Annotated in this window: 40 protein-coding genes and 1 pseudogene; 22 read left to right on the top strand and 19 right to left on the bottom strand. The window is 64.7% G+C overall.

The genetic code is table 11. The annotated features are described in order from the left end of the window. Window positions 1-115 precede the first annotated feature (115 nt). The 10 genes from RWR81_RS05690 to RWR81_RS05645 form a co-directional block, all read right to left on the bottom strand. A complete protein-coding gene (locus RWR81_RS05690; RefSeq protein WP_314455709.1) occupies window positions 116-487 on the bottom strand; it encodes a transcriptional regulator in 372 nt (123 codons plus the stop codon). Next, window positions 477-1,025 carry an Asp23/Gls24 family envelope stress response protein gene (locus RWR81_RS05685; protein ID WP_314455706.1) on the bottom strand — a complete coding sequence of 183 codons (549 nt, stop codon included), beginning with the start codon at window positions 1,023-1,025 and terminating at the stop codon, window positions 477-479. Before RWR81_RS05685 ends, RWR81_RS05690 begins: the two co-directional genes overlap by 11 nt. After that, window positions 1,022-1,678 (bottom strand): sigma-70 family RNA polymerase sigma factor, encoded by a 657-nt coding sequence (locus tag RWR81_RS05680; protein WP_314455703.1) that lies wholly within the window; start codon window positions 1,676-1,678, stop codon window positions 1,022-1,024. The genes RWR81_RS05685 and RWR81_RS05680 overlap by 4 nt, the downstream gene beginning before the upstream one ends. Beyond that, window positions 1,668-2,315 (bottom strand): hypothetical protein, encoded by a 648-nt coding sequence (locus RWR81_RS05675; RefSeq protein WP_314455701.1) that lies wholly within the window; start codon window positions 2,313-2,315, stop codon window positions 1,668-1,670. The genes RWR81_RS05680 and RWR81_RS05675 overlap by 11 nt, the downstream gene beginning before the upstream one ends. Before the next feature lie 13 nt (window positions 2,316-2,328). Next, the gene (locus tag RWR81_RS05670) at window positions 2,329-2,877 is read right to left on the bottom strand and encodes a DUF6286 domain-containing protein (protein WP_314455698.1); all 549 of its coding nucleotides are present in this window, start codon (window positions 2,875-2,877) and stop codon (window positions 2,329-2,331) included. Next, window positions 2,874-3,290 (bottom strand): hypothetical protein, encoded by a 417-nt coding sequence (locus RWR81_RS05665; protein WP_314455696.1) that lies wholly within the window; start codon window positions 3,288-3,290, stop codon window positions 2,874-2,876. Before RWR81_RS05665 ends, RWR81_RS05670 begins: the two co-directional genes overlap by 4 nt. A gap of 2 nt (window positions 3,291-3,292) precedes the next feature. After that, on the bottom strand, window positions 3,293-3,469 hold the full coding sequence (locus RWR81_RS05660; RefSeq protein ID WP_314455693.1) for a hypothetical protein: 177 nt from the start codon (window positions 3,467-3,469) through the stop codon (window positions 3,293-3,295). Between the two features lie 32 nt (window positions 3,470-3,501). After that, window positions 3,502-3,978, bottom strand: coding sequence for an Asp23/Gls24 family envelope stress response protein (locus RWR81_RS05655; protein WP_314455690.1), 477 nt, complete (start codon window positions 3,976-3,978; stop codon window positions 3,502-3,504). A gap of 289 nt (window positions 3,979-4,267) precedes the next feature. Next, window positions 4,268-4,525 carry a GlsB/YeaQ/YmgE family stress response membrane protein gene (locus tag RWR81_RS05650; RefSeq protein ID WP_314455688.1) on the bottom strand — a complete coding sequence of 86 codons (258 nt, stop codon included), beginning with the start codon at window positions 4,523-4,525 and terminating at the stop codon, window positions 4,268-4,270. A gap of 163 nt (window positions 4,526-4,688) precedes the next feature. Further along, window positions 4,689-5,951 carry a DNA recombination protein RmuC gene (locus tag RWR81_RS05645; protein WP_314455686.1) on the bottom strand — a complete coding sequence of 421 codons (1,263 nt, stop codon included), beginning with the start codon at window positions 5,949-5,951 and terminating at the stop codon, window positions 4,689-4,691. Between the two features lie 248 nt (window positions 5,952-6,199). Between RWR81_RS05645 and RWR81_RS05640 the strand changes: the two genes are divergently transcribed. From RWR81_RS05640 to RWR81_RS05630, 3 genes are all read left to right on the top strand, one after another. Then, window positions 6,200-7,840 carry an alpha/beta hydrolase-fold protein gene (locus RWR81_RS05640; RefSeq protein ID WP_314455716.1) on the top strand — a complete coding sequence of 547 codons (1,641 nt, stop codon included), beginning with the start codon at window positions 6,200-6,202 and terminating at the stop codon, window positions 7,838-7,840. A 104-nt stretch (window positions 7,841-7,944) separates the two neighbouring features. Beyond that, window positions 7,945-9,030: a redox-regulated ATPase YchF gene (gene ychF, locus RWR81_RS05635; RefSeq protein WP_314455684.1), complete on the top strand. Its 1,086-nt coding sequence runs from the start codon at window positions 7,945-7,947 to the stop codon at window positions 9,028-9,030. Between the two features lie 14 nt (window positions 9,031-9,044). Further along, entirely contained in the window at window positions 9,045-9,743 is a 699-nt protein-coding gene (locus RWR81_RS05630; protein WP_314455719.1) for a zinc ribbon domain-containing protein, read from the top strand. 365 nt (window positions 9,744-10,108) lie between these two features. Here RWR81_RS05630 and RWR81_RS05625 read toward each other — a convergent pair whose 3' ends face one another. Together RWR81_RS05625 and RWR81_RS05620 are read right to left on the bottom strand one after the other, a co-directional pair. After that, a complete protein-coding gene (locus tag RWR81_RS05625; RefSeq protein ID WP_314455681.1) occupies window positions 10,109-10,825 on the bottom strand; it encodes an AIM24 family protein in 717 nt (238 codons plus the stop codon). A 594-nt stretch (window positions 10,826-11,419) separates the two neighbouring features. Continuing rightward, window positions 11,420-15,109, bottom strand: coding sequence for a DUF5979 domain-containing protein (locus RWR81_RS05620; protein WP_314455678.1), 3,690 nt, complete (start codon window positions 15,107-15,109; stop codon window positions 11,420-11,422). Window positions 15,110-15,996: 887 nt separating this feature from the next. On the opposite strand from RWR81_RS05620, the gene RWR81_RS05615 reads away from it, so the two are divergent. The 3 genes from RWR81_RS05615 to RWR81_RS05605 all read left to right on the top strand — a co-directional run bounded on the left by RWR81_RS05615 (window position 15,997) and on the right by RWR81_RS05605 (window position 18,331). Then, complete coding sequence (locus RWR81_RS05615; protein ID WP_314455675.1) at window positions 15,997-17,601, top strand: Na+/H+ antiporter; 1,605 nt, start codon at window positions 15,997-15,999, stop codon at window positions 17,599-17,601. Between the two features lie 224 nt (window positions 17,602-17,825). Beyond that, window positions 17,826-18,077, top strand: coding sequence for a type II toxin-antitoxin system Phd/YefM family antitoxin (locus RWR81_RS05610; RefSeq protein ID WP_314455672.1), 252 nt, complete (start codon window positions 17,826-17,828; stop codon window positions 18,075-18,077). Then, on the top strand, window positions 18,077-18,331 hold the full coding sequence (locus RWR81_RS05605; protein ID WP_314455669.1) for a Txe/YoeB family addiction module toxin: 255 nt from the start codon (window positions 18,077-18,079) through the stop codon (window positions 18,329-18,331). Before RWR81_RS05610 ends, RWR81_RS05605 begins: the two co-directional genes overlap by 1 nt. 274 nt (window positions 18,332-18,605) lie before the next feature. On the opposite strand, the gene RWR81_RS05600 is transcribed toward RWR81_RS05605, so the two are convergent. Next, a complete protein-coding gene (locus RWR81_RS05600) occupies window positions 18,606-21,236 on the bottom strand; it encodes an exo-alpha-sialidase (RefSeq protein WP_314455667.1) in 2,631 nt (876 codons plus the stop codon). 374 nt (window positions 21,237-21,610) lie between these two features. On the opposite strand from RWR81_RS05600, the pseudogene RWR81_RS05595 reads away from it, so the two are divergent. The 3 genes and pseudogenes from RWR81_RS05595 to RWR81_RS05585 all read left to right on the top strand — a co-directional run. Beyond that, a pseudogene (locus tag RWR81_RS05595) lies at window positions 21,611-22,042 on the top strand (MFS transporter); the annotation flags it as partial. Beyond that, on the top strand, window positions 22,032-22,343 hold the full coding sequence (locus RWR81_RS05590) for an FAD-dependent oxidoreductase (protein WP_314455664.1): 312 nt from the start codon (window positions 22,032-22,034) through the stop codon (window positions 22,341-22,343). The pseudogene RWR81_RS05595 and the gene RWR81_RS05590, both read left to right, overlap by 11 nt. 273 nt (window positions 22,344-22,616) lie before the next feature. Continuing rightward, window positions 22,617-25,505: an AAA domain-containing protein gene (locus RWR81_RS05585; protein ID WP_314455661.1), complete on the top strand. Its 2,889-nt coding sequence runs from the start codon at window positions 22,617-22,619 to the stop codon at window positions 25,503-25,505. 228 nt (window positions 25,506-25,733) lie between these two features. Here RWR81_RS05585 and RWR81_RS05580 read toward each other — a convergent pair whose 3' ends face one another. Next, complete coding sequence (locus tag RWR81_RS05580; RefSeq protein ID WP_314455658.1) at window positions 25,734-26,306, bottom strand: STM3941 family protein; 573 nt, start codon at window positions 26,304-26,306, stop codon at window positions 25,734-25,736. Between the two features lie 962 nt (window positions 26,307-27,268). On the opposite strand from RWR81_RS05580, the gene RWR81_RS05575 reads away from it, so the two are divergent. The 7 genes from RWR81_RS05575 (at window position 27,269) to RWR81_RS05545 (ending at window position 36,299) form a co-directional block, all read left to right on the top strand. Further along, window positions 27,269-28,093, top strand: coding sequence for a class I SAM-dependent methyltransferase (locus tag RWR81_RS05575; RefSeq protein WP_314455655.1), 825 nt, complete (start codon window positions 27,269-27,271; stop codon window positions 28,091-28,093). 54 nt (window positions 28,094-28,147) lie between these two features. Further along, the gene (locus RWR81_RS05570; RefSeq protein ID WP_314455652.1) at window positions 28,148-28,597 is read left to right on the top strand and encodes an RpiB/LacA/LacB family sugar-phosphate isomerase; all 450 of its coding nucleotides are present in this window, start codon (window positions 28,148-28,150) and stop codon (window positions 28,595-28,597) included. A 382-nt stretch (window positions 28,598-28,979) separates the two neighbouring features. Next, window positions 28,980-29,696, top strand: coding sequence for a helix-turn-helix domain-containing protein (locus tag RWR81_RS05565; RefSeq protein WP_314455649.1), 717 nt, complete (start codon window positions 28,980-28,982; stop codon window positions 29,694-29,696). Between the two features lie 79 nt (window positions 29,697-29,775). Beyond that, on the top strand, window positions 29,776-31,467 hold the full coding sequence (locus tag RWR81_RS05560; protein ID WP_314455647.1) for an MDR family MFS transporter: 1,692 nt from the start codon (window positions 29,776-29,778) through the stop codon (window positions 31,465-31,467). A 166-nt stretch (window positions 31,468-31,633) separates the two neighbouring features. Continuing rightward, window positions 31,634-33,151, top strand: coding sequence for a glutamine synthetase family protein (locus RWR81_RS05555; RefSeq protein ID WP_314455643.1), 1,518 nt, complete (start codon window positions 31,634-31,636; stop codon window positions 33,149-33,151). 40 nt (window positions 33,152-33,191) lie between these two features. Then, window positions 33,192-33,707 (top strand): isoprenylcysteine carboxylmethyltransferase family protein, encoded by a 516-nt coding sequence (locus tag RWR81_RS05550; protein WP_314455633.1) that lies wholly within the window; start codon window positions 33,192-33,194, stop codon window positions 33,705-33,707. Between the two features lie 1,233 nt (window positions 33,708-34,940). Next, the gene (locus RWR81_RS05545) at window positions 34,941-36,299 is read left to right on the top strand and encodes a PAS domain-containing protein (RefSeq protein WP_314455630.1); all 1,359 of its coding nucleotides are present in this window, start codon (window positions 34,941-34,943) and stop codon (window positions 36,297-36,299) included. A 44-nt stretch (window positions 36,300-36,343) separates the two neighbouring features. Here RWR81_RS05545 and RWR81_RS05540 read toward each other — a convergent pair whose 3' ends face one another. Continuing rightward, window positions 36,344-37,600, bottom strand: coding sequence for a M48 family metalloprotease (locus tag RWR81_RS05540; RefSeq protein WP_314455713.1), 1,257 nt, complete (start codon window positions 37,598-37,600; stop codon window positions 36,344-36,346). A gap of 356 nt (window positions 37,601-37,956) precedes the next feature. On the opposite strand from RWR81_RS05540, the gene RWR81_RS05535 reads away from it, so the two are divergent. Continuing rightward, window positions 37,957-38,676 carry a peptidyl-tRNA hydrolase gene (locus RWR81_RS05535; protein WP_314455711.1) on the top strand — a complete coding sequence of 240 codons (720 nt, stop codon included), beginning with the start codon at window positions 37,957-37,959 and terminating at the stop codon, window positions 38,674-38,676. A gap of 298 nt (window positions 38,677-38,974) precedes the next feature. On the opposite strand, the gene RWR81_RS05530 is transcribed toward RWR81_RS05535, so the two are convergent. Next, entirely contained in the window at window positions 38,975-39,541 is a 567-nt protein-coding gene (locus RWR81_RS05530; protein WP_314455627.1) for a GtrA family protein, read from the bottom strand. A gap of 94 nt (window positions 39,542-39,635) precedes the next feature. Further along, on the bottom strand, window positions 39,636-40,289 hold the full coding sequence (locus tag RWR81_RS05525; protein ID WP_314455625.1) for an HAD-IA family hydrolase: 654 nt from the start codon (window positions 40,287-40,289) through the stop codon (window positions 39,636-39,638). Window positions 40,290-40,371: 82 nt separating this feature from the next. Between RWR81_RS05525 and RWR81_RS05520 the strand changes: the two genes are divergently transcribed. Both RWR81_RS05520 and RWR81_RS05515 read left to right on the top strand, forming a co-directional pair. Continuing rightward, window positions 40,372-41,748, top strand: coding sequence for a M18 family aminopeptidase (locus tag RWR81_RS05520; RefSeq protein WP_314455622.1), 1,377 nt, complete (start codon window positions 40,372-40,374; stop codon window positions 41,746-41,748). 2 nt (window positions 41,749-41,750) lie between these two features. Then, complete coding sequence (locus RWR81_RS05515; protein ID WP_314455620.1) at window positions 41,751-42,209, top strand: YchJ family metal-binding protein; 459 nt, start codon at window positions 41,751-41,753, stop codon at window positions 42,207-42,209. A 54-nt stretch (window positions 42,210-42,263) separates the two neighbouring features. Here RWR81_RS05515 and RWR81_RS05510 read toward each other — a convergent pair whose 3' ends face one another. Then, complete coding sequence (locus tag RWR81_RS05510) at window positions 42,264-43,370, bottom strand: NADH:flavin oxidoreductase/NADH oxidase (protein ID WP_314455618.1); 1,107 nt, start codon at window positions 43,368-43,370, stop codon at window positions 42,264-42,266. An 88-nt stretch (window positions 43,371-43,458) separates the two neighbouring features. On the opposite strand from RWR81_RS05510, the gene RWR81_RS05505 reads away from it, so the two are divergent. Continuing rightward, complete coding sequence (locus RWR81_RS05505) at window positions 43,459-44,424, top strand: patatin family protein (RefSeq protein WP_314455615.1); 966 nt, start codon at window positions 43,459-43,461, stop codon at window positions 44,422-44,424. A 2-nt stretch (window positions 44,425-44,426) separates the two neighbouring features. Here RWR81_RS05505 and RWR81_RS05500 read toward each other — a convergent pair whose 3' ends face one another. Beyond that, window positions 44,427-45,005: an NUDIX domain-containing protein gene (locus RWR81_RS05500; RefSeq protein ID WP_314455613.1), complete on the bottom strand. Its 579-nt coding sequence runs from the start codon at window positions 45,003-45,005 to the stop codon at window positions 44,427-44,429. Window positions 45,006-45,381: 376 nt separating this feature from the next. On the opposite strand from RWR81_RS05500, the gene RWR81_RS05495 reads away from it, so the two are divergent. Together RWR81_RS05495 and RWR81_RS05490 are read left to right on the top strand one after the other, a co-directional pair. After that, window positions 45,382-46,401, top strand: a complete 1,020-nt coding sequence (locus RWR81_RS05495) for a lysophospholipase (RefSeq protein WP_314455611.1) — start codon at window positions 45,382-45,384, stop codon at window positions 46,399-46,401. A gap of 140 nt (window positions 46,402-46,541) precedes the next feature. Continuing rightward, window positions 46,542-47,150, top strand: coding sequence for a biotin transporter BioY (locus RWR81_RS05490; RefSeq protein ID WP_314455609.1), 609 nt, complete (start codon window positions 46,542-46,544; stop codon window positions 47,148-47,150). The last annotated feature ends 69 nt before the right edge of the window (window positions 47,151-47,219 follow it).

The following is a 47,219-nucleotide window of genomic DNA, read 5'->3' as shown; positions in this document are numbered from 1 at the left end:
CCCAGGTACCACCGCAAGTGACCATGGCCCGGGGGGCCCCCGGGCGGGCCCGGGGGCCCCCGACGTCGGCTCGTACCGCAACCTGCACAGGGCGGGAGCCCTCCGGGGTGGACAGCTATAGCAAAGACTGCACCCGCACCGTGACCTGAGGCGCGTTCCGGTCCCCAACGCCGGAGGAGTCGGAGCCCTCGCGCGTCTCGGAGGCGTCGTCGTGCTCGCCCTCCTCCGACAGAGCCCGGATGATGGTCTCCTGGACGTCGCGCACGATCTCCTTGACCGGCCGTGAGCCGTCGATACCGATCTCAATGACGGCCCTGCGCGAAGCCGATTCGACGACGACTCCGAAGCGGGCCTGACGAGGGTCCTGTTGCCGGATGTGGCTGCCGATCGCCCGTAACGTGCTGCCTATTCCCGGCTCGATTCCTCGTACTCCGGGGACAGCAGTGACCAGGCTGGCAAGCTCTGCCGCTGAGAGGCTAGTCGTCATCGTGGAGATCCTCGATGTGGACGTTGACGGTCGGGGACACCCCTAGGTTCTCATGGCAGGCTCCTCGAACGGTGTCGCGGACCCGCTGGGCGAGCTGCGGCAGGCTGTCCACGCTGACGTGGGCGGAGATCCGGCAGGAGATGGTCTCCGGAACCCCCAGCCCACGGTGGTCTCCATCCGAGGGCCCGTGTTCGAAGGAGGATCGCAGGGCGCGTGCGCCGGGCACGGAGTCCACGGTTCGCCGGATGAGTGCCCGCAGCGAGAACTCGGACATGCTGTAGGGCCCCAGGTCGGTTGCGGGCATCTGCACCTGGGCGCCGTGACGGGTCTCGGCGATGACGGCGTCCATCAAGTGGCGCTGCGGCATGACCGAGGTGCTCGCCTGAGACTCCAACCGGTCCCACTCCTCGTGGAGGGAGGCGATCAGACGCAGGTACTCCCGCGTGTCCGTTTCATCCTGCTCATGAGACCGGGCGGATGACCCGGCCGACGCCGTCGAGCGTTGGGTACTGCGTGAGAGCTGGTTGACGGTGCTCATGTCCACTCCTTCATCTGGCGCATGACGAGAGAGCGAGCGCGCGCCAGCCTCCCGCGGACGGTGGACTCGGTGACGTTCAGGGCGTGGGCGATCTCCTCGTAGGACATGTCGTCAACCTCTCGGAGCACCCAGACGATGCGCAACTCGGGTTTCACGGAGGACAACAGGTCGGCCAGCGCCTTGATCTGGGCGTTGACCTCGCTGGACTCAGCCGGGTCAGCGGTGCTGTTCGACGTCGTCTCCGCCATGGCGCTTGCGGTCTCAAGGCTCTCGGCGTCGTAGGGGTCGGTGGCCCGACGTTGGCGCTTGCGCGTCATACTGGTGGCCTTGTTGGTACATATCCGCATGAGCCAGCCCCGAAAGGCGGCAGGCTCCCTGACCAGGTGAAGACTGCGCCAGGCCTGGATGAGGGTCTCCTGGACGATGTCCTCACTGTCGTGACGGTTCCGCACGATCATGTAGGCGGTGCGGAACAGGCGCCCCTGGTAACGCTCGACGAGCTGTTCGAAGGCGTTGATGTCTCCGTCCTGGGCACGCAGGACCAGATAGCGGTCCCTGCCATGGGAGGGGGCGGGCGGAGCGCTCGGTTGCGCGGCGTGGTGTGGACTCGGGCGAGGTGCCGGCACTGCCCCGTCCTGCTTCTCATGCGTCATCGCCATCCCCGGTGCTCTTGGGTGCGTGCCGCCCTGTGACGGTCTGCGAGACGTTGCGCGAGCTCGAGGAGCGCTCCAAGTGCACCAGGGTGTCGATTCGCCTGGGGCGCGTGCCCAGGGACGTGGTCACGTCATCCTCGAGTCGGCGCCTGAGATCGGCGACGGCCCACTCGACCTCGCAGCCCTGGGACACGGTAGTGGTCGCTTGAACCCACAGGCTGGTCGAAGAGCCGGTGACCCACACAGTGCACCGCTCCACCCCGGGGACGTCCTGGGCCCGCTCGGACAGGGCCTGAGCCAGGACGTCGGGGGCGACGGTGGCCAGCAGGACGCCCTCGGAGTCGCTGAACCTCAGGGGCGAGGCGGCCGCCTTGCGGGGGACCTGCATGGCGAGTAGGGCCAGCCCAGCGATGATGGCGAGGACTGATGCCGTCGTGGCAGTCGGCAGGAGCCAGTGCGCCTGGGCCGCGATGAGGCTGTCCAACCGGTCCTGCGCAGTGGCTAGGATCGGGGCGACGTCGGGCCACAACCGACCGGTGCTGAGGCCGGAGGCCAGTGGCCAGGACGCCGCCGCCACGATGAGAAGTCCGCAGCCGGCCAGGGCCGTCCTGTTGAGGACGCCAGATACTGAGCGCATAGTGTTTTCCTTTTCAGCTCGTGTGCCGGATCCGCACGCGGCTACGTGTGATGCCCACGGGCTTGAGTGCGTGCAGGGCCTCATCGGCCTTCTTACGGGCGGCTTCACGCACCGGTGCGAGGTCGTCCAGGACGCTGAGGGCGACGATGTCGACTTGGGAGCGACGGGTGGTCACGGCGACGGAGTGGACGCCGTCGACCTGCTCGATCTGGATCCTCACCAGGCTGGCCAGGTCCCGGCGCGTCACCGCGGTCTGTCCGGGGACGGCGTCGGGGAGGATCTCGACGTGCTCGGGGACTCCCGGCCACAGGGCCATGAAGATCATGACCAGGCCGCATACGGCGACGATCCCGGCGGTTATGAGCACGGCGGCGGATCCGAGGGTGGCGGATCCGACGGCGTCGAGCGTGGTGGCGGCCCGGTCTGGCCAGGTGCCGCTCATGATCCGGTGCCCCAGCAGCCAGACTCCCAGACTTCCGGTGGTGATCAGCAGCAGAGCCAGGATGACGCTGGGAAGGATACGGGACGGGCGACGAATGAGTGTCTGTACGGGTGCTCTCATTTCAGGCTCTTCCTGACGTGGCTGCTCGGATTGAGCCAGGAGATCTCGATGTCGATTCTGCTGACTCTCAGCCCGGTGAGGTGCTCGACGCGGTTGCGCACGTGTGCGCGCAGATCCTCGATGGCGGAGGTCAGCGGTGTGGGGAAGACCAGACCGAGGTCGAGGTGGAGGACGGCGACCTGTCCGTAAAGGTCGCACTGGGCATCGGGCCGGGAGGCGAAGTTACGGCGGGTGCCGATTCCCATGATCCCTCCGGCGTTGGAGCCGACGTCGCCGGTCTCATAGGCGGCCTGGGCGGCGATCTGGGCGACGACCCTGGCCGGAATGGTGGTGACTCCGCGCTGTTTCCGGGAGGGGGTTTCATCCTGGGCGGGCCCCGGCTGCGTGATCGCGGGCTGGGTCGCGGTCGCCATCGTCACTTCCTTCGCCGATCCAGGATGCTTCGGACATCGACCCGGCCCTCCAGGTAGAGGCCCACCGCCAATCCGGCCAGGCCGCACAGGGCTACCAGGACGAAGTCGGCGAAGGAGCCGAAGGCGAGAATGGTTCCAAGGAACAGGCCCACCAGGAGGGCCAGGTACGTTGTCTTCATGAGAGCTCCTCAGATCAGGACATTGAGACGGATCACTTGAGGTCGGCGGCGTCGGCGGTGTCGGAGTCGTCGTCGGGAAGGTGGACGTCGGTGACGTTGATGTTGACCTCGACGACCTCCAGGCCGGTGGTGCCCTCGATCTGCTCGATGATGTTGCGGCGGATGGCGTCGGAGACCTCGACGATGGAGACGCCGTACTCGACCACCACGGTGACCTCGATGGCGGCCTGGGTCTCGCCCTTCTGGACACTGATGCCGCCGGCGACGTTGGTCTGGGCGTTGGGGATGCGGTCGGTCACCGCGCTGAAGGCGCGACGCACGGCGTTGCCCATGTCGTAGACGCCGGGCACCTCACGAGCGGCCATGCCGGCGATCTTGGCGACGACGTTCTCGTCAATGGTGGTCACGCCGTGCGAGGTCTGGAGGGGACCGCGAGGGGTCTTGCTCTCCTCGGCCTGCTCATTGCGCTCGCGCTGCTGGCCAGTCTGGGGAATGACGTTGTTGCTCATTGGAGCCTCTTTCGTTGATCCGTGAGATGGATGGTGACGGAATGTGGTGGTGCGCGGGCCAGCAACTGTTCTGTCAAGGTGCCAGGTGGCTTCCGTGGCCGGCTCGTGTGACTGGCCGTCTTGACTGACTGTCTTTGCTGTCCGTCATGACTGCCGCGCTGATAGGAGGACGCTGCCGGCCGGGGAATCCTCACGATTCCGGTCTATGGCGTGCGTCACAACAACGGCGAGGCGGGTTTCATGAAGGCGGTGAGTGCCTCCACGAAACCCGCTTCGGGGTGCTGGGGGTCTACTTCCGGCCGGTGATGCCCAGGTAGATGGAGATAGCGACGATGGCGGCGACGATGGACAGGGCCCAGCGGATCCAGTCGACCCCGGCGGTCTGAGCGACGCCGAAGAAGCCGGCCACCGTGCTTCCGATGAGCGCGCCCACGGCGCCCAGCACGATGGTCCACAGCACCGAGATGTTCTGCTCGCCTCGCATGATGAGTCGAGCCAGAGCTCCGATGATGGCGCCGGCGATGATCATTCCGATGATTGACAGCATGGTCTCTTCTTTCGACGGTGTCCGATGAGGCGGGAGTGCGCCTCACTCACATGGACGTTGGTATGGTTCTGGAGCGTGCCAGTCAGTTATGAGACGAGAGGCGACGCTTCCCGATAGACGCCATGGAATGGTCAATCGTCATGGGCCGGGAGTGTGGCATGCGTTATAGTGCTGTAACGTCGTCCTGCCCTTCGGCGGTGAGCTCGGGCGCGGTGAAGGTACGCACCTGGGCGGCGTCGGTGCCAATGAGCGCGGGGGAGTCCACCTGCTCCCCGAGGGTCTCCAGAGATCGGGCGGTCACCAGCAGCCGGTTCTCCATGGAACCGACCGCCTTGTTGTAGGCGGTGACGCTTCGCCGCAGTGCCCCGCCCAGCGCATCGAGATGGCCGGCGACGGTCCCCAACCGCTCGTAGAGGGTGCGGCCCAGCTCCAGCAGCTCGCGGGCGTCGTCGTTGACGGCGGTGCGGGCCCAGGCCGTGGCGCAGGTGCGCAGCAGGGTCAGCAGCGTCACCGGTGAGGCCAGGGCGACTCCGCGCCCCAGCGCGTGCTCCAGAAGCGCGGGGTCGGCCTCCAGGGCGGTCGAGAGCACGGCCTCAGCCGGGACGAAGAGCACCACGAGCTCGGGTGAGTCCCCCAGGCCCCGGTCGTAGCGGCGCGCGGCGAGCTGGTCGACGTGTCCGCGCAGCGCCCTGGCGTGGGCCTCCAGGAGCTCCCGGCGCCGTTGCTCCTCCTCTGGGGAGGCCCCTTGGACCGCGGCGGCCGCCAGGTAGGAGTCCATGGGCGTCTTGGCGTCCACGGCCAGGTAGCCGTCCCCGGGCAGGTGGACGACGACGTCGGGCCGGGAACGGCCGGCAGCCCCTTCACCGGCGGCCGAGCCCGTTGATCCCGCCGGGCTGCCGCGCCGCTGGACCAGCGCCCCGATGGTGCGCTGCTCGGAGAAGTCCACGTGCCGCATCATCCCGGAGGCCTCCAGGACCCGGGCCAGCTCGACCTCACCCCACATTCCGCGCGCCGAGCGTGAGCGCAGCGCCCCCTCCAGACAGGCCGTGGAGCGGGCCAGATCCTGCTCGCGCAGGGCGGTGGCCCGCAGCTGCTCAGCCAGGGCCGCGTGCTGTTCGGCCCGCTGCTTCTCCAAGGACTCCACCCTGGCCCCCACCTGCTCGAGCTGGCTGCGCACCGGTGCCAGGGCCCGCAGCACGGAGCCATCACGCTCGGCGCGCTCCTCGGCCACCTGGGTGCGCGAGGACAGCTCCTCGGCTCGTGCCTGCCACTGGGCGGCCTGCGCCCGCAGCTCCGCCACCTCCTCGTGGTCCGAGCGGTCCACGGTGGTGCGCCGGGCGATCGCACCGATGTAGCCGATGACCACCCCGATCGCCAGACCGACCAGGAGCAGCAGGATGGGAAGAAGGACGGATGAGGAGCTCATGAACCGATGGTGCCCCGAGGGTGTGACATCTATTCCGGTGCCTTGAGCGATCTTTCCAGTGGGTCTTGTCCATCCCCGCGTGGCCATCGACATCGCCACGCCGATCGTCTCTCAACCGACCGTCCGGACCTGGGTCGACAGTCCCCTGCACGACCTTCTACGCCTCTCAGAGGAGGCGAAGAGACCAACGGCACGGCTTCTTTGCTACCTCGGGAGGATGGTTGTCAGCTCAGGTAATGCCATTCTTCATGGTTGTGAGCCTCTTGCACAGCATCGATCTGACCAGCCCCAGGACGATCTGGTTCGTGGCCGTCCTGGCCGTCCTGGCCGCCGTCGTCGCCGCGGTGCTCCTGCCGCGGACCCTGTCGGACGCCAGAGGGGAGCAGCGCGCTGATGCCCCCGATGTCGCCGAGAGGACCACGAATCCCGGGAAGCCCGGTCACGAGCGCCCGAATGCCCGCGCGGTGCTGCGTGCCGCCGGCCGCTGCACGGCACGCACCGTCATGGTGATCGTGCCGGTACTGCTCGTCGTCGGAGTCGGCGGTCTGCTCGTCAACCTACCCATGCACTATGTGCGTACGCTCGGGGACGTCGTCGAGGCCGCATCTCCGCAGGCGCATAACGCCTCGCGCATTGCACCGTTGCCGGACGCCTCTGTCTACGATGCGGTCCCGGCCTCGGCCTGGAAGGCGTCCTTCCAAGACGTCGGCGACGGCTCGCAGAAGGGCACCTGGACCGGTCCGGTCAGTGGCATCACCCTGCCGGTGCGCGTGGTCCTGCCCGCCGACTACCGGCCCGACGACGGACGCACCTACAACGTCATCGAGGGCATTCATGGCTGGGTCGGCGACCCGGAGTCCCTGGTGACGGGTTTGTCCTCTCCCAAGGCTCTCCAGGCCGCCATCGACTCCGGCCGTATCCCGCCGTCGATCATCGTCATCCCCTCGGTCAACGTGGACGGCAACCAGCACGACTGCGTCGACATCGCCGGCCGCCCGGCCGTCGAGACCTGGACCGCTGAGGAGATTCCTCGCATGATCCAGGCCAGTTTCCCCAACGTCTCCACTCAACGGGCCGGATGGCTGCTCATGGGGGTCTCGGCAGGGGCCTACTGTGCGGCCCGCACCGCCTTCGACGTCCCTCAACGCTTCGGTTCGGTCGGCGTTCTGTCTTCCTACAACCGCCCCACCGAGGGCGCTCTCGCACACAGCGGTCAACAGCTGCAGGCGCAGAACGCCCTGTCCACCCTGCTGGAGCAGCGCGTTCCCGACGGCCTGCGCTTCTACGTGATGGGAACTCAGGACGACGCCTACGGCGCTGCCAGCACGGCCTGGCTCATGGAGGAGGCGGCTCAGGAGCCCGACTCCGTGTCGATCGACACCCCACCCCAGGGCGGGCACTCCTGGTTCCTGTGGACCGACCGTTTCCCGGCGATGCTGACCTGGTGGGGATCCGACCCGGCCGTCTTCGCCGCGGCCGGCCTGCCCGCACCTGAGGGCGATGCGTGGACCAAGGCGGCCGCTGAAGGCATCGGCCCCATGTCGGTCACGCCCAAGGACCGGCGTACGGTGGGATCGGCCTCCCCGATTCACGCCGCACCCTTCGAGATCAACGGTCTGGGCACCATTATCGTGGCTGTGGGCGTGTCGCTGGCCGCTATCGCGGTCGCCCTGGTCTGGTCGCCCCACTGGGGCCGACGGCGCGGGGACAAGAAGCCCTCAGCGTTGCGGCTGGGGGGCGTGATCCTGGGACGTTTCGCGGTGGTGGCGCTTGCGGCCGTCCTCATCACGGCAACGGCGGGGATCGGGGTCAATATCGGTGGGGGCTTCTACACCTCGTGGCATGACCTGTGGGCCTCGATCCGGGTGACTGACAACTCCAGCAGCTGAGGAGTGCGTCGGGCCTTACCGGGTTGGAGCGGTTGACATAGGCGACGCGAGCAGGTGCGCCGTCGGGGCGCACGGTGTCGGAGGGGCCGTCTAAACTCTCCTGCGTGGCACTTACCATCGGAATCGTCGGACTGCCCAACGTCGGCAAGTCCACCCTGTTCAATGCTCTGACCCGCGCGACCGTCCTGGCCGCCAACTACCCGTTCGCGACCATTGAGCCGAACGTGGGGGTTGTGCCCCTGCCGGATGCGCGCCTGGACAAGCTTGCCGAGCTGTTCCACTCCGTGAGGGTGGTCCCGGCGACGGTCTCCTTCGTGGACATCGCCGGGATCGTGCGCGGTGCCAGCGAGGGCGAGGGGCTGGGCAACCAGTTCCTGGCCAACATCCGCGAGGCGGACGCCATCTGCATGGTGACGCGTGCCTTTGAGGACCCGGACGTGGTCCACGTGGATGGGAAGGTGGAGCCGTCCGGGGACATCGAGACGATCAGCACCGAGCTGGTGCTGGCGGACATGCAGACCCTGGAGAGGGCGATCCCGCGCCTGGAGAAGGAGGTGCGAGGTAGGAAGACGGAACCGGTGGTGCTGGAGACGGCGCAGGCGGCCCTCAAGGTTCTGGAGGAGGGGACGCTGCTGTCCGCCGGGGCGGAGGCCGCCGGCATCGACGCGGAGGTGCTGAGGACCTTTCAGCTCATGACCACCAAGCCGTTCATCTACGTGTTCAACATGGACGACGCTGGGATGAGCGACGAGGCCCGTCAGGCCGAGCTGCGTGAGCTGGTGGCGCCGGCAGAAGCGATTTTCCTGGACGCCCAGTTCGAGGCCGAGCTGGTGGAGCTGGAGCCCGAGGAGGCGGCGGAGATGCTCCACGAGAACGGCCAGGAGGAGTCCGGCCTGGACAAGCTCGCCAGAGTCGGTTTCGACACCCTGGGACTGCAGACATACCTGACGGCGGGGGAGAAGGAGTCCCGGGCGTGGACGATCCGCAAGGGCGCGACGGCGCCCCAGGCGGCGGGCGTCATCCACACTGACTTTGAGCGAGGCTTTATCAAGGCCGAGATCGTGAGTTACGATGACCTGGTCCAGTACGGCAGCGTTGCCGAAGCCCGCGCTCACGGTCGAGTGCGCATGGAAGGAAAGGACTACGTCATGAGCGATGGGGATGTGGTCGAGTTCAGGTTTAATGTGTAAACTATGAAAGGTGAATGAGCATGAATTGTCCTAAATGCTCTGCTGCTGTTTCTGGGTCGGACAGATTCTGCTCCCGTTGTGGTAATCCGCTCGAGTTGATTGTCAACAATTCGGTCGATGCGCGTGGTGGAAATATCGAAGGGCCGGTCATTCAGGCTGGTCGTGATGTTGTCTATAACTCGGAGACGCTCGCACCTCCCAAGGCTTCGTATGATGCTGTACCGAAGTGGCGAAGCCCGTTCACGCAGGCGGTACTGTCCTGGATGGGTGTAGTCCTGGGGATTTTTGGAATTGTGCCGATCTGGAAAATTTTTGAACCTTTTCTTGGTGTATTCCGAGGTAAATATACTGTGCCGTTAGTGGGTACTTATTTTTTTCTTTGGATAGTTTCCCTAGTGGTCATTGTCGCGATGCTTTCTTTGGTGCGGTCGCTCCGCGGATTGACTAAGAGGGAGGTTCGAAGGCCGCTCAGGCTTGGATGGGCAATTAGTGGGTATAATCATCGAATTACGCTAGAAAAAATAGAGGTTTCGCACTGCCCTATCTGTAATGGAAAAATGAAATACTATATGAAGCCGATTAAATGGATTGATTGGATCAAAAAAGATGGATCAAGGTGGCGAGAAATTACTGAGAGAACTTCGGCTTTAGAATGCAAGCGAAATTCGGAGCATTGGTTTAAGGTTGATCCTGCAGAAGATAAAGTTGCATAGCTCTCGAGGTGTCTGTTGATGGCTTGGCGTGGGCCGTTGGAGGTGCCGGAGTGGTCGAAGTAGGTCAGAACGTCCTGGCTGCGGCTGATCAGGGTCTTGGTCAGCATCTGGGCCTCCTCCAGCCCGTCGAGGACGGCCTGCCCCGGGGAGTCGATGAGCCGTAGCATCAGGTGCATTCCCAAGGCCCGGGTCAGTTGGCGCTTTCTGGTGACATCCGGCTGTCAAGGGCTGTATCAGGGGACGCGCTCTGCTCGCGATCCTGTCCCTGACCATGGTCGGCGTTCTGACGGCGGCGAGACGATGAGCGGTGCTCGTATCACCGTGCCACCAGATCGCTGGCAAGGCAACAAAATCATGCCATCAGACTACTCACTCAACAATCCACTTAAACCGCCTTTACTTTTACCGCTTTCCTGCGAGGACCCAATGACCGGCTGGCCCTCGCTGGGCTGAACCACCACGAAGCCCGGGCCGTGGAAGGCTAGTTGGAAGGTTTCGCCCGAGCCGCGCCCGATGAGGGAGCCCATCTTGAAGCTGGTCTTGATCTGCGGCTGCAGGTTCGCCGACCAACAGATCGCCGCCTGCGGGTCAACGAAGGTCGGCTGCTGCGAGCAGTCCAGAAGCAATGGCGGCCCGTCGGAGGACACGGCTACCACGCCCTGTCCCTGAACCATGAGATTGAACAGTCCGCCCGCAAGGATCCCAGCATTGCCCAGCATCTTGATGTCGTAGCCCAGGTGCGCATCGAAGGCGAGTAGGGAAGACGTGTTCACCGTGACGGCGTCTCCCTCGAGCTGGAGCAGGAACACATCGTGCGCGCTGCGGGCGAAGAACACCTCGCCCTGCCCCGAGGCGCGCATGAGGCTGCCTCCCTCCCCGGTCACAGCCTTCTTGAGCATGCCGCCCAGGCTCTTCGAGCCCTGATAGGAGAAGTCGATGTTCCCCTGGTATGCGACCATCGCACCCTGTGCGGCCAGCACCTCCGGGCCCAGGCCCACGCGAAGCATCTTACTGGACTGAAGAGTCCAACGCTGGTCGCTCTCCTGCTCGCGGTTGGCTTGATCAAAAAGAGGGCTGCGCATGGAAGATACCTCTGCTCCAAGAATAGGACGATGATGGAACCTGTTGGCAGCAGGTTATGAGTCGGGTGCCGAAAGTGTCTAAGGGGAATACTCCCCATGTGGTCGTCTTCGTGATTACCGTCCATCCCCCGATGGGGCCGGTGTGCGTCTACATTCAGGTCGACAGGTGAGCATCGAGGCCACCTGGGGGCAAGTCCTTCAGGACTCTGCGGATCGTCGACTCGACATTAGGGCCTTCCCCCTCTCCCCGGCCCGGACCGGTCAACTCACCGGAGGCCAGGTCGGTGGCACGCTCCGTTTGTCTCCGGGGCCGGCCACGTCCTTAAGGACACTGGTCAGAAGGCTGCATGATGGGCGGCTGTGGTGGCCGACGGCGTCGCTGCGGGCTCCCAAGCTAAAGGGACGCCCAAAGATCACTCATCGTCCCCATGGCTTCGCGCCCCGTCCTGGCGACACACCACTCTCTGTTAAACCGAACTACTGACCGAGAGTATTGGTGAGCGTAAACCCACAATGCAGTGAGGGGTCTCTGCTCACTCGGGTAGAGACCCCTCACTCAGCAGCGTTGCGGCTGCCGGCTTTCAGTTCCTTGGCTTAGGCCCTGCGGCGGTAAGCCAGCAGCACACCTCCTGCGATTGCCGCCAATGCCAGGGCGAGAGGGATTCCCACATACGCCCCGGTCTGGGCCAGAGACGATCCGGAGTCGTCCTGTGCCGGCTCGCTTGGCGTCGGCTCGCCCGGCGTCGGCTCGCCCGGTGTCGGGTTGCTTGGCGTCGGCTCGCCCGGCGTCGGGTCGCTTGGCGTCGGCTTGCCCGGCGTCGGGTTGCTTGGCGTCGGCTCACCCGTCGGAGGACCCGTGGGGTCTTCCGACGGCGAGTCCGTATTCGGAATCTCGGTGTAGGCGTTGACGAAGGAGGCGCTGGCCACCTGGTCCTTCTCCGAGACCGTCACTGTCCGGGCCTCCGGAGCCGCCAGCGTGTAGCCGTCGATCGCGGCCGCCTTGGCGTCCTCGGTCACGGTGCACTGCGTGCCCGTGGGCACCTTCGGCCCGGCGACCGCCTTGCCATCGGCCTTGGCCTTCAGCGAGCCCTTTGTCCCGTCGGTGCAGGTGTAGGAGAAGGCGAACTCCTTGTCGCCGGCCTGTGCACCCGTCACCGTCTTGAGCACCGAGAACGAGCCGGTCTGACGGGTGTAGGCGTTGGTGAAGGACAGGGCAGCCTCCTTCTCCACAATCGTCACGCTCTGCTTCTCAGGAGTCTTCACGTCGTAGCCGTTGACTTGGGCCGACGACGTCTTCTCCGACACCGAGCACGCAGCCCCGACCGGCAGCGCCGGTCCGGAGGCGGTAGCGCCGTCGCCGTGAGCTGTCAGCTCGCCGCTCACCTCGCCCTCGACATCGGAGGTGCAGCTGTACCCGAAGGTGAAGGCCACGTTCCTGTGGGTCTCGGCGCCGTCGCCCTCCACCTTCTTCGACACGCTGAAGGTGCCGCGATCCAGGGTGTAGGTGTTGACGGCCGAGACGCTCACAGCGGCGGCGTCCCCGCCGAGCACGTCGAAGGTCGCCTTGTCGCCCTGCACGGGTGTGCCGCCCACGGCCAGGGCCGTCGACACGCTCGTGCCCTTGACGGAGGCGTCCTTCTCCGTGAGTGTGCACGACCCAGTCGGCACGTCGCTCACGTGCGTGGTCTCACCGGCCTTGACCACCAGCTGCTTGGGGGAGGAGGCCTTGCCGGTGACCTTGTCGGTGCAGGTGTACTCGAGGGTGAACTCCGTCGGTGCCAGCTTCGCGCCGTCGCCCCCGACTGTCTTGGACACCGAGAAGCCCCCGGTCTGCCGCGTGTAGGTGTTCGTCACCGACACCTCAGGAACCTGATCCTTCGCGATCGTCGCCGTCGTCGCGGAGTAGGCGGTTGAGGCCGTGTAGCCCTCACGCTGGGCCGAGGCGACGTCCTCGCTCAGGGTGCACACCGTCCCCGTGGGGAGGGTCGGGCCGCCCATGGCGGTGCCGTCCATCGGGACATCAAGCGTGCCCTTGGTGCTGTCGGGGTCGTTGCAGGTGTAGCCGACCTTGACGGCCTCGCCCGCCTGCGGGGCGTAGTCGCCCTTGACACTTTTGGTGACCGAGAAGGTGCCGGTATCGCGGGTGTAGGTGTTGGTGGCGGTCACGGCCACGGTCTGGTCCTTGGCGATGGTCACCGAGTCCTGCGACAGGGTCGAGGCCACTGAGTACCCGTCCTTGGCGGCCGACGCAGCGTCCTCCGCGATCGCGCAGGAGACCCCGGTCGGGATCTGCGGGGAGGACACGGCCGTCCCGTCACCGGGGACTGTCAGGGCTCCGTGCACGCCACCGTCGCAGGTGTAGGAGAAGGAGTAGGAGCCGTTGGCCGCACCCTCCGGACCACCCCGGACCGACTTGGCGATGGAGAAGGCACCCGTGTCGCGGGTGTAGGAGTTCGTGAAGGCCGCCGTAGCGACCGGCTCAGCCGGGTCCTTGATGACGACGGTCTGCTCCTCGGGAGCAGTGAGGGTGTAACCGTCGAGACGAGCGGACTCGACGTCCTCCTTCACCGTGCACGTGGTGCCCTGCGGGAAGGTCGCGCCTGCCTGGACGGCCCTCCCGTCGCCCTTGGCGCTCACCTGCCCGGACTGGCCGTCGGAGCAGGTGTATGCGAAGGCGAAGTCCTTGTCGCGCGCGTCCGCAGGAGCCTCGGGGCCGACGACGCTCTTCGTGACCTGGAAGGTGCCTGACGCCTTGACGGCGTCGGCGGTGTTGTTGAGGGTCACCTTGGCCGACACCCGGTCGCCGATTGCCAAAGTGTTGGTTGTGGCTTTACCGACCATGAAAACCGGTTTTCCCCAGGCGTACCCCGAAGGAGCCGGAGAGGCTTGGCTGGTGTCCTCGGACAGGGTGACGACGGTGTCCTTGGGGAAGGTGCCTTGGAATGTGTTGGTCCTGCCGATATGGATGTTAAGGACGGTTGTGCCGGAGAGACCATCGGCGTTGAGCGTGCCGGGGGCCTGCCAGCCGGCGTAGTCGCTGGCTGGGCCGGGCAGGACATAGTGGACTGTGACCGGCAGGGTCGTGTTGGCGACGTCGACGGCGTCCAGGGCGGCACCGCCCAGGGTCTTGGCAACCTCGAAGCCGCCGAAGCCGGGGGCCATGTCCACGGTCACCTTGAATGAGTCGGCGTAACTGCGTGTGAATTCGCCGTGAGCCTCGGATTGATCGAGCGAGGCGGCGTTGGTGTACTGTGCGCCGGCGATGGCCTTGCCGTTCTGGGAGGTGAACGTCACCGGGTAGGAGATCCGGTAGTTGGAATCAGGGGCGAAGGGGCCCGTCACCTTGATCGTGGCGACCTGCCCCTGGATGTCCACGTCCAGGTCGAAGTCTCCGTACTTCACACTCTGGTCCTTGCCCGCCGCATTGGTCAGGGGCACTCCGGAGATGCCGGGTTCGGCGGCGCTGTTGCGCAGTCCGAAGTACCACTTGCTCTTATCCGCACCGAAGGTCATGCCCGAGCCGAGCGTGTCCGTGATACTGATGGTCTCCCGAGTCTGACCGTCCGAGGCGATGGGGTTGCCGTCCTTGGCCAGCTGCTCCTTGATGTAGTCCGAGCCGAAGTTGACCTCCCACGTCATGGAGGAGGAATTCGATGTGATCACGGACGAGACCTTTGAGAATTTGAGGGCGGTGTAGCGCCTCGCCGCGGGGCCCTTGATGCCGCCGGTACCGGGGAGACGCACGCTGACCTTCTGACCGCCGTTGACGGTCATGTCCACAGACTGAGCCGTGGTGGTCTGTGTAATGAGGAGTAGCGCCTGACTCGAGCCCTTGAAATCCTTGAACCCTGCCGCCTTGAGTTCTTCAACTTTTTCGTTGAAGGTGCACTCCATGGTTCTTTCCGTCAGTCTGCATGAGCCCACCTCGGTCGAAGTGCCGTTGTAGGGAAGGTTGAGGGGGATGGTTTTCGGGCTCTCCAGGTTCTTGAAGTGGCTTCCGAGGTCGACGGAGAAGGAGTCTCCCGGATTCACGGTGGTCTTGGTGGCATCCCACGAGTAGGACAGCTTGGCCACGTCCTGTGTGGTGAGGCCATCTGATGGGAAGTCATTGCCGCTTCGGTCCGACTTGATCAGAGTGAGGCCAGACAGTTCGACGTCGGTGTTGACGGCGGCTTGAGCCTGCAGGGGCACGATCATGCTCGTAAGCAGGGTCAGGAGGGCGAGCCAAGCGGCTGTCGACTGCCTCCTTGACGCAACGCTCCTGGTATCGGCAGGAACCTGCATGTACACATCCTCTTCGTTAGGGAATGGCGGTCTGGGGATGACCATGAGTAACTGGTGCAGAGTATCGCGAAGAGGAAAATGGGGACAACTCCTTCGGTATGTTTGTTGATAACCTCAAGAATGTTATTGAAACGTCATAAAAATGTTGTGAAAAAGAAATTCTGGGGCTGCATCAATAGCGGCTATCTCTGTGTTTTTGCTGCAGTTTGAGAGGCATTCCTAGAGGTGATGATCGTCCGTATCTTCTCAGGTTGGAGACTGCTCGTCTCACTCTGAGGGTAAGCTGTGAGGTGTAATTTGATTGTGTCAAGAAATATTGTCACCCCCATGTGAATGCCATGAAAAATGAGGAAAGTGTGTTTGAGGGGGTGGTGGGTGATGTGGGGTGATTTCGGCTGACGTTGACGGTGTGGTGAGATGATTCATCTATTTATTTCACTTATGTGCAACCTCTAAACCTTGAGTTGTTCTTATATTCGCCGGCGAGTGTGTGAGCCGGCAGGAGGTTGCTCACCTGTTTCGATCGCCTAAGAAAGGGGGTCGCTCCCTCGATGCCTGTGAACGGACTCTCACGGAGTCTCGTGCCCACCTCCGACCTCATTGCAGGGCCGTCGCAGGACACCGTTCGGCTGAATCCTGTCGGCGTTGCCCGAGAGCTTGTCGGCTCCGAGCTCCGTAGCGTCCACCTGCGCTTGATCCGTGCCAGGTGACCCCGCCGGATGTGGGCGGAGGTTGCGTATGCGAATCGAGGCATCGACAGGGGAGTCGGAGAATGCCTCTGTAGGCTGTGGCCGGCTCAAACCCGCCCACGGTCCGGCCAGGTACCTCCCCGAGCCGGCCGCAGTCAGCCCACCACACTCAGCGCAGGAAGGGAACCCGGCAGCCTCATGACCATCGACATGATCGTCGCAATCATTGCCGCCTCGATTGTCGCCTACGTGATCGCCAACAGATTTCGCCTCATTGCCCCGGTGCTTCTGATCGCTGCGGGCGTGGGGGTCGCCTTCCTCCCGGTTGGGGAGGAGATGCACCTGCCCAGCACGGTGGTTCTGACGATCTTCCTACCGATCCTCCTGTACTGGGAGTCGCTGTCGGTCTCCCTCAACCGCATGCGCCGAAGCCTGCGCGGCATCATCCTCAGCGCCACGGTCCTCGTCGCCATCACCGCTGCTCTCATTGCCATCATCGGTGCCCTGATGGGGCTGAGCGTGGGCGCTGCCCTCCTCATCGGCGCCTGCCTCGGCCCTACTGACGCCACCGCCGTCTCCAGCCTGGGACGCGGCATCAACCCCAATGGCCGCACCGTTCTTCAGGCCGAGTCCCTCCTCAACGACGGCACTGCCCTGGTTGTCTTCGCCATCGCCCTCCAGACCGCGCAGGACTCCTCCGGCGTCACGGTCGGCCTCGTCGCCAAGGACCTCATGCTGTCATTCGGCGGAGGCATTGGTGTAGGAGCGGTCATCGGCGCCGTCGTCACCAAGATCGGCATCCGCATCCGCACCATCACCGACGACCCCATGCTCGCAACGATCTCCGCCCTGGCCACCCCGTTCGTCACTTTCTTCCTCGCCGAGGAGATCGGCGGCTCGGGCGTCCTGGCCGTCGTCACCTGCGGCATCGTCGTCTCCCGCTTCGCCGCCCCGCACATGTCCCTGGGGTCGCGTGTCCTCGGGACCCCGTTCTGGACGATCCTCACCTACATCCTCAACACGATTCTCTTCGTCATGGTGGGCGTCGCGCTCCCCGGGATCGTTGCCGAGCTTCCTCGCGCCGACCTCGTCCGCGGTCTCATCCTCATCCCGGTCATTTACATCGCCATGGTGGTGGGCCGCTTCATCGGCCAACACCTCATCATCTACTCCATCCGCTTCCTCGACCGCCGCCCCGAGCAGTGTCTGCGCCGTACCAACTTCCGCGGCCGCGTCGTCTCCACGGTCGCCGGCTTCCGCGGCGCGATCTCCCTGGCCATGGCGCTGTCCATCCCGGTCGCCTTCGACGCCGCCGCCTACGCCGAGCGCAATCTCATCATCCTCGTCGTCGCCGGCGTGACCCTCCTGTCCCTCCTCATCCAGGGGCTCGCCCTGCCCCACGTGGTCCGCTGGGCCAACGCCAAGCCCTCGGTCGGCATGCGGACGGCCGAGTCGTTCGAGTCTCAGGAGACCGAGGTGCTTGCTGAGATTCTGAGCGACACCGTCAGCCAGATCGACGCTATCGCCGATCGCACCGGCGTCGACGACGACGCGGTCATCGCGGCTGTGCGCGCCGATTACGAGCGCCGCCACCGCTGCGTGAGCAACGTCGACGCTGAGGAGGAGGCGTGCGTCTACGGTGGTCCGGAGAGCACCCTGCGGCTCGCCGTCATCGACCATCTGCGCCGGCGTGTGCACGACCTGCGCTTCTCCGGCCGCATTGACGACTCCACCGCCTCCAACGTCAACCGGCGCCTCGACGTCGAGACCCTCCACATCAACGGCCCCATCGACGTCGAGTAAGTCGGCGGGGAAGAGCAACAGCGGGAGTTGAGGGCTCGGCGGCCCGGCGGCCAGTGGTATCGGCCGCGTTGTCAGAAATCGCGCCCGATGACTGCCATCGTGATCGTTGAGGCGCGGCATGTGGCTGCTCGGGTCACGTAGGAGAAGTCCGAGTGCGGAGGTGCTCGGTCGATTGCGCCAGGTGGTACCGTAATCAGGTACCACCTGAGAAAAGAGGTGCTCTCATGTCGATCAGTGCAAGCGAGGCTCGCAAGACGTTGTACCCGCTCATCGAGCGAGTCAACGCCGATCATGATGCTGTTGAGATTGTTTCGCGTAAGGGCAGTGCTGTTCTCATGCCTGCCGACGAGTACGCCGCTTGGCAGGAGACTGCCTACCTGTTCCGATCGCCTGAGAACGCTCGACGCCTTCTTGATGCGTATGACCGGGCTCGTTCGGGCCGCACTGAGATGCATGACCTCGACCGGGAGGACTGATGCGTCTCGTATGGGACCCGTCCGCTTGGGAGGACTACAGGCACTGGCAGACGGCAGATCGCCGGATCCTCAAACGGGTCAACACACTCATTGATGCTGCTCTTCGCGATCCCTTCGGAGGCATTGGTAAACCCGAGCAGCTCAAGTACGGCGCCTCAGGTGCGTGGTCGCGGAGGATCACTGACGAGCATCGCCTCGTGTACCTCGTCGTCGGCGATGATCTGGTGATTCTCCAGGCCCGCTACCACTACTAATGGTGAAGACGACCGTCTCAACGTTGAGTGCAGAACCCGCCTGCTGCGCGCCAGGCAAGTGCATCCACCTGCGTTTGATCCGTGCCAGGTGACCTCGCCGGATGCGAGCGGAGGCAGCGCACGTGAATCTTCCTGTCCAGCATGCTGTGGCACTCCTGTCCCATGTCAGGTCAGATCGATGGGAGGGTAATGGGAGGGTAGCAGTGAGGGGCGGGGTGCCTTTGCACCCCGCCCCTCACGGAGCGCTCAGAGCCAGTTCGGGCTCAGCCTCGGCTCAGTTCTTCGAGCGACGGACCCGCAGAACCAGGTAACCGCCCACGACCCCGACGGCTGCAAGGCCCAGGAGCAGCAGCACGTTGGTGCCCGTCCGGGACAGGCCGTGACTCGGCTTCGCCGCAGCCCCCGTTGCCGAGGCGCCCGGAGAATCGGCCCCGTCGGTCGGCTGCGCCATGGCGCCGTCAGTCGGTCGATCGATCTCGTCGGACTGTGTGCTGGGAGTCGGCGTCACCCCAGGAGCCTGGCTCGGCGTCGCGCTCGACGACGGCTCACCTGACTGCGTCGGCAGCGAGGTCGCGTCCGGGCTCGTCGTCGACGGCGCCCGTCCCGTCGCGCTCGGCACGGGCGCAGAGCTCGGGTACTCGCTCGGTTGACCCGACGGCGCAGCGCTGGGCTGCTGGGTGGACGCCACTGAAGGCTCCTGTGAGGGCTCAGCAGATGGCTCCGACCCTGCAGTGGGCTCGGTGGCGGGAGCGGTCGGTGCGCTGCTCGGCTCCGGTGCGGGCTCGGTGGTCGGCCCTGTGGTGGGCGCGCTGCTCGGCGCAGTCGTCGGCTCGGTAGTTGGCTCAGCACTTGGGGCGGTTGTGGGCTCGGCAGTCGGTGCGGGGCTCGGTGATGTCCCCGGATCCTGTGCCTGCGCCTGCGTGCACTGGTCGCCGAGCCAGTTCATCGTGAAGTTGCGGTACCAGATGCCGCCGTAGTTCGCGCCCCCGCTGGCGTCCTCGCTGAGCAGGCCGATACTGCCGTCGGACTGCACCGCGATCGTCGTGTAGCCGACGAAGGGCTCGTGGAAGACCTTACCGGTCACCCAGGAGGCGCCGTCGTCGCAGGACATTGAGATGGTTCCGCGGTCGCGCGACCACGGCCGCGGGTTCGGCGAGTGGCTCAGCAGCAGCACCTTGGAGCGCGGGTCGCCGGGGGCGGCGTTCGGGAAGGCCCGAATGATCTGGGCGTTGTCCACCGAGTCGGGCAGGTTCTTGTCGCTGGCCGGATCGCTCCAGGTCTGTCCGCCGTCGGTGGAGGTGGCCACCTTACGGAAGCCGGAACCGTCCGAGGCGCGCGAGTTGAGCATGAGGGAGCCGTCGGAGAGCTCGACGACCTTGTTCTCGTCCATACCGGTGCCCACCGGGGAGCCGGCCTGCCAGGTGGCGCCGTGGTCGTCGGAGTAGACCGAGACCGCCTGGACCGCGCCGTCCGCAGTCTTGATCGTGTACTGCTGCACCAGGCGTCCGGCGTGAGCGCCGTGGTGGATCTGGATGCCCTGGCCCGAGGCCGCGAAGCGCGAGACCCAGGGGTTGTCCTTCGTGATGTCCGCGGTGATGGTGCGGTGCGTCCAGGTCCAGCCGTTGTCGGTGGAGGAGGAGACCTCGGCGTGGATGACGTTGCGGTCCTCGGGGTCGGTGCCGGCTCTCGAGCCGCCCCAGCCCTGGTCGTAGGACTTGACGTGGAAGTTGAAGATCGTGCCTGTCTGATGGTCAACGACGTAGCTCGGGTCGGAGTAGCCGACCTTCTGACCCGTCTCAATGCCCTGGTGGATGTAGGTCGGTGTCGACCAGGTCTTGCCGCCGTCAGTGGAGCGGAGCTGGACGATGTGGTTGGGGTTGGGTGCGTCGCTGCCGCCGTTGCCGTTGTCCTTGGGACGCTCGTCGTAAGCGACCAGCAGGTCACCGTTGGGGGCGGTGGTGATGGCCGGGATGCGGTAGTTGTCGGTGGCCGTGTTGGCGGCCAGGTGCTGGGCCTGGCTCATTGAGGCCGGCAGGTCCGTGCTCGCGTCGGGCGCCGGGGCGGGCTCGGCCTGCGGGTGGTCGCCGACGACGCTGATCGGGTCGCCGGTGGCGGTGAGTGTCTGGAGGGTGGCGCCGTCGGTGCCGGTCGCCGTCAGGGTGATCGACGGAGTCCACCGGCCGGCGTCGGCATCGGCCTGTGTGATCGTGTGGGTGAGCGGCTTGCAGTTGTAGACCGCACCCTTGCCCGGCTTGAGGCCGCCCCAGTGGCACTGGCGGGCCAGGTCGTCGAAGGAGGAGCCGATGGCGGCGACGTTGATCGTCTTGTCCGACACCGAGCGGATGCGCACCGTGTAACTGACGGTGTCTCCCAGCTTGTAGGTTTCCTGATTCGCCGCCGGTGTGAAGGACTCGACTCGAAGCGAGGTGGGCTTGACCGGGCTCATTGCGCCGCTGATCGTCTCCGGGGTGTTGAGGGCTTGACCGGTGTACTCCACGGCCTTGACCTCGTAGGCGATCTGCGGGGTGAAGCCTCCAGCCTCGAGGTCCTCGGCGGTCACCGTGTGCGTGGCCAGACCGGCGCAGTCGGTCTTGGTCACTCCGGCTGGGATGTTGCGCCACCGGCACTTGGAGACGTTCCCGGACAGGTTCGTCGAGGCCGGGGCGTAGGAATGGGCCTCATTGCTGGTGTTGGTGAGGGTGATGTTGAAGGTCATGACGTCTCCGACGGCGTAGAGGCCGTCTGCAGGGACGTGCGTCTGCGTGATGGTGATATCGGCCAGGCCATCAGAGGTCGGAGTAGCCTGTGCCGGGGGTGCGGCGGCGATCAAACCGGTGACGGCAAGGGCCAGTGAACCCAGAAGGGTCGATATGCGCCTCAGAGTGGAGGGCTGTGCTGTTCTCATAGGGGCTTCCGTTCGGGATGATGAGGCGACCTCGCCTCAGAGGGGGGAAGTGTCGAACCAGGAGGTCTGACATCTCACAAAAAGATAACGGATTGTTGAGAACCTACAAAGTCGGGCGAGTCGCCGACGGTGCATGCAGTCCGTCCGTTTGAACGGTGATGCCTCGGAGGGGTGAATGTGGGCGAATGTTGCTGTGGAGGTCGGTTCGGGCTTGGCGGCGACTCAAGAAGTGAACTAGATCACCAATTTGTCTGTCTAATGCCCGTTGTAACGGACGGAAATCGCGCCTTCCTATAGTCTCTCCGCCACTGGACATCAGATGTCAATGACGACGTCGGCCGTGGTGCATATCAACGAAGAAGGTGCACCACCTCATGACCACCACAGCCTCTCCGGGCCGTAAGGTCTCCTCCCCGGGCAAGCAGTCCAACCTGCAGGCGCGCGCCGCCGCCCGGCGCTACGCCACCGTCCTGGCCCTCATCGCCACCCTCGGCCCGTTCTTCTACGGCTTCGAGGGCATGGTCCTCAACGGTGCCATCAAGCCCGTCGGCAAAGAGTTCCGCCTCGGCGAACTCGCCAAGGGCGTCGCCGAAAGCGCCGGCATCATCGGTGGTCTCGTTGGCGCAGTCCTGGCCGGCCGCATCTCTGACAAGATCGGCCGCAAGACCACCCTCATGTGGGTCGGTCCCTTCCTCGTCTTCGAGGCCGTCTGCGGGGTCTTCAGCCCCATGCTCGGCTCGTACGGCTACCCCTGCCTGCTCCTGTGTCACGTCGTCGGCGGCTTGGAGCAGTCCGATGCTCTCACCCCGCTGCAGGTGGCTTGAGGCTCGACATGCCGCACAGGTCGATCGGCTGGCTGAAATACGTAGCAACAATGGTGGCATAAGCGATGAGCCAGTACCTGAGCAGACCAGCATCTACGACGTTGTCGTTATTGGTGGCGGGCCAGCGGGGGAGAACATCGCACAGAACGCCACTGAGGGCATCGACGTGACCGCGGTCCTCATTGAGGACGGGCTCTTGGGCGGCGAATGCGCCTACTGCGTCTGCGTGCCCAGCAAGGCTCTCCTTGTACCTGTTGACGGCGCCGCCGACAGTGAGATCTGACTGCGACTCATCGAGTCAGTCCCGAGCGAGGTCCTTTACGGACCTCAGTCGTTGAATGAAGAACTACATCTGTGAAGCAGGTGTCTCGCATCTGAGCTGAGAAAAAGTATCCTCTCGGTAGGTTTGAGGTCGGGAGGGTGATGATTCCTACAAATTTACTTCTCTAGATTTGGGTACTCGACTGAACTTTCTGATCGGTCATCAAGAACGTGTTGCAAGGCTCCTGCTGCAACTAACGTGAAGACATCCTGTAGTTCGTCTTAGGAGGGACCTATGATTGATGGTAATAGATTTCGCGTATTGATTCCCGACAACAAAACAGGTGTGCTATACGATCGAACGGAGTCCATAAAGTGGAGTAATCCCGAGGATGGTTACATTAAGGGGCAGTTCAGAGATGGCGGCGCTTTCGGGTATCGGCACCCGAAAGCGCGCTTCCTCGAGAGGGTTGCAGACCTTCGCACTCTAAGACCGACCGAGCTGCTTGAGGTAAAAGGGGAGGTATGGCGCCCCCCGCTCATGATTGCTACTTTCACCGATGTCTATGACGGATCGTATTCAATAGTTCGATTCTATCGCGATAGCAGAATGTTAGGAAAGGGACGCCTCCATCATCCCGACGATGTCAGACTACTGGCTTCGGCCACGGTTGCTGGAGATGGTGTTGATGTCTTCGAGTATTGGAAGAATACAGCATCCATACTGGATAATAATGACCCGACCCGTTGTGCATTTGAGTCGGTAAAGTTTGTTCATCCCGACAGCGTGTTGTCTGCATTCATGGAGGGAGTTAACTTCCAGACATCAGAAATTCGGTCACCTATTATTCTTCCCTTTCAAAGCAACGAGGATCAGAAAGCTGCGGTAGAGAAGGCGCTTTCTTATCGAGTTAGTGTTATTGACGGCCCTCCTGGGACTGGAAAAACGGAGACCATACTTAATATTATTGCTAACATTCTTATGATTCCTGGGGCAACGGTCGGAGTTGTGTCTTTCGGTAATGCTGCTGTTGAGAATGTCAAGGACAAACTTGACGAGGCTGGGTATGGATTCGTGGCAGCGCGTGTGGGCAACAAAAAATGCGTCAGTTCCTTTATGGCCGGCCAGGAGGCGCGTGCAAGTAGTATTACTTGTTGGTTGAACCACGAGTCTGTGAACAGTTCTGTGCAGTCTTCTGGAGATCAGGTGATGAATAACCTGAAGCAAACAGAGGAGCAATTGCATGGCGTTTGGAATTCCTGTCGAGAACTTGCTAAGGTGCGCAGAAAAATCGAAGGATACTCTTTGGAAGCCGCTCATTTGGAGCGTCGAGCCGAAAGTTGTGTTTTACCCGATTTAAGTGAACTACCTCTGCTACGCAAGAGTTCTGGGCGCATCCTCGAGTATTTGGCTGAAACTACTGTGTGTCCCGATCTTCCTGAAGGTGTAAAGGGGCTTATTCCGCGTATTCGCAGATACTTCAAGTACGGCAGAACGAAGGACGTGGATGCGCGTGATGCTGATACTATCCTTGGCCTGGAAAGGGTATTTTATGCCAAGCGAATTGAGGAGTTAGAACAAGAAGGGCGACGTTTGCAGAGTAAGGTCGGCAATCGTAATTCTGAAGCAATTAGAGCCAAATATCAGGAAGGTTCTCGAGTGCTTTTGGACCTTGCGTTGCGGCAACGTTACTTAAATAGTGGGCGCCCTGTATTCGATGAAAAGGATAAAGCGATCCAGAAACGCACATCGGAGTTTCTGTCAGAGTATCCAGTGGTTCTTACGACCTGCCATTCGATTCGGAGAAATCTGTCGGAAGGGCATCTTCTAGATTGGGTAATTATTGACGAGGCGACTCAGACAAATTTGCATGCAGCTGCTTTGGCTATGAGCAAGGCGAGAAATGTTGTGGTGGTGGGGGATCTTAAGCAGCTCGGACCGATTATTGACAAAAGGCTGGAGACTGCTTTGATCTCCCCTCCACGTCCCGCATACGATGTTACTGAGCACTCCATTCTCTCGTCCGTCACCGAGCTCTACGGACAAAAACTTCCTCGAACGATGCTGCGTGAACACTACCGCTGCGCGCCTGAGATCATCGAGTTCTGCAATAAAATGTTCTACAATGGAGAACTGATATCCATGAAGGCTAAAAAGTCGGATGATCAATGGCCTACCTTAATGGTTCGCAAGACGGCTCCAGGAAATCACATGCGAACTTTGCGTCGGGCTCTTACTAAAGGCACGTACAGTCAACGTGAAATCGATACTGTCGAGGAGCTCATTGGTGGTGTCGTTGACGGTGTGGATTTTAGGGAAATCCTCGGAGGTGAAGAATCGGGAAGTGATTATATGTTAGGCATCGCAACTCCCTACAGGCTCCAGGCGGACAGGCTCAGCGAGGCCATTTGCAGTACGGCTGACCTCCCTGAAATGAGTTCTCTGAGCGAGACGATACATAAGTTTCAAGGACGTGGGGCTAAGGCGATGATTCTTAGCACGGTTGTCGACGAATCTCGTATTGGTCATATGAAGTTAAGGTTCGTTGATGATCCGAGAATGATCAATGTCGCCGTTTCTCGGGCCAAGGAGAAGTTCATTCTCGTAACCAATCACGATGAGGTCCCTCGAAGCAAGATAATTAAAGCGCTCATCGACTATGTTAGATTTCAGAATCCAAATCAAGTGACTGAGAGTGAGGTGCTTTCGGTTTTCGATCTTCTTTACAAAGAATACTCTGAACGACTTAATGAATTTGCTTCGCGGGTTCATGGGGGCAGTAGGTATAAGTCTGAAAACATAGTGTGGACTCTTCTGAATGAGATTCTTGCTGAACCTGCTTATGAGTTTCTTGAGGTGGTTTCGCAAGTGAGACTTCGTGACTTGCTTCCCAACCTTGATAGGTTGAATGAGCGACAGAAAGAGTTCGTCCGTTCTGTGTCGGCCATCGATTTTGCTGTATACCATAAGGTAAGTAGGCGAATGCTGCTTGCGATTGAGGTTAACGGAACAAGATTCCATGAAGACAGCCCTGCGCAACAGGTGCGGGATGAGCTGAAAGCGCAGATAATTGGTATCTACGGTGCTGACATGCTTGTGCTGAGAACCAATGACAGCAACATTGAATCGACGGTGAGAGATAGGTTGGATCGGATTCTGGTTCTAGATGAGAGAAGGGGATGAGGTGTGTATCACCAGCATCGACCATGTCGTACTGATGGTCCTCCATTAATGCGAGCGTCGACTTCTTCCCTCGGGCTCTGGGGCGCGGAGGATGTCACCTTTGGGTAGGAGGGGACAGCGTTGCGCTTCGGGTACTGTCCTTTTGGCTCGACTGGCGTAAGGGGTATGGGGCGGTCGGCGTCGTCCTCGGAAGTGTTTTCTCTGCTTCGGTATCGGGAGGTGCGTCCTTCAACGGTAACGTCGATGGCATTCCTGAAGGAGATCTCGTAGGTCGTCACGCGATAGGGTGAATCCGTTGGGAAAAGTAATTATTCCGTCTCCTACCTTTCGGTAGGAAATAATCAGGAACTGCTGACGGGCGGGTGGGTGTGAGTTGAGAAAATTCTCGTGTCGCTCTATGCCGACGGGGGTGAGCTGGCACATTAGAATTTCCTGGTTGCGTGCGAATCTCTGGATGGAAATCTCTTCAATATCGGACCATTCGGCCCGATCGATGATACCGCCGTTCTTGTTCTCAATCCTCAGTTCCTGGGGAGTGAGTGTCAATCGTATTCCCTGTGTCAACTTCCTGTGGGTCGCCAGTGTTGCGAATCCGAACATGGTAATGAGTAGTAGGCCGGAAATTGATAACGGCAGAGGGGCGTCTGGGTTGTTTGTAAATGATATGGCGATTAGCATTGCAGCGCCGATTGTCGCCAAAATGACGCATATGATAAGCTCGAAGACGAGTCGGGTAGGCGATGAGGGGATGATCAGGATTCCATGACGCTCCAGTTCTGCACATTCTTCGCTTCCTGACACTCGCGTCCCGCCTCTCCCTGTGTGCTCTGTCGTCTATGTTTATGTTGTCATGTCGGTTGGTGTGGGATGTGGTGGTCGATATAATGTGACTCAGATCATTGTTTCGACTGTCTAATGTTCGCCTCGGCCTCGATCTTTCATCGGCTGGTTGAGTTGAGACGGCTTGGGGCTGATTGTCATGCGTGGGCGTGGCGGCCTGTCGTGCGTCGGGCCGTGGTGGTCGGGCCTTCCGGGGGCGGGGGAGCTTTCTCGGGGACGTGGTGAGCGGGGGTGGACGTCTACTTGGTGGCGAAGGCGGTGGGTCGGTAGTCGTCGACGTCCTCGAGGCGTTGCTGAGTTCCGGGATGGGGCGTTCTCGGTCCACGGTTCACCTGCATCCCGATCGGTCAGCCGGTCAGGGTCGATGGGGCGCGGCGACACCCGCACCCCCCTCCGGGCTCGCTGCCGGTGTCGTGGCCTGGTCCGTGCGGTCAGGCGGTAGCTGAATCCGTCCTTCAAGATAGGGGATGTGTCCTCCTTTGTCGGATCTGGACGGTGGTGGGAGTGGCATTGATATCGGTCGTCAGTGGACGGGCTGCCGAGATATCAGTGGTGGGGTAATGGCCGGCCAGGCGCTGGACCCGCTGCCGCACCGCCTAGCCCCGTGACTCGGATGTCCTTGAGTCAGCAACCTGGCCCCCAGCCGGTCCTGCCGCAGGCACGTCCCCGAACTCCAAGCCCACAGCCAGGTACGGTCCGGCAGTCCCCCACCACGAAGGTGTCCTTCCCTCGGAGTCCTCGGATCTCAGCGACTCGCATTACTCCAGGCGAAGCGACACCCCCGCCCCATCTTCAGAATCCCAACGTGGAAGCTCGAGGCTGGCTGCCCCTCGGCAGCTCCTTCCGAGCGAGGTCCACCATCACGATGAATGAATTTGATTTTCAATATCGACATTTGTGGTACTGCTTCCTAGAGTTGTCTCATGATCGATACGGGAGTTCAGGGGACGCTCTTCTTCCCACTGATGGGGCGGGCTCGAGCTGCGCGAAGTTGGCCGAGCTGCTTCCGGGACTCCTGGTCCGAGCGTTTGGTCTCGATGGTCTCCGCCGTCCGCCCTGGCATCGAGGACATGGATATGGGTGAGATGCCCGCCGTCATCTACGCCTTGCGCCACCTTGCCGCTGTGACGGAGATCCGGCGCTACCTGGACACCCGCCCCGAAGCCGCCGTCGTCGATCTCGGCTGCGGACTGGATCGTCTCGTTGACGAGGTCGATAACGGTCGGGCACTGATCTACAACCTGGACTTCCCCGACGTTCTCGAGTTCCGACGCACCTGGGTCGAACCCCATGAGCGAGAGTGGGACCTTCCCTTCTCCTTCACCGATCACCGCTGGATGGATGAGGTCGACGCCAGTGGCGGACTGATTGCCGTGGCCTCCGGGGTCTTCTACTTCCTGGAGAGCGGCTCGGTTCAGAATCTTGTCGACGCGATGGCCCGTCGTTTCCCCGGTGGCCGCCTCGTCTACGACGCCGAGTCTCCGGAGATGGTCGCGATGAGCGAGCAGGCCGTGCGGGATCGAGGAATCGATGCGGCCCCCATGCCCTTCCGGGTCTCCGACCCCTGCGCCGCACACACCTGGAGTTCCCGCGTCTCCCAGATCAGGGTGAACTTCGACCTGTCCTCCTACGCCACCGATCCCTCGGCCCTTCCTGCACAGGTACTCGATGGCTTCGCCCAGATGAGGGAGAGCCGGGCTCTCTATGAGGTCATCGCCGATTTTGCTGTCGCAGGGGAGCCTCGCTGACACGGTGATCGAGGTGTGCTCGCCTTCTGAGATGAGGCCTGAGAGACTGAGGGCATGCGAATTGCCATCGGTGCTCCAGGCAATGGAGCCCTCCTGAAGGAGGCCATCGAAGAGCGGTTGGCTGACGATGAGCGAGTCGGTCATGTCGTCGACCTGTCCGCGCCGGGCATCACCTACCCGGAGGTCTCCTTCCGGGTTGCCGGAGCGGTCGCCGAGGGGCGGGTCGACCGCGGTGTTCTCATCTGCGGCACTGGTGTGGGAACCGCCATCGCCGCCAACAAGGTCCCGGGAGTGCGTGCGGCGACCGCGCACGACCTGCTCACTGTGCGCGGCTCGGTGGAGAACTACGACGCCCAGATCCTGTGCATGGGGCAGAACGTCATCGCGGCCCCCGCCGCCTGGGCGCTCATCGACATCTGGCTCGACCTGCGCCACGATCCCACTAGCAGCTACGGCCCCAAGGTTGATGAGATCGCCGCCTACGAGGTGCGCCTTCACGCCTGAAGGCGGCCCCGTCGAGCGGACAGGCGCTCGTGGCGCTATTCGCAGCCTCTACGTGCGCGACCCCGATCGGAATCTCGTCGAGATCGCTGTCTACGAGAGAGCCTGAGATCTGCGCGGGGGCCGGAAGAGGCATTCCGTGTCCAAATCTGCCGCAAAGGAGCCTGTGGTCCGATTGAGCCGCCGACCAAACCGCGGAATCATGCGGTTTCTTTCTGCGTGTCCAAGTTGGAGAGGAGCCTTTGCGGCAGATTTGGACATCGCTCAGCACATCTTGGCCAGGATTGCTGTGCATGGGGCCTCGATGCCCGGTTCGCGACCCTCGTGAGGAACCTCGCGCTACTCTGCATTGAGTGCAATACTGCACTGAGTGCAAGATAGCTGTGTGACCGGACCCGACCTGCGCGCCACCCATGCGCAACGCACCCGCGCCGCCATTCGCGCTGCTGCGCTCACCCTGACAAGGGAGCGCGGCTACGCCGCTATGACGGTCGACGACGTCGCCGCCCTCGCCGGCGTCTCCCGGCGCACCGTCTTCAATCACTTCTCCTCCAAAGCCGACCTCCTCGTCCTCGGCCCCGAAGCTCCCGAGCCGCAGGCCCTCGAAGCCTTCGTCAACGGCACCGGAACCCTCCTGGAGGACCTGGGGGCCCTGCTCGCCTCCGGTGCTGAGGCCGTCGAGTCCGAGCGCGGCTGGCTCCTGTCATTCCCTGAGATCGTGCGGGACAACCCCGAGGTCGAGCGCGCCATCCACGAGCGCCTGCGTACCGTCGCCCTGTCCTTGATCGATGCCGCCGGCCGCCGGCTGGGAACCACTCCCGACGACCCGCGCACCCGCGCCGTCGTCGCCCTGGCCATGGGCATCCAGCGCAGCTCCGTGGACCTGTGGTCCGGGCGTACCCACCCCTGGGAGCAGGACGGCCCGGAGCCCTCCGCCGATGCCGAGGTCCCCACTGTGCGGAACGAGTGCCCCGAGGTCCGGCTGGCCGACGCCATTCATGTCATGACCAGGGCCATCGTCGACGTCGTCGTTCAACCACGGTCCGCTGAAGCAGTCTCCTGCGCTTCCGCCGGTCTGACGCCGTCGCACTCACCGGACTAGCTGCGCACTCGGCTCTCTCAGCCTCCTCACTGTTCACCGTTCGTTTTACCCGCCTACCTCAACCGTAAAGGTCGTATCCGTGACTCAAAGCGACTCGACGCCGGACCCCGCCGGCACCGCCCTTCACGAACCAGGGGCCGACTTCCACCCAGACCGCCGCTTCTGGGCGATCTACGCCTCCCTCCTGGTCGTCATGTTCCTGTCCGCCATGGACCAGACGATCGTCGGCACCGCCCTGCCCACAATCGTGGGCGACCTCGGGGGCGCCGCTCATATGGCCTGGATCCTGACCGCCTACACCCTGGCCCTCACCGTGGCCATGCCGATCTATGGCAAGCTTGGCGATCTCGTGGGCCGCAAGAACCTCTTCCTGGTGGCCATTGCCCTGTTCCTGATCGGCTCGGCCCTATGCGGAACCGCTACGACGATGACCCAGCTCATCATCTACCGCTTCATCCAGGGACTCGGCGGCGGTGGCCTCATGATCTCCTCCCAGGCGATCACCGGTGACCTTATCCCGCCGCGCGTGCGCGGGACCTATATGGCCCCCATGGGAGCCATGTTCGGCATCGCCTCCATCCTGGGGCCCATCATCGGTGGATGGCTCACCGACTCGGTCTCCTGGCGCTGGGCCTTCTGGATCAACCTGCCGCTGGGTATCCTCGCCTTCATCGCCGTTGCCCTGGCACTGCGCCTGCCCAGCAGCCGCCTGACTAGCCCCATTGACTGGTGGGGGCTGGCCCTCATGAACGCCGGCGCTGTCGCCATAGTCCTCATGGCCACCTGGGGCGGCAACCAGTACGAGTGGACCAGCCCGGTCATCATCGGCCTGGGTGTCGCCGGCCTGGCCTGCTGGGGACTGTTCGCCTTCGCCGAGACCCGTGCCGTCGACCCCATCCTGCCCTGGTCGATCCTCACCAGCCGCACCTTCGTCGTCTCCACGGTCGTCGGCATGCTCGCCATGGGCGGCATGATCGGTGTCCTGAGCTACCTGCCCACCTATCTCCAGATGGTCTACGGGTACTCGGCCACCACCTCCGGCCTTCTGCTGGTGCCCATCACGATCGGGATGCTCGTGTCCTCGATCCTCTCCGGCGTCCTCGTCTCACGTACGAACCGCTACCGGATCTACCCGGTCCTCGGTCCACTCATGGCGGCCGGCGCCTCCTTCTGGCTCTCCCGTCTGACGACGTCGTCCCCCGTCTGGCAGGTCTCAGCAGCCACCTTCATCATGGGGGCGGGCATTGGGTTGTTCTTCCAGCTCCTGGTCACCGTGGTGCAGAACGCCATCGAGGCCAGGCACCTGGGCGCGGCTACCAGCGGCAACAACTTCTTCCGCGAGGTCGGTGTCTCCCTGGGCGCCTCGCTCATCGGCGCGGCCTTCTCCTCCAGCCTCACCTCCAACCTCGCCGAGCGGATCGGGGAACTGGCCCGTAGTGCCGACCCCGCCGTGCTGGCCTCGCTCGCCCAGTTCCGTGAGGCGGACACCTCCTCCCTGACTCCGGCTCTGGTGGGCAAGCTGCCCGGCGCCCTGCATGATGCCGTCGTGAACTCCTACGCCGACTCCCTCCTGCCGATCTTCGCCTGGATGATTCCCCTGTTCGTGGCCACCTCCGTCATCGCGCTCTTCCTGCCCGAGGTCCCCTTGTCCCAGAAGACCGGTATGGAACAGATCGCCGAGGCTGAGGCCAGTGAGTTGACGGAGCGGGAGCAGGAGCCGGCAGAGGATCCGGTGGAGGTGGAGCAGGACTCAGTGGCCGACGCAGGATGATGAGGCTGTAGATGGGGCGGTGTTTCCCCGGTTTTTGCAGGGGTTGGAGTCGACTGGCCCTTCCTGACAGAATCGGTGCCGCCCCGCGGCCGGCCCGACGACGTCGTCACATCCAGGCCAGCAGCGGCACCGCGACTCCGTCCGCCCTTCCTCAGAGGAGCTGTCCATGCCGTCCTCCGATTCGTCCACCGCACTATCCACTGACGCTGTCACACTCAACCCGAACCCGCTGGTGCAGGCTCTGGGTAAGCAGGCCGAGGAGTTCACACGCGCCGACATCATCCGCTTCGTCATCGAGCAGGGCGTCGAGATGCTGAACCTGCGTTACGTCGGCGGCGACGGTCGGCTCAAGGAGCTGAACTTCGCGATCCAGTCCGCCGCCCACCTGGACCGGATCCTCACGATGGGGGAGCGGGTCGATGGATCCTCCCTGTTCGACGTTGTCGAGGCCACCAGCTCCGACCTCTACGTGGTCCCGCAGCTGCGCACCGCCTACCTCAATCCCTTCACCGAGCGGCCCACCCTCGACATCATGTGCGGCTTCTACGACGTCGAGGGCAATCCGCTGGCCAGCGCCCCACAGCAGATCCTGCGTCGAGCTCAGGCGGCGCTCGAGGCTGAGACCGGCTGCCGTCTTGAGGCGCTCGGCGAGCTCGAGTACTACCTGTTCTCCGAGGTCGACGATCTCTTCGGTGTTGAGGAGCAGCGCGGCTACCACGAGGCGGCTCCGTTCTCGAAATGGTCCCAGGTGCGCGCCGAGGCACTCGGCCACCTGGTGCGTATGGGGTGCTCGGTCAAGTACGCACACGCCGAGGTCGGCAACTTCGTGGCCGACGGGCGTCAGATCGTTCAGCAGGAGATCGAGTTCCTGCCCACCGATGTCTCCCGCGCCGCTGACCAGATGGTCCTGGCCAAGTGGGTGGTGCGCGAGGTCGCACATGCTCACGGCATCGAGGTCTCCTTCTCCCCGAAGATCGCTGTTGGCCAGGCCGGTTCCGGCATGCATTTCCACACTCGCCTCATGAAGGACGGCGCCAACCAGTTCTCCGACGGCACGACTCTGACGGACGCCGCCCGCCGCGTCATCGGCGGCTATCTGTCCCATGCGGCCTCGCTCACTGCTTTCGGCAACACCGTGCCCGTTTCCTTCCTGCGGCTCGTGCCTCATCAGGAGGCGCCCACGGCGATCTGCTGGGGAGACCGCAACCGCTCGGTGCTGGTGCGGGTGCCGCTGGGGTGGCAGAACCTCGACGACCGCATGTTCCGGGACGCCAACCCCGACGCTGCCCCCGTGGGCGATCTGCCGGACGACTCCCAGACCGTGGAGCTGCGCTCCCCGGACGGCAGCGCCGCCATCCACCTGCTGTTGGCCGGGATCACCGTTGCGGCGAGGCTCGGCCTGACCGAGCCCGGCATGCTGGAGCACGCCGATGAGCGCTACGTCAGTGGGGACGCCTCCAAGGTCGAGGGACTCGACCAGCTGCCGGTCTCCTGCGCCCAGGCGGCCGAGCGTCTGCTCGCCCAACGCGAGGACTACGAGGCCCTCGGGGTCTTTCCGCCCGCACTCATCGACTCCTGGGCGGCCGGGCTCGTGGCTCTGGGAGACGCCGACTTGCGTGAGGAGATCGCCGACGCCCGCATCCAGGTCGAGGACCTGGTGGCCCATTACTTCCACATCGGTTGAGCCCGGCTCTCCGTCGGGCCGTAGAGGGTGAGAGGAGATCATGGTGATGGGACAGGGGATCAGACGACCGCCACCGGCGGTGCTGCTGGCTGCGGCCGGGCTGGCGCAGAGCGCCATGACCCGCGGCCGGAGAGTGACGCCGTCGTCGATGAAGATGGCTGCTCCCGTACTCGGGATCTCCATATGTGCGCTCGCCGGGAGCGCGGGGACTTTTCTCCGACATCGCACAACGGTTGATCCAGTGAGGGTTGAGCGCGCGCAGCACCTTGTTGTGGACGGTCCTAATCGGCTGACGCGCAATCCTATGTACCTGGGGTTGGCCGGAGCACTGCTCGCGCACGCGATCGCGCGCAGGAGCCCGTCCGCGGTGATCCCGCTGATCGGCTTCGTCTGGCTGATCGATCGCTACCAGATCCCTGCCGAGGAGGAGGCTCTGGAGACGAGGTTCGGACAGACCTATCTGGACTACAAAAGGGCCGTTCCTCGATGGCTGGGCGTTCATGGCTCGTCACCGGGCGATCTCAAACACGAGCCGAGGACGCGCCGTGACGCGTGACGTCTGAGGCGGGGTGATGCGGTTAGCGCAACCGGCATGGATTGATCTGACCAATCTCGTAGTTGAAGGTTGCCTGAAGGCGTTCCGGTTCCCCTGATGGCGATCCTGGGACTCGTCGTCACCTCTCGGATCCCTCGGGTCGCCGCCCGCTCCGATGCCGCCGCCCGGTTCATTCCACTTCTTGGGGCCTCTGCCCTCAGCATGTCGGTGGCGGGTGATGTTGTTGGCTACCTGGCTTACCAGAGGGGTAAGGGGTGGGGCGTCTTGCTGTCGCCTTTTCTGAGTCCATCCGTAATTCCCTGGTGGTTCACACGTCAGTTCCGATCCCACCTAGTTCCGATGAGAAAACGGCGATAGTTGTGGTCAATCAGATGTTTCTGACACTTATTTTCATGGTAATTTATCATTACTTGTTGCCTCGTCTGATCCGTGACTGGGAGGCCTCGATGTGCCGATGTGGGAAGCTCGGTTTCTCGCGTAGTGGCTGGTGAGTGTGCGAGGGGTGGTCTTCGATGTCAGGAGCGAGCCGATTCTCTCGTGAACGCTGATGGCTCCAACGTGGCAGGAATCGGCTCGTCTCTGGATTTCCGTACTCCGGGGGTGTTCAGTCCTTGGCGGAGGTGGTCTGCGTCGGGCTGTCCGACACTCCGGGTGTCCTTGAGGGTTCGGTTGTCGAGCGTCGGGTTCCCGGTGCTCGCAGTCGGCTCGGTCTGGCGGAGGGTACCGTCTCACGGCGTTGATGCTGTGAGTTCAATTTGATAAGTCTGAAAAATTTCTGAGTACATGCTTGGTGTTTTATTCCTGTTTTAATGGGGGAATTTGTTCGATTTCTGTCGGTGTGTGCTAGGAGATGTCTCTGCCAATGTCCACAGGGTTGTTGGTGATAATTCTCGCTCCCGGGTCACTCTGTCTCTGTTGCTCGCTGTCGATACGCTTTCGAATGGGTGTCATGTTGCTGAAGGGGAGTTGGTTGGGTTCAGTTGGTGGGCTGTCGGAAGGTCGTTGCAGTGGCCCTGAAATGCCTTCCAGTAAAAGGGTGAAAAATGTGTGTCTCGTGCTGCGTGTCAAGCCGGCTGTGTGATCGGTCAATTGTGGTGAATTGTCATGCCTCGTTTCGGGTCGGGGTGTATTGTTCAGCCGTCCAACCGGAAATCAATGGGCGGAAGACGGGAAACAACCGTCTTGCCGCTTCGGATACCGTCATGCCCTGATCTCTCCAAGGAGCACTCGACTATGCCACAGGTCACCGGAGCCACCCACGAGGTGGGAGTGGACCAGCTCTTCTTCTCAACCACTGACGCGCGCGGCGTCATCCGCCACTCGAACAACGTGTTCATCGAACTCTCCCGCTACCAGCGCGATGAGCTCTCAGGTGCCCCACACAACATCATCCGGCACCCGGAGATGCCCGGCGGTGCTTTCAAGGCCATGTGGGACACCCTCAAGACCGGCAGTCCCTTCGCTGCCTACGTGCGCAACCTCGCCGCCGATGGCAGCGAGTACGACGTCTTCGCCACCGTCACTCCGCTGTCCGACGGCGGCTACCTCTCGGTGCGCACCCGGCCGGTGTGCACCAACCTGTTCGACATCGCTTGCGCCATCTACCGTGAAGCCCGCACCGTCGAGGATCGGGCCATCGCCGCCGGAGCCAACCGTCGGACGGCGGCCGAGCAGGGGCTCGGCCGTATTGCCGAGCTACTGGCTGGGGCGGGCCTGTCGTCTTACGAGGAGTTCCAGAACGCCGCCCTGCCGGCGGAGGTGGCGCGTCGTGAGAAGCTCTCCGACGGTATTCCGGTGCGCCCCGGAGCCACCGGGAACCTGCGCGTCATGCTCGACTCGGTCACCACCATCGCCGACGGACTCGGCTCCTGGATGGCCGGTCAGCAGCAGCTCGCCGAGTTGTCGGCCTCGCTCAAGACGGCCGGCAGGGGCCTGACCCAGACCCTGGAGGACCCGCGCCTGAGTCCCGAGCGAATTGCCGCCCTGGACCGCTCCGACCCCAGGGTCAAGCCCCTGGCGGACCTGTTGGACCTGTGGACCCAGATGCAGGGGCTGGTCAACCCGCTGGTCGCCCGGCTTGTCGACACCCTGGCCCAGCTCGACACCAACGGCGCTCGGACCCGTTTCCGCATCGCCCTGGCCCGCTTGCACGCCACCATTGTCTCGCTGTTCACCGTCGAACTCATCGACGGAGTCGGCGACCCTCAGCAGTCGATCGAGGCCATTCCTGATCTCCTCGAGTCCCTCATCGACGGCGTGACCGAGATGGAGCGCCAGGCTCAGGCTCACAGCGCACTCGCAGACCAGGCAGTCGCCTACATCGGCGAGGCCAGCCGCATGATGACGATTCCCAACCAGCTCCTCATGCTGTGGACCGGTTCCCCGGCCTCTACCGACCCTGCCCTGCCCGCTGCGGCCGCTGAGCTGTCCGCCGCCGCATCCGGCGTGGTCGAGTCCGTCGGCCAGCGTCTGGCCGAGCTCGACAAGCTCGCCGCCCGCTGCCAGGCCATCAATGTCGCTGATGGCGCCGCTGATCTGCGGGGTGCCTTGGACTCCTTCGCGACGGCGGCCAGTGCCGTCGCCCCGAGCTGACTTTCGTCGGCTCGAAGCGATGGGCTGTCAGGGCAGCACAGGATTCACTGACCCTCGTCCCACGTCCGCGGTGTCTGGGCCGGCTCATCGGCGGACGTGCTCGCCAGTGAGCCGTTAGTGCCCGTAGTGACTGTTTCCGGCAGCCGGGGGCCGTGAGCCGTGGGGGTCGGTGCCTCTGGCGCGGCCGGTACCGGTTGCCCACTCGGCGGCATCGGGGTGGTCTGAGCCGGAACTGGGGAGGCCCAGCGCAACTCGTTGCAGGGAGTCTGGTAGCTCACGCCCGGGTAGCGGCCGAACTGCTCCTCGCTGGGCACACTCATGGTGGTGGAGTTCAGCACCGAGAGCATCTGCTGCGGCGTCGGCCAGGAGTCGGACCATCCGCTGCCGCTGGGGGCCGGGGGCGGGAACCAGGCGGTCGACTCCGGCGGGCGGATCATGATCCGCCCCGGGCGGCTGCGGTCGCGCAGGGCGTGGGCTCTCCAGGTGTTGATCGGGTGGGTGGAGAGCCAATTGCTCATGTGGAGCCAGAACCCCTTCTCACGCGTGGCACGGTCGGCCAGCGCATGGGTGTTGACCTCGGCTCCCAGGTACTTGCCTCCGGAGAGAACCCCCATGGCCCCGGGCACGCCGTCAGGTGCGTGGGCGTAGCCGTGGTTGTCCGCCGTGTACTCCTGAGCTCGTGAGAACGCCTGCCCCAGGAGGGGGACATAGCTGACCAGCTGGGAGAAGATGAGACGGAAGTAGGACACGTGACCGGCCGCGAGGTGACCGACCTCGTGTCCGATGATGAAGCGCAGCGCCTCAGGGTCGCGGGCTTTTCCGCCGATCTCGAACAGGTCGGAGTAGACGGCCACGAAGCGCCGGAAGCCGTGGCCGGAGGCGAAGGCGTTGATCTGCCCGTTGCCCAGCACCACGTAGGCGTCGGGGACTCGCCGCAGGCCGAACTCCTGGGCCGCCTCGACGACCATCCTGTATCCCTCGGGGAACTGGGTGGGAGACATCTGCACCGAGCTCGCCCGCAGCCGGGCGTACATGATGGCGCGCACGATCCACACGATGAGTGGGACAAGGGGGATGACCAACAACACTTGAGAAAAGGTGCCGCCGTCCAGGAAGAGGCGACGGACCTCGGCCTCCATGCCGGTGGCCTCAGAGGAGGAGGCCAGCCAACTGATGATGATGAACCAGGCGCCGTAACCCATCAGAGTGGTGAGGACCGCGACGACGAGCAACGGGATCTCCGCGGGGTGGCGCAGCCGGTGGGTTCCGGTGATGCCGTGAACGGTTGCGCCGTTGAACATCCGTGGGCGAGAGGGAGGCACGGCTGAGAGCGCCGGGCCTGCAGAATCGGGGACGGCGGACGGAAGAGGTGGTTCCATGGTGGAAACTTAAGCGACCTGTGCTGGGATTCCTCTCCTGCCGCAGGAGGACTTTCTCACGTCACCCATCGGCGTTTTGGTGGGAAATAGTCCTGGTCGATCGTCTCCGTGGGCCGGATAGTCCGCCAGGAGGCGGAGCGCAGACGTGGCCCTGACTGCGTCGATAACGACCCAGTAGGCTTCTGCCCGTGCCGCACTCCTCGCCTTCTCAACCACCGTCTTCCCCGTCGCCGGCGCCATCCCCGTCCGGGCACCTCGACCACGCGGTCCCCTGGGGTATGCAGATCGCCGTGCGCTACGACAAGGTTCACCCACCCCGGCGCATCGACGTCGCCGAGGCCGCTGCCCGCGCCGTCGTCGCCCTCCTGGCCGCGCCCGCCTCCGCCCCTGGTGGGCCCTGGAACCCGGCCGTGGACCACTGGCGCGATGGGCGCATCCGTAAGCTTGTGCGTCGTGCTCGTGGTAAGCGCTGGGAGGAGATTCAGGACATCGACGGCGTCACCGTCACCCAGGACGGCCCGGCGGGCTGGGGGCGGGCAGCGGTGCGCGCCTTCGTGCCCGGCCCGGTGCGCCCCCTGCCCGGGGCCCTGGCCAAGACCCAGGTGGAGGGCACTCACTTCCCGGACGGCAGTGAGCTGCCCCCTCCGCCGGCCGCGATCACCGCGCGCGTCGCGAAGGACCCGGCCGCGGCTGAGGAGATCGTGCTCGGGTCGGCGTCGGTCTCCGCCGGGGCACTCGTGACGATCGAGGTCACGCCTCTGCACGAGATGACTTCGGGCAAACTCGCCGCCCAGTGCGGCCACGCTGTCCAGCTGGCCTGGGAGAGCGCGGCGATGGAGCCCGCCTTCCGGCAGGCCTGGGCCGATGATGGCTTCCGGGTACGCGTCGTCGTACCCAGCCGTGAACAGTGGGAGACCACCGCCCGGCCCGTCCACGTCATCGACGCCGGCTTCACCGAGCTCGATGGTCCCACCGAGACCACCCGCGCCTACTGGTGAGGGTGCGGCGTCTCAGTATCGCTTCTGCTTAGTTTTTTTGCGTCGGTAGGTGACGCCGAGGCGGTTCGTGACATGGGAGCCCCTGCGGCGGTGCAGGGCGGCTGAGCGTGTGCACCGGAACATGCTTTTGCCTCGGGAACGTACTTGTCCCGCACAAGGTGACGGTCGGATCCCAGTCGTCTGTGGGAGAACGCAGTCCTCGAGGGAAGAGTACGTTCCCGATCGGGGGCAGTGCTATGTGAGCAGGGGCTTGATCTCAAAGCGTCCACTACTCCGCCGTCTCAGTCTGCTCAGGTACCTACTGCTGCTGACTCTGGGGCTCCGGCACCCCGCGGAACACCCACAGCCGGATGAACACGTAGAGGTAGATCCCCTCGCAGCAGGCCGAGATGATGCGCGCCAGCTCGGCGTTGACCCCGAACCAGTGCAGCAGCGAGGAAAGACCCAGGATGAAGATGACGTACTGGCTGACGATGCCGGCCATGTAGCCCGCGCCCTGTGCGACGACGTGCCCATGAGCCTGGAAGTTCAGCCAGCGATTGAGCAGGAAGGAGTAGACGGCCGCGATGGCGTAACCGACCGTGACCGCCACCGGATAGAACCAGTGAAAGTGGTTGTAGAACACCCACAGGCAGGTGATGTCCAGGAAGAAGGCCGAGCCGTTGATGATCGCGTAGCCGATGAAGGTCACCGGCAGCCGGCTGCGCACGAAGCCCGGAAGGACGGAGTGGATCGCCGTGATGAGGCGCAGGAAGATCTCGGGGGCGCGGCGGGCGTTGGAGGTGGGCGGTTGGGGGGAGTGCGCTGCAGGAGCGGTAGCGGTGGTGCTGTCGGGAACCTGGTCGTTCGCCGTCGTTCCTGCCATGAGTCGTCCTTCGCTGATTGCTGGTGTCAAGGTGAGTCTTCCCCGCAGGCGGCGGTCAGGCAAGTTCCTCAAGGAGGAATAGAGGACGGTCGGCTCATCCTTGCGACGGAGAGGCGGCCTGTGCCAGGGCCTGGATGACCTCGTGTCGCAGCAGCTCTCCGCCGGCATCGGCCGGGTGGTGGATGGTGCGCAAGCCCACCTCGCGGGCCGCGGCGATGTTGGTGGCGCTGTCGTCGACGAACAGGGCCTGGTTCGCCTCCACCCCGGCGAGCTCCAGCAGTCGGAGGAAGTAGGCGGCATCCGGCTTGGCCACCCCCAGCGTGCAGGAGTAACCGTCGATATCGCACAGGCCGTCGTAGCCCAGCTGCTCGCGCATCCAGGCCCGGCGCTCCCACTGCTGGTTGGTGGCCAGGACCGTTGTGTAACCCGCCTCGCGCAGGTCCCCCACCAACTCCCAGGCCACAGGGTCGGGCGTGGCCCGGTGCCACATCTCAAGCAGGTCCGATGCGCGCAACTCCAGCCCCAAGTCCTTCACCACCCGCTCCAGTAGCTCGGTCAGGGTCTCCCTGCCCGCCAGGGCGTCGGTCTCACCATCGATCATGGCTCGGGCGAAAGCGGGGCCGCCGCCGCGGATCAGCGCCTCGCCCCACGGGGTGCCGATGAGCTGAAGGACACCGTCGGCATCGAGCAGGACGGCGCGCACGGGAGTGGACGAGGCGGGCGGGATGACCAGGTGCGAGATGCTCATACCTCGATCCTGCACCACCCGTCCTCATATGCGTGTTAGGTGTCCTCCGGGCCATGAGGCGTGCCGGTGGAAGACTGGGGCCATGACTGATGCCGCCAGCACACCCGCCAGTGTCTCGCCCAGCCTCCGTTCCGGTGCCCTCGTCGACGACGCCGTCGCCGGCGAGATCCTGCGGGACGACGACGCCTACACCGACTCGCTCATCGACTTCGTCACCGCCTCGCCCAGCTCCTACCACGCCGCCGCCGAGGTCGCCCGGCGCCTGGAGGGGGTCGGCTTCGCCCGCGCCGACGAGACCGTCTCCTGGGAGGACGGCCTACCGCGCCGTGGCTACGTCATCCGTGACGGCGCCATCGCGGCCTGGGTGATGCCCGAGGCGCTGGAGCCGGGAGCGGGTCTTCGCGTCGTCGGCGCCCACACCGACTCCCCGGCCCTCAAGCTCAAGCCCGCCGCCGCCCTCGTCCGCTCCGGCTGGCAGCTCATCAACGCCGAGGTCTACGGCGGCCCGCTGCTCGCCTCCTTCCTCGACCGCGAGCTGGGCCTGGCTGGGCGCCTGACCACGCGCGACGGCGCCGTCCACCTCGTGCGCACCGGCCCCATCGCCCGCGTGGCCCAGATAGCCCCGCACCTGGACCGCAGCGTCAACGACACCCTCCACCTGGACCGCCAGACCCACCTGCTGCCCCTGTGGTCACTGGCTGGGCCCGACACCGCCCCCGACGCGGTTGAGACCCACCTGTGCGAGATCGCCGGCATCGACCCGGCTGAGCTCGCCGGCCACGACGTCCTCACCTACCCCACCCAGGCCCCCGCCCGCTTCGGCCGCGACGGTGAGTTCCTGGCCTCCTCCCGCCTGGACAACCTCTCCTCCGTCCACGCCGGACTCGCGGCCCTCGAGGCGCTCGCGGCCGCCGGGACCGAGCCCACCGAGCCCGTCATCCTGATCGCCTTCGACCACGAGGAGGTCGGCTCGGCCACCCGCTCCGGTGCGGGCGGCCCCTTCCTCGAGACCCTGCTGCGGCGCCTGGCCGCGGCCCTCGGGATCAGGGGCGACGCCGTCGAGGCCCTCCTGGCCCGCTCGACCTGCGTGAGCGCCGACGCCGGGCACTGCGTCCACCCCGCCCACGCCCACCTGCACGACCCGGCCGTCCAACCGCTCATCAACCACGGCCCCCTGCTCAAGATCAACGCCCAGCAGCGCTACGCCACCGACGCCGTGGGGGCCGCGATCTGGGCACGGGCCTGCGCCGCCGCCGGCGTACCCAGCCAGGACTTCGTCTCCAACAATGCCGTGCCCTGCGGCTCCACCATCGGCCCCATCACCGCCACCCGGCTCGGGATCACCACCGTCGACGTCGGGGTGCCCCTGCTGAGCATGCACTCGGCCCGCGAGATGAGTGGCGTCAAGGACGGCCCCTGGCTCGCCCGGGCCCTGCACGCCTACTGGCTGGGGGCCTGAGCATGGCGGGACGGCAGATGGGCCGCAGGACGGCCCAGTCGGACTCGTCGATCCGGGCCGCGGGCGTGCGCGGCACCGACCCCTGCCCCTGCGGCACGGGGCGCGCCTACGCCCAGTGCTGCGAGCCGCTCCACGACGGCGCCCCGGCACCCACCGCCGAGGCCCTCATGCGCTCGCGCTATGCGGCCTTCGTCGTCGGCGACGAGGACTACCTCTTCCGCACCTGGCACCCGCGCACCCGACCCGAGGGGCCCTACTGCCACCCCGGCACGCAGTGGACGGGCCTGACCATCCACGAGACCGTCGACGGCGGGGCGGACGACGAGACCGGCATCGTCGAGTTCACCGCCTTCTACCACAGTGGCGACGGGCGCGGGGGAGTGGTGGACGACGCCCTGCGCGAGCGCTCCCGCTTCACCCGCCGCGCCGGCCGCTGGCTCTACCTCGACGCCGTCGGATAGCGTCGGGGTCCGGGCTGCCGGGCTACGACGCCGGGCCCGGGCTCAGCGGCCTGTTCAGTGCCAGGTGCCGCGCCAGTACTGGATGGGCCAGGGGGCCTCGTCCCAGGAGCGCGCCCCCAGGTCCGCCGCCCAGCGCAGCGGCAGGTAGGGATCGCGCAGGGCGGCCCGGCCCACGGCGATCGCGTCAACCTGCCCGGTCAACAGCGCCTGCTCGGCCTGTGTCGCCTCCTCGATAAGGCCCACGCCCACCACCGGGACGCGGGTGCCGGCCACGGCCCGTCTGACCTGCTCGGCCAACGGCAGCTGGTAGCCGGGACCCACCGGGACCTGGGCGGGGACGTTACCGCCGCTGGAGATGTGCAGGACGTCGACGCCGGCCTTCACCAGCTCGCGGCTGAAGGCGGCGGTCTCCTCGCCGGTGACGCCACCGTCGGCCCAGTCCGAGGCCGACAGTCGGATATCCAGCACTGTGTCCGACCCGACGGCCTCGCGCACGGCCCGCACCACCTCAAGCGGGAAGCGCTGACAGTTCTCGGCGCTCCCGCCGTAGGAGTCAGTACGCTGGTTGGACAGGGGAGAGCGGAACTCGTGAATGAGGTAACCGTGGGCTCCGTGGATCTCGACGACGTCGTACCCGGCCTCGACGGCGCGCCGCGCGGCCGCCGCGAAGGCCTCCACCAGCCGGCCGATCCCCGCCTCGTCCAACTCGGAGGGAACCGCGTGCTCGGGAAAGGGGATCGCGCTGGGGGCCAGCAGCTCCCAGCCCTCCAGAGTCCCGGTGCGGGCACCGGTGATGTTGGGACGCCACGGGGCGGTCCCCGACTTGCGGCCGCCGTGCCCGATCTGGATACCGGCCACCGCCCCGCCGGCGTGGATCGCCTCCACCAGGCGGCGCTGGCCGGCGATCTGCTCATCGGACCACAGTCCCAGGTCATAGGGGGACAGGCGTCCCTCGGGAGTGACCGCCGTGGCCTCCACGATGATCGTGCCGAAGCCGCCCACCGCGCGGCTGGCGTAGTGGGTCACGTGCCAGTCGGTGACGACGCCGTCCTGCGCCTCGACCGTGTACATGCACATGGGCGGCAGCCACAGGCGGTTGCGGGCTGTCAGCCCGCGCATGGTCATCGGCTCAAGAATGCGCAGCGTGCTTGAAGTGCTCATGGCCTCACGCTACTCTCCCGACCGCCCGGCAGACATGGGGCGGGAATCACCCGTGCGATTGCACCATGAAACCCATAGGCTCCCGGGCGTGAGCTCGCGTCCCGTCCCCGTCTCCGGCCATGTTCAACGGCCCGTCCCCGTCACTGACCCCAGTCACCGACCCGCGCCCGTCACCCACGGCCCCGACGACGTCGCCCTCGTCTTCGAAAGCGGCGGCATGCGCGGGGCGTACACGGCCGGCCTCGTGCGCGTCATGCTGGAGGCCGGGCTCTCCTTCCCCTGGGGCGGCGGCATCTCTGCGGGCTGCACGAACACCTGCAACTTCGTCTCCCGGGACACCTGGCGCACCCGCGAGGCCTACCTGGGGCTGACCACCGACCCCAAGGCCGGCGGCTGGGGCAGCTTCGTGGCCGGCAAGGGCTACTTCAACTCCGAGCACATCTATCTGCACACTTCCGCGCCCGATGAGTCCCTCCCCTTCGACTGGGAGACCTTCGCCGCATCGCCCGTCACGGTGCGCCTGGGTGCCTTCCGCTGCGACACCGGCGAGGAGGTCTACTGGGGCCTGGAGGACATGCCCACCATGGGCGACCTGCTGGTGCGGGCGCGGGCGTCGTCGTCGATGCCGGTGCTCATGCCCATGGTCGAGGTCGACGGCGCCCCCTACGTGGACGGCGCCGTCGGACCCACCGGCGGGTTCGCCATCGACGCCGCCCGCGCCGACGGCTACGACAAGCTCCTCGTCGTCATGACCCGCCCCGAGGGCTACCGCAAACCGCCCATGCGACGCCACGAGATTGAAATCCTCCGGCGGCTCTACTCCCGCTACCCGGCTCTCGTCCAGGCCGTCATCGATCGCCCGGAGAACTACAATCGCACCGTCGACGAGCTCGAGGAGCTGAGCAGTCAAGGCCGTGCCTATCTCTTCCGGCCCGAGCGCATGCCCATCTCCAACGGCGAGCTGCGCTACGACCGCATCGTCTCCGCCTTCGAGGCCGGCCTGGCCCAGGCCCGCCGCGAGCTTCCCGCCATCGAGGCCTTCCTGGTGAGTTGAGCTCAGTGCGGCAGGGCGATGCTGTAGCGGGCGATGTCCTGGCCCTCATCGAAGCCGAAGGTGATGACCGGGGGCACTGACTTGCCGTCGTCGAGGGAACCGGCCAACAGATTCAGAACGTGGCGCTCGTGCGGCGGGACCGCCTCGGGCAGCTCGGTCAGTGAGAACCAGCGCAGACCCGCATTCTTAGCCGGCTCACGCACGGCGGGCGTGCCCTCCCAGGCGCGCAGCGTGAAGAACAGGTCGATGCGCTGTTCCAGGGCCGTACCGCCCAGGTCGTTGGTGCGGTGCATCGCCGTCAGTGGGGCCAGGTCCGCGGCCTCGGCTCGAATGCCCAGCTCCTCGTGGGTCTCGCGCAGGGCCGTCTCGATGACACTCTCGGCGGCCTCGACGTGTCCCGAGGCTCCGCAGGCCCAGTGCCCGTCCATGTACCCGGTGTTCCGCCGCAGCTGGAGGAGAACCTGCGTCCCAGTCCCCGTTGATCTGCTCGCAGTCCCCGTCCAGCCGGTGGCGACTTCGGGGGCGGGGCGTAGCAGGTAGACGTAGGCGGCGGGAACGAGGGCGAAGGAGTGGATGGCCATGCCGTCACCGTAGACCAGCTGCGAGACCGGCCGCAGTGGGGGAGTGGCTGGGGAGAGGCCGCTGGAACACCGAGGGGGAGAATTCATGAAACCATCAGGAAGTTAGACAATGCTTCGGTGCTGTCAGTCATCAATGGCCGTATGCGGAAACCTCGCGGTACCTCTTGACGTGGGGACGTTGTGACTCACTTCCGCGTTACCGCTGCCGGCTCGGCGTCGGGCAACTAGGCTTCTACCTGGGGCGATGGGAGACTGCGGGGTCAGTCGGTGCCCCGGCGCCATTGCCGATCGTCAGTCGTCGGCACGATCAATGATGACCGATGCCGACCTGCGCATGACCGACGTCCCTTGATGATGCCTGCCTGAGGAGGACCCGATGCAGACCAGCCTTACTCGGCTCACTGCCGACGACGGAACGCGCTTGGTGGTGCATATCTGGCTTCCCGAATGGCTCATCGATGGTTCCCTTCAGGTGGCGGATGCCCCCAGTGATGACGGTGCAGGGGGTCGGACCGTGGTCTCGCCTCGGTCTCGGAGGACGGGTGCCGCCCGCCCCCGCGGCATCATCCTCATCGCGCACGGCATGGCTGAGCATGCCTCGCGCTACGCCCGCTTCGCCGCCTCGGCGGTGGAGGAGGGGTATGCGGTCCTGGCTGAGGATCATCGTGGACACGGGGCCACCGCTGCCCCCGACGGCTTCGGATTCGTCGCAGAGCAGGGAGGCTGGGAGACGGTCGTGGCCGATATGAGCACTGTTCTGGATGCGGCCCGGCGTGCCTGGCCCGGCGTCCCCGTCTTCCTCCTGGGGCACTCCTGGGGCTCCTTCCTGGTTCGCGACCTGGCCGCGCGCCGCGGAGGAGAGCTGGCCGGTGTCGTCCTGCTGGGGACCGGTTCGGGGGTCGGTGCGTTGACCGGCCCCGCCAGCGCCGTCTGTGCCGGAGAGTCTCGGCTGCGCGGTCCGCGCCATCCCTCCCGGTTTCTCAACGCGCTCGCCTTCGGTCCCTACCAGCGCCACTTCGCCCCCAACCGTACCGAGGTCGACTGGATCAGCCGGGACACCAAGGAGGTGGACCGCTACGTCGCCGATCCCTGGTGCGGATTCGTGTGCTCCTCCAGCTTCTTCCACGACCTCGTGGCCGGGCAGGGCGCCGTCAACACGGCTTCCCACGCCGCGGCCATGCCCGCGGAACTGCCTATGCTCCTGGCCTCCGGTGACCGGGACCCGGTGGGTGCCATGGGACGTGGCGTCCACCGGGCCGCCACTCTCTACCGCCGAGCCGGTGTACGGGAGGTCTCCGTCGTCCTCTACCCGGGCGGGCGCCACGAGATCCTCAACGAGACCAACCGGGACCAGGTCACCGGTGACATCCTCACCTGGATCGACGCGCACCTATGACAACTGTGAAAACCACTGGTCCATCGCAGTCGTTGCGCCCGCAAGTCCCTCATTCTTTGTAGGTATCCTACAAATGGGAATGTGATGCTTCGGCGAGATCCGGTCGCTTGCGGCACTGCTGATGGCCGTAGGGTTGAGGCATGGTCACCAAATCCTCCACCCCGGCCGCCGGCTCCGCGGCCCGCTCAGAATCCGTTACCAGCGCCGCCAACCCCGCTCTTGTCCGCGTTCGTGAGGTCGGGCTGATCCTGGCCGGCACCGTCGCCCTGATCCTCATCGGTCAGATCGCGATCCCCCTGCCCTTCACCCCCGTGCCCATCTCCATGGGCACCTTCGCCGCCCTCGGTGTCGGCGCCGTCCTCGGCTCGCGCCGCGGCGCCATGTCCGCACTGCTGCTCGGCGCCCTGGCCGCCGTCGGTGCCCCGGTCCTGGCCGGCTGGAACGGTGGCGTGGGCGTCACCTTCGGCTACGTCATCGGATACGTCCTCATCGCCGCCATCGCCGGACGCGCCGCCACTGTGTGGTCGGGCCACTCCGGTTCGACGGTGAGCCGGGTAGCCACCGGCGTCGCCCTCATGCTGCTGGCCTCCGCCTCGGTGTACGTTCCCGGCCTCGTCTGGCTCAAGATCGCCACCGGCGCCAGCTGGGGCGCCACCCTGAGCCTGGGCCTGGTCCCCTTCATCATTGGCGACGTCCTCAAGTCCCTGGTCGCCACCGGTCTGCTGCCCACACGCGCCATGCTGAACTGACTCTCCGACTCCGGCTCGATACACCTATACAACCTGACCACCGACGTGCCCCGCCGAGTCTTCGCGCGG

This window comes from uncultured Actinomyces sp. (assembly GCF_963526355.1).
Lineage (GTDB): Bacteria > Actinomycetota > Actinomycetes > Actinomycetales > Actinomycetaceae > Actinomyces.
Note: the sequence above shows the minus strand (reverse complement) of the source record. Positions and strands in the feature narration are given on the sequence as shown.

Excerpts from the sequence above, each read along its gene's own strand:
- RWR81_RS05690 (WP_314455709.1), bottom strand. The coding sequence starts at position 487 with ATGACGACTAGCCTCTCAGCGGCAGAGCTTGCCAGCCTGGTCACTGCT.
- RWR81_RS05685 (WP_314455706.1), bottom strand. The coding sequence starts at position 1,025 with ATGAGCACCGTCAACCAGCTCTCACGCAGTACCCAACGCTCGACGGCG.
- RWR81_RS05680 (WP_314455703.1), bottom strand. The coding sequence starts at position 1,678 with ATGACGCATGAGAAGCAGGACGGGGCAGTGCCGGCACCTCGCCCGAGT.
- RWR81_RS05675 (WP_314455701.1), bottom strand. The coding sequence starts at position 2,315 with ATGCGCTCAGTATCTGGCGTCCTCAACAGGACGGCCCTGGCCGGCTGC.
- RWR81_RS05670 (WP_314455698.1), bottom strand. The coding sequence starts at position 2,877 with ATGAGAGCACCCGTACAGACACTCATTCGTCGCCCGTCCCGTATCCTT.
- RWR81_RS05665 (WP_314455696.1), bottom strand. The coding sequence starts at position 3,290 with ATGGCGACCGCGACCCAGCCCGCGATCACGCAGCCGGGGCCCGCCCAG.
- RWR81_RS05660 (WP_314455693.1), bottom strand. The coding sequence starts at position 3,469 with ATGAAGACAACGTACCTGGCCCTCCTGGTGGGCCTGTTCCTTGGAACC.
- RWR81_RS05655 (WP_314455690.1), bottom strand. The coding sequence starts at position 3,978 with ATGAGCAACAACGTCATTCCCCAGACTGGCCAGCAGCGCGAGCGCAAT.
- RWR81_RS05650 (WP_314455688.1), bottom strand. The coding sequence starts at position 4,525 with ATGCTGTCAATCATCGGAATGATCATCGCCGGCGCCATCATCGGAGCT.
- RWR81_RS05645 (WP_314455686.1), bottom strand. The coding sequence starts at position 5,951 with ATGAGCTCCTCATCCGTCCTTCTTCCCATCCTGCTGCTCCTGGTCGGT.
- RWR81_RS05640 (WP_314455716.1), top strand. The coding sequence starts at position 6,200 with ATGGTTGTGAGCCTCTTGCACAGCATCGATCTGACCAGCCCCAGGACG.
- RWR81_RS05630 (WP_314455719.1), top strand. The coding sequence starts at position 9,045 with ATGAGCATGAATTGTCCTAAATGCTCTGCTGCTGTTTCTGGGTCGGAC.
- RWR81_RS05625 (WP_314455681.1), bottom strand. The coding sequence starts at position 10,825 with ATGCGCAGCCCTCTTTTTGATCAAGCCAACCGCGAGCAGGAGAGCGAC.
- RWR81_RS05620 (WP_314455678.1), bottom strand. The coding sequence starts at position 15,109 with ATGCAGGTTCCTGCCGATACCAGGAGCGTTGCGTCAAGGAGGCAGTCG.
- RWR81_RS05615 (WP_314455675.1), top strand. The coding sequence starts at position 15,997 with ATGACCATCGACATGATCGTCGCAATCATTGCCGCCTCGATTGTCGCC.
- RWR81_RS05610 (WP_314455672.1), top strand. The coding sequence starts at position 17,826 with ATGTCGATCAGTGCAAGCGAGGCTCGCAAGACGTTGTACCCGCTCATC.
- RWR81_RS05605 (WP_314455669.1), top strand. The coding sequence starts at position 18,077 with ATGCGTCTCGTATGGGACCCGTCCGCTTGGGAGGACTACAGGCACTGG.
- RWR81_RS05600 (WP_314455667.1), bottom strand. The coding sequence starts at position 21,236 with ATGAGAACAGCACAGCCCTCCACTCTGAGGCGCATATCGACCCTTCTG.
- RWR81_RS05590 (WP_314455664.1), top strand. The coding sequence starts at position 22,032 with ATGCTCTCACCCCGCTGCAGGTGGCTTGAGGCTCGACATGCCGCACAG.
- RWR81_RS05585 (WP_314455661.1), top strand. The coding sequence starts at position 22,617 with ATGATTGATGGTAATAGATTTCGCGTATTGATTCCCGACAACAAAACA.
- RWR81_RS05575 (WP_314455655.1), top strand. The coding sequence starts at position 27,269 with ATGATCGATACGGGAGTTCAGGGGACGCTCTTCTTCCCACTGATGGGG.
- RWR81_RS05570 (WP_314455652.1), top strand. The coding sequence starts at position 28,148 with ATGCGAATTGCCATCGGTGCTCCAGGCAATGGAGCCCTCCTGAAGGAG.
- RWR81_RS05555 (WP_314455643.1), top strand. The coding sequence starts at position 31,634 with ATGCCGTCCTCCGATTCGTCCACCGCACTATCCACTGACGCTGTCACA.
- RWR81_RS05550 (WP_314455633.1), top strand. The coding sequence starts at position 33,192 with ATGGTGATGGGACAGGGGATCAGACGACCGCCACCGGCGGTGCTGCTG.
- RWR81_RS05545 (WP_314455630.1), top strand. The coding sequence starts at position 34,941 with ATGCCACAGGTCACCGGAGCCACCCACGAGGTGGGAGTGGACCAGCTC.
- RWR81_RS05540 (WP_314455713.1), bottom strand. The coding sequence starts at position 37,600 with ATGTTCAACGGCGCAACCGTTCACGGCATCACCGGAACCCACCGGCTG.
- RWR81_RS05535 (WP_314455711.1), top strand. The coding sequence starts at position 37,957 with ATGCAGATCGCCGTGCGCTACGACAAGGTTCACCCACCCCGGCGCATC.
- RWR81_RS05530 (WP_314455627.1), bottom strand. The coding sequence starts at position 39,541 with ATGGCAGGAACGACGGCGAACGACCAGGTTCCCGACAGCACCACCGCT.
- RWR81_RS05525 (WP_314455625.1), bottom strand. The coding sequence starts at position 40,289 with ATGAGCATCTCGCACCTGGTCATCCCGCCCGCCTCGTCCACTCCCGTG.
- RWR81_RS05520 (WP_314455622.1), top strand. The coding sequence starts at position 40,372 with ATGACTGATGCCGCCAGCACACCCGCCAGTGTCTCGCCCAGCCTCCGT.
- RWR81_RS05515 (WP_314455620.1), top strand. The coding sequence starts at position 41,751 with ATGGCGGGACGGCAGATGGGCCGCAGGACGGCCCAGTCGGACTCGTCG.
- RWR81_RS05510 (WP_314455618.1), bottom strand. The coding sequence starts at position 43,370 with ATGAGCACTTCAAGCACGCTGCGCATTCTTGAGCCGATGACCATGCGC.
- RWR81_RS05500 (WP_314455613.1), bottom strand. The coding sequence starts at position 45,005 with ATGGCCATCCACTCCTTCGCCCTCGTTCCCGCCGCCTACGTCTACCTG.
- RWR81_RS05495 (WP_314455611.1), top strand. The coding sequence starts at position 45,382 with ATGCAGACCAGCCTTACTCGGCTCACTGCCGACGACGGAACGCGCTTG.
- RWR81_RS05490 (WP_314455609.1), top strand. The coding sequence starts at position 46,542 with ATGGTCACCAAATCCTCCACCCCGGCCGCCGGCTCCGCGGCCCGCTCA.